Source organism: Niastella populi (assembly GCF_002078015.1).
GTDB lineage: Bacteria > Bacteroidota > Bacteroidia > Chitinophagales > Chitinophagaceae > Niastella > Niastella populi.
In genome coordinates, this window is sequence record NZ_LWBP01000185.1 from 1 (window position 1) to 57,671 (window position 57,671).

General features: G+C 45.5%; 46 protein-coding genes (1 of these 46 running past the window's edge). 19 read left to right on the plus strand and 27 right to left on the minus strand.

The annotated features are described in order from the left end of the window. The coding region (locus A4R26_RS15450) for an MBG domain-containing protein (protein WP_133054691.1) at positions 1-1,626 on the plus strand (1,626 nt) is incomplete at its 5' end. 173 nt (positions 1,627-1,799) lie between these two features. Here the strand turns inward: A4R26_RS15450 and A4R26_RS15455 are convergent. Continuing rightward, the gene (locus tag A4R26_RS15455) at positions 1,800-2,540 is read right to left on the minus strand and encodes a polysaccharide lyase family 7 protein (RefSeq protein ID WP_081164647.1); all 741 of its coding nucleotides are present in this window, start codon (positions 2,538-2,540) and stop codon (positions 1,800-1,802) included. A gap of 215 nt (positions 2,541-2,755) precedes the next feature. Between A4R26_RS15455 and A4R26_RS15460 the strand changes: the two genes are divergently transcribed. Continuing rightward, positions 2,756-3,427 (plus strand): YceI family protein, encoded by a 672-nt coding sequence (locus A4R26_RS15460; RefSeq protein WP_081164648.1) that lies wholly within the window; start codon positions 2,756-2,758, stop codon positions 3,425-3,427. Positions 3,428-3,499: 72 nt separating this feature from the next. Here the strand turns inward: A4R26_RS15460 and A4R26_RS15465 are convergent, their stop codons facing one another. Further along, the gene (locus tag A4R26_RS15465; protein WP_081164744.1) at positions 3,500-4,123 is read right to left on the minus strand and encodes a GyrI-like domain-containing protein; all 624 of its coding nucleotides are present in this window, start codon (positions 4,121-4,123) and stop codon (positions 3,500-3,502) included. A 209-nt stretch (positions 4,124-4,332) separates the two neighbouring features. Between A4R26_RS15465 and A4R26_RS15470 the strand changes: the two genes are divergently transcribed. The 9 genes from A4R26_RS15470 to A4R26_RS15510 all read left to right on the plus strand — a co-directional run bounded on the left by A4R26_RS15470 (position 4,333) and on the right by A4R26_RS15510 (position 16,463). Beyond that, a complete protein-coding gene (locus A4R26_RS15470) occupies positions 4,333-4,935 on the plus strand; it encodes an RNA polymerase sigma-70 factor (RefSeq protein ID WP_081164649.1) in 603 nt (200 codons plus the stop codon). A gap of 225 nt (positions 4,936-5,160) precedes the next feature. Continuing rightward, positions 5,161-6,345 carry a FecR family protein gene (locus tag A4R26_RS15475; protein ID WP_081164650.1) on the plus strand — a complete coding sequence of 395 codons (1,185 nt, stop codon included), beginning with the start codon at positions 5,161-5,163 and terminating at the stop codon, positions 6,343-6,345. Positions 6,346-6,648: 303 nt separating this feature from the next. Next, complete coding sequence (locus tag A4R26_RS15480; protein ID WP_081164651.1) at positions 6,649-10,002, plus strand: SusC/RagA family TonB-linked outer membrane protein; 3,354 nt, start codon at positions 6,649-6,651, stop codon at positions 10,000-10,002. Positions 10,003-10,011: 9 nt separating this feature from the next. After that, positions 10,012-11,502: a RagB/SusD family nutrient uptake outer membrane protein gene (locus A4R26_RS15485; RefSeq protein WP_081164652.1), complete on the plus strand. Its 1,491-nt coding sequence runs from the start codon at positions 10,012-10,014 to the stop codon at positions 11,500-11,502. A 15-nt stretch (positions 11,503-11,517) separates the two neighbouring features. Further along, positions 11,518-12,330, plus strand: a complete 813-nt coding sequence (locus tag A4R26_RS15490; protein WP_081164653.1) for a DUF4843 domain-containing protein — start codon at positions 11,518-11,520, stop codon at positions 12,328-12,330. Between the two features lie 25 nt (positions 12,331-12,355). Continuing rightward, positions 12,356-13,777 (plus strand): PKD-like family lipoprotein, encoded by a 1,422-nt coding sequence (locus A4R26_RS15495; RefSeq protein WP_081164654.1) that lies wholly within the window; start codon positions 12,356-12,358, stop codon positions 13,775-13,777. Positions 13,778-13,817: 40 nt separating this feature from the next. Continuing rightward, positions 13,818-14,933, plus strand: coding sequence for an AhpC/TSA family protein (locus A4R26_RS15500; RefSeq protein WP_165760287.1), 1,116 nt, complete (start codon positions 13,818-13,820; stop codon positions 14,931-14,933). 283 nt (positions 14,934-15,216) lie between these two features. Continuing rightward, a complete protein-coding gene (locus A4R26_RS15505) occupies positions 15,217-15,780 on the plus strand; it encodes a hypothetical protein (RefSeq protein ID WP_133054692.1) in 564 nt (187 codons plus the stop codon). Positions 15,781-16,154: 374 nt separating this feature from the next. Next, positions 16,155-16,463 carry a hypothetical protein gene (locus tag A4R26_RS15510; RefSeq protein ID WP_133054693.1) on the plus strand — a complete coding sequence of 103 codons (309 nt, stop codon included), beginning with the start codon at positions 16,155-16,157 and terminating at the stop codon, positions 16,461-16,463. Between the two features lie 5 nt (positions 16,464-16,468). Here A4R26_RS15510 and A4R26_RS15515 read toward each other — a convergent pair whose 3' ends face one another. The 5 genes from A4R26_RS15515 to A4R26_RS15535 all read right to left on the minus strand — a co-directional run bounded on the left by A4R26_RS15515 (position 16,469) and on the right by A4R26_RS15535 (position 23,577). Next, positions 16,469-17,875, minus strand: coding sequence for a RagB/SusD family nutrient uptake outer membrane protein (locus tag A4R26_RS15515; protein WP_081164658.1), 1,407 nt, complete (start codon positions 17,873-17,875; stop codon positions 16,469-16,471). Between the two features lie 9 nt (positions 17,876-17,884). After that, positions 17,885-19,960 (minus strand): SusC/RagA family TonB-linked outer membrane protein, encoded by a 2,076-nt coding sequence (locus A4R26_RS15520; protein WP_081164659.1) that lies wholly within the window; start codon positions 19,958-19,960, stop codon positions 17,885-17,887. 33 nt (positions 19,961-19,993) lie between these two features. After that, positions 19,994-21,151 carry a carboxypeptidase-like regulatory domain-containing protein gene (locus tag A4R26_RS15525; protein ID WP_081164660.1) on the minus strand — a complete coding sequence of 386 codons (1,158 nt, stop codon included), beginning with the start codon at positions 21,149-21,151 and terminating at the stop codon, positions 19,994-19,996. Between the two features lie 588 nt (positions 21,152-21,739). Beyond that, entirely contained in the window at positions 21,740-22,750 is a 1,011-nt protein-coding gene (locus A4R26_RS15530; RefSeq protein ID WP_081164661.1) for a FecR family protein, read from the minus strand. Positions 22,751-22,941: 191 nt separating this feature from the next. Continuing rightward, positions 22,942-23,577, minus strand: coding sequence for an RNA polymerase sigma factor (locus tag A4R26_RS15535; protein ID WP_081164662.1), 636 nt, complete (start codon positions 23,575-23,577; stop codon positions 22,942-22,944). Positions 23,578-23,853: 276 nt separating this feature from the next. On the opposite strand from A4R26_RS15535, the gene A4R26_RS15540 reads away from it, so the two are divergent. Continuing rightward, entirely contained in the window at positions 23,854-24,699 is an 846-nt protein-coding gene (locus A4R26_RS15540) for a CvfB family protein (protein ID WP_081164663.1), read from the plus strand. 168 nt (positions 24,700-24,867) lie between these two features. On the opposite strand, the gene A4R26_RS15545 is transcribed toward A4R26_RS15540, so the two are convergent. Continuing rightward, positions 24,868-26,148 carry a PepSY-associated TM helix domain-containing protein gene (locus A4R26_RS15545; protein WP_081164664.1) on the minus strand — a complete coding sequence of 427 codons (1,281 nt, stop codon included), beginning with the start codon at positions 26,146-26,148 and terminating at the stop codon, positions 24,868-24,870. Positions 26,149-26,162: 14 nt separating this feature from the next. Beyond that, complete coding sequence (locus tag A4R26_RS15550; protein ID WP_242674918.1) at positions 26,163-28,610, minus strand: TonB-dependent receptor; 2,448 nt, start codon at positions 28,608-28,610, stop codon at positions 26,163-26,165. Positions 28,611-28,850: 240 nt separating this feature from the next. On the opposite strand from A4R26_RS15550, the gene A4R26_RS15555 reads away from it, so the two are divergent. Further along, positions 28,851-29,078 (plus strand): hypothetical protein, encoded by a 228-nt coding sequence (locus A4R26_RS15555; protein ID WP_081164665.1) that lies wholly within the window; start codon positions 28,851-28,853, stop codon positions 29,076-29,078. An 82-nt stretch (positions 29,079-29,160) separates the two neighbouring features. Then, complete coding sequence (locus tag A4R26_RS15560) at positions 29,161-29,652, plus strand: hypothetical protein (RefSeq protein ID WP_133054694.1); 492 nt, start codon at positions 29,161-29,163, stop codon at positions 29,650-29,652. A gap of 6 nt (positions 29,653-29,658) precedes the next feature. Here A4R26_RS15560 and A4R26_RS15565 read toward each other — a convergent pair whose 3' ends face one another. The 12 genes from A4R26_RS15565 to A4R26_RS15625 all read right to left on the minus strand — a co-directional run bounded on the left by A4R26_RS15565 (position 29,659) and on the right by A4R26_RS15625 (position 44,916). After that, positions 29,659-30,663, minus strand: a complete 1,005-nt coding sequence (locus A4R26_RS15565; RefSeq protein ID WP_081164667.1) for a bile acid:sodium symporter family protein — start codon at positions 30,661-30,663, stop codon at positions 29,659-29,661. 26 nt (positions 30,664-30,689) lie between these two features. Then, a complete protein-coding gene (locus A4R26_RS15570) occupies positions 30,690-31,760 on the minus strand; it encodes a sensor histidine kinase (RefSeq protein WP_165760288.1) in 1,071 nt (356 codons plus the stop codon). Beyond that, a complete protein-coding gene (locus A4R26_RS15575; protein WP_081164669.1) occupies positions 31,757-32,815 on the minus strand; it encodes a sensor histidine kinase in 1,059 nt (352 codons plus the stop codon). The genes A4R26_RS15570 and A4R26_RS15575 overlap by 4 nt, the downstream gene beginning before the upstream one ends. 207 nt (positions 32,816-33,022) lie before the next feature. Next, positions 33,023-34,339 carry a DUF4302 domain-containing protein gene (locus A4R26_RS15580; RefSeq protein WP_081164670.1) on the minus strand — a complete coding sequence of 439 codons (1,317 nt, stop codon included), beginning with the start codon at positions 34,337-34,339 and terminating at the stop codon, positions 33,023-33,025. Between the two features lie 11 nt (positions 34,340-34,350). Then, positions 34,351-35,730 carry a substrate import-associated zinc metallohydrolase lipoprotein gene (locus tag A4R26_RS15585; protein ID WP_081164671.1) on the minus strand — a complete coding sequence of 460 codons (1,380 nt, stop codon included), beginning with the start codon at positions 35,728-35,730 and terminating at the stop codon, positions 34,351-34,353. 2 nt (positions 35,731-35,732) lie between these two features. Next, positions 35,733-37,196, minus strand: a complete 1,464-nt coding sequence (locus A4R26_RS15590) for a RagB/SusD family nutrient uptake outer membrane protein (RefSeq protein ID WP_081164672.1) — start codon at positions 37,194-37,196, stop codon at positions 35,733-35,735. A gap of 88 nt (positions 37,197-37,284) precedes the next feature. After that, positions 37,285-40,932, minus strand: a complete 3,648-nt coding sequence (locus A4R26_RS15595; protein ID WP_242674919.1) for a SusC/RagA family TonB-linked outer membrane protein — start codon at positions 40,930-40,932, stop codon at positions 37,285-37,287. A gap of 265 nt (positions 40,933-41,197) precedes the next feature. Further along, positions 41,198-42,385, minus strand: coding sequence for a FecR family protein (locus tag A4R26_RS15600; RefSeq protein ID WP_165760289.1), 1,188 nt, complete (start codon positions 42,383-42,385; stop codon positions 41,198-41,200). 99 nt (positions 42,386-42,484) lie between these two features. Further along, on the minus strand, positions 42,485-43,093 hold the full coding sequence (locus A4R26_RS15605; RefSeq protein ID WP_165760290.1) for an RNA polymerase sigma factor: 609 nt from the start codon (positions 43,091-43,093) through the stop codon (positions 42,485-42,487). Between the two features lie 373 nt (positions 43,094-43,466). Beyond that, complete coding sequence (locus A4R26_RS15610; RefSeq protein WP_081164675.1) at positions 43,467-43,967, minus strand: ABC transporter permease; 501 nt, start codon at positions 43,965-43,967, stop codon at positions 43,467-43,469. Between the two features lie 23 nt (positions 43,968-43,990). Next, positions 43,991-44,212, minus strand: coding sequence for a hypothetical protein (locus tag A4R26_RS15615; RefSeq protein ID WP_081164676.1), 222 nt, complete (start codon positions 44,210-44,212; stop codon positions 43,991-43,993). A gap of 257 nt (positions 44,213-44,469) precedes the next feature. Next, on the minus strand, positions 44,470-44,916 hold the full coding sequence (locus A4R26_RS15625; protein ID WP_081164678.1) for a GNAT family N-acetyltransferase: 447 nt from the start codon (positions 44,914-44,916) through the stop codon (positions 44,470-44,472). Positions 44,917-45,064: 148 nt separating this feature from the next. On the opposite strand from A4R26_RS15625, the gene A4R26_RS15630 reads away from it, so the two are divergent. Then, positions 45,065-46,474 (plus strand): aminotransferase-like domain-containing protein, encoded by a 1,410-nt coding sequence (locus A4R26_RS15630; RefSeq protein ID WP_081164679.1) that lies wholly within the window; start codon positions 45,065-45,067, stop codon positions 46,472-46,474. Between the two features lie 10 nt (positions 46,475-46,484). Here the strand turns inward: A4R26_RS15630 and A4R26_RS15635 are convergent, their stop codons facing one another. From A4R26_RS15635 to A4R26_RS15650, 4 genes are all read right to left on the minus strand, one after another. Continuing rightward, positions 46,485-47,906, minus strand: a complete 1,422-nt coding sequence (locus A4R26_RS15635) for a TlpA family protein disulfide reductase (protein ID WP_081164680.1) — start codon at positions 47,904-47,906, stop codon at positions 46,485-46,487. A 196-nt stretch (positions 47,907-48,102) separates the two neighbouring features. After that, complete coding sequence (locus A4R26_RS15640) at positions 48,103-50,196, minus strand: cellulase family glycosylhydrolase (RefSeq protein ID WP_081164681.1); 2,094 nt, start codon at positions 50,194-50,196, stop codon at positions 48,103-48,105. 205 nt (positions 50,197-50,401) lie between these two features. Then, complete coding sequence (locus tag A4R26_RS15645) at positions 50,402-51,358, minus strand: glycoside hydrolase family 5 protein (protein ID WP_081164682.1); 957 nt, start codon at positions 51,356-51,358, stop codon at positions 50,402-50,404. Positions 51,359-51,452: 94 nt separating this feature from the next. Continuing rightward, positions 51,453-51,875: a secondary thiamine-phosphate synthase enzyme YjbQ gene (locus tag A4R26_RS15650; protein ID WP_081164683.1), complete on the minus strand. Its 423-nt coding sequence runs from the start codon at positions 51,873-51,875 to the stop codon at positions 51,453-51,455. Between the two features lie 146 nt (positions 51,876-52,021). On the opposite strand from A4R26_RS15650, the gene A4R26_RS35015 reads away from it, so the two are divergent. The 3 genes from A4R26_RS35015 (at position 52,022) to A4R26_RS15660 (ending at position 53,979) form a co-directional block, all read left to right on the plus strand. After that, positions 52,022-52,177, plus strand: a complete 156-nt coding sequence (locus A4R26_RS35015; RefSeq protein WP_165760291.1) for a hypothetical protein — start codon at positions 52,022-52,024, stop codon at positions 52,175-52,177. A gap of 1 nt (position 52,178) precedes the next feature. Then, the gene (locus A4R26_RS15655; RefSeq protein ID WP_207625761.1) at positions 52,179-53,177 is read left to right on the plus strand and encodes a Gfo/Idh/MocA family protein; all 999 of its coding nucleotides are present in this window, start codon (positions 52,179-52,181) and stop codon (positions 53,175-53,177) included. Positions 53,178-53,352: 175 nt separating this feature from the next. Beyond that, positions 53,353-53,979 (plus strand): trimeric intracellular cation channel family protein, encoded by a 627-nt coding sequence (locus A4R26_RS15660; RefSeq protein ID WP_081164685.1) that lies wholly within the window; start codon positions 53,353-53,355, stop codon positions 53,977-53,979. Positions 53,980-54,110: 131 nt separating this feature from the next. Here the strand turns inward: A4R26_RS15660 and A4R26_RS15665 are convergent, their stop codons facing one another. Further along, the gene (locus A4R26_RS15665; protein WP_133054695.1) at positions 54,111-55,103 is read right to left on the minus strand and encodes a DUF6929 family protein; all 993 of its coding nucleotides are present in this window, start codon (positions 55,101-55,103) and stop codon (positions 54,111-54,113) included. Between the two features lie 247 nt (positions 55,104-55,350). Between A4R26_RS15665 and A4R26_RS15670 the strand changes: the two genes are divergently transcribed. Next, a complete protein-coding gene (locus A4R26_RS15670; RefSeq protein WP_081164687.1) occupies positions 55,351-56,451 on the plus strand; it encodes a Gfo/Idh/MocA family protein in 1,101 nt (366 codons plus the stop codon). Between the two features lie 239 nt (positions 56,452-56,690). On the opposite strand, the gene A4R26_RS15680 is transcribed toward A4R26_RS15670, so the two are convergent. Further along, a protein-coding gene (locus A4R26_RS15680; RefSeq protein WP_165760292.1) for a S9 family peptidase crosses the window boundary here: on the minus strand, positions 56,691-57,671 show its end. The gene runs 1,161 nt beyond the window's last position; only the last 981 of its 2,142 coding nucleotides appear in the window; the start codon falls outside the window, past its right edge; the stop codon is at positions 56,691-56,693.

Sequence of the window (57,671 nt, forward strand, 5' to 3'; positions counted from 1 at the left end):
GGTTGCGACAGCACGGTAACGCTGAATCTGGTGGTGAACTTATCGACCACCATTGTCACCCAGCCAGGTAACGCATCGGTCCTTATAGGTGATAACGCCAGCTTTGCGGTATCGGCAAATGGCACAGGTGCCCTGAATTATCAATGGCAGGTAAATACCGGCAGCGGATTTGTAAATATTTCCAACGGAAGCGTGTATAACGGGGTCGATGCTGCTACACTCAACATTACCAATGTTCAGCCCGGTATGAACAGTTACCTATATCGTTGCATTGTTACAGGCGCTTGTGCACCATCAGCAATCACTAACGATGCCCAATTGACCGTAAGTAAACGTCCGCAGACAATCAATTTACCTGCCCCCGCAAATGGCAGCGTGGTTACTGTTACTTACGGCGATAATCCGTTCAGTGCGGCGGCCACCGCAAGTTCAGGTTTGCAGGTAAATTATAGCAGCAGTAACAATGCCGTAGCTGTCATCGATGCTAACGGGCAAGTAAGGATAACGGGAGCAGGTTCGGCATTAATCGCCATTGAGCAGCCTGGTGATAATATGTATGCAGTTGCTCCAACGCTGCTATTTAATGTTCATGTGAATAAAAAAGACCTGTATGTGCAAGGCGACGATAAATCAAGACCATATGGTGAAGCAAACCCTGCACTTTCAATGACCTATACCGGGTTTGTAAACGGAGAGGATGCTTCAGTGATCACAGAGCCGGCCATTGCTACTACAGTTGATATAACTACCAACCCGGGTACTTACCCCATAACATTAAGCGGGGGAGCGGCAGTTAATTACAACCTGGTAATTACCAACGGAACATTTACGGTTACAGGGGCGCGCGTGTTTATCACTGAACACCCGCAGAACCAGCAGGCTTGTGAAGGAAAACAGGTTTCGTTCACTGCTAAAGCAACTGCCGCGAGTATATTGGTAACAATTGCCTATCAGTGGGAAGAAAGTAATGATGGCAGCAACTGGCAGCCTGTAGCCGGGGCAACCGCTGAAACCCTCACTATTGATGCAACTGCCGGCCGTTTTATACGTTGTGTTATTCTGGCGCCAGGCACACAGGACCCAACCGGGGTGGCTTTCTTTACTGTGAATCCATTGCCCGGTGTATGGGCTACTAAATCGAACGATCTTGATTGTAATGTAGCCAGTACAAAACTAAATGCCGGCGGCGCCGTAACCTATGCCTGGTCTCCTGTTACCGGATTAAGCAACCCCCATATCCCTAACCCGGTGGCTTCGCCTGCAGACGACATAACGTACACGGTAACGGGAACCGATGCAAATGGCTGTAAGAATACAGACAATGTCCGCATCGGGATATTAACCGTTAAGTCAGGAGAAAATGTAATGGCAAATGCTTTCACTCCCAATGGAGACGGTAAGAATGATTGCTTCGGCGTCAGGTTCTGGGGGGTAATACAAAAAATCGATTTCACTATATATAACCGGTTTGGCCAACGTGTGTTCATCACTACCACACCCGGCGCCTGCTGGGATGGCCGCTTTAACGGTGAGGCGCAACCATCTGGAACGTATGTGTATGCTATAAAGGCAATTACAAAGTGCGGTATTATTGAACGAAAAGGTACAGTTACCCTTATAAGATAGGTTGTAGCTTTTTAAATATAATAATTAAAATAAGTGCAAACCATCTTCCTGCCGGGGGGTGGTTTTCAGTTAGCGGCTATCTGCAGCGTATTTCAGAATGATGTTTGGGCCGCAAACTGTTCAAAAGATGGCCGCCCCGTTTTACGGGGGCGGCTTATGAAATTTTTCAGTAATTATTGCCCCACAGGTCCGTTCTTCCAGTACTTAACATTTTTCCAACGCGTCTCCGACCGTGACCCGCTGATATTGTAAACACCGCATTTGAAGTAATGGGTGGCATTGCCACGGTCGGCATAATTTCCCTTCAGTGTATTGTTGATATACACATAGATCCTGCCGTTGTCGGCATCATGCTGTACGTTCACGTGAATCCATTTGTTGTAAGCGCTGGTCATTAACGTTTCATTGTCGTATCGTTTAATGGTGCCGCCGCTGGCCGAATGTATTTTCAGCATAATGGCCGTTGCATGGGTAGAACCGCCGAACACCTGCATAATATCGGTGCCTTTAGAGCCGGAAACGATATATACATCGCCTTCAAACTGGTGCCGGCCCGATGTATAGTTATTATTCATGCGCAGTTCTGAGCGCGGCCCGGTAGAACACCCTTCATACTGGCATTCATCATCGGGATAGATCCAGAAGCGATGTTCTCCGCCTGAATAACTATAACGGCTCGATTGGGAAAGGTTCCACGGCGTTTGAATATTATAGGTATAGGATGTTTGCGTCCAGCCGCTGGTTGGATTGGCTTCGGTGTTTGCTTCCCTGCCTGAGATCGCCGCATCGTGTTGTGCAGCGGACGTTGCCGTTTTTCTACAGCTAACATACAGGAATGAAACAATAAGTAACAGGAATGACATGTGCATTAGGAACAGCATGTATTTGCTGCCCTTCGATTGTTGATAATTCATCTGGCAAGTTTTTAATGATTAGAGAAAAATGGTATCGTTAATAAAAGGTAAGCAATGCAGGAAGGAGAAGGATGTGGTGAATTGGCATTTTATTCGGTTAAGTTGGCTTGTCATGTGGCAATAAGCCGCAGGGTGGGGGTCTGATTTTTGCAGAATTGATGAGGCATTTTGAGTATGTGCAAATGATAATCAGTCCATAATAAAATCAACATGTTATGAAAGTAAAAGCATTTCTGGTAATAGCCGGCTTTATAGCAATTTTAACATCCTGTGGCGGCGGCTCGCCAAAAGGCGATGATGCTACGATACAGGAAAAACAGGAAACGTCAGAAGCGACGGGAACGCAATTTGCGGTCGATACAAATACTTCAACCATTCGTTTTATCGGTTACGGCGTTGGTAAGAACCATCCGGGTAAATTCAAAATTTCTTCGGGTACGGTAGCACTTGCCAACAATCAGATCACCGGTGGCAGTTTCACGATCGATATCAAATCGATGGACCTGGAACAAAAAGGCGGCATCTTCGATTCAAAATTACGTCCGCACCTGATGAGCGGTGACTTCTTCGATGCCGATAAATTCGGAACGGCAAAGTTCGAGATTACCGGTGTTCAGCCATACACGGAGAGCGGGTCAGATACATCTGTTGTAGCAGGCGCCAACTATATGGTAAGCGGTAACTTTACACTGAAGGATGTTACAAAGAATATAAGTTTTCCTGCGAAGATCGATCTCGACGGTAATACATTAAAAGCGAAGTCGAGCTTCGTTATCGACCGTACGCAATGGCAAATGCGTTATGGTAATGATAAAACGCTGGGCGATAAATTCATTTCAGAGAAGGTAGATGTTGAATTGGATCTGGAAGCCAAAAAGCAGAGGTAACGTAAATGAATAACGAAATAAAAGAGGCATCAGGCAAATGGCTGCTGCCTCTTTTGTTTTAATTGGTTTGTATTAACGAACCGGTTCTCTCAATATCGTTTTTAATTTTTCAGGTGATGTTTTTCTGAAATCAGACAGGTAGATCTCGTGATGAAGCCCGTTTCTTGCCAAATTGTTTTGTTCTGTAAAAGCGGCAATCTGCAACAAGGATTCCGGCTCAGTTGAAAAAGGCCCAACGTGTAACATCTGAACACATTTTCCTTCATTCATGGTAAAGTGTTGCACCTGGCCGGCCAGTTGTATGTTCTTCTTACTAATAACTGTTTGTTTCGCTGCCTCAATGTCTCCGGCCATTACAAAATCGGGCATCCTGATGAGTAACCGGTACTCCCATTCGCTTCTTGGTACTTCAGTGGCGGCGGTTTTTATATTCTTACCGGGAAACCTGGTTTCATCGAACCACCACAAACCTTCGAGTTTTGAAACTACAAAGTCCATGTTTTGGGCTTTGTACACAAACTCTATGGTGTAAGCCGTGGAGTACAACGCCTCAATATTTTTTGCAAAAGCCGGGGCCGAAGGATCGCCTTTTCCCGTAAGCGAAATAAAATGAGCTTCACCGATGTTTACCAGTTCTGGTTTTGGTTTGGCGGTGAAATAGGTTTTGAATGCTTTCGTAAGATCGAGTTTATTCATTTTTTCCGGTTTTGTTCGTGCTGCAAAAATGACGGTACCTGCTGACAACCTTATGTCAGCAGGAATATAAAACTTATGAGAGGTTTTCTTCAAGGGTTTTTCGCTAAGGGTTTTCCCCACTTTAGCATTGTTTAGCAGCTAAATGGAAAATTGAAAACAGGTGATATATGATTTTTATTGTAATTTCAACGCTTCTGATCATATGGTGAATGCTGGCCCCTGATTACGAACAATATACCGACAATTATTTACTGCAACAGCTCTCGCATAACGACCAGGCTGCATTTACCGTCATCTACCAACGTTACTGGAATTCACTGTTCAGGGAAGCCATGAATGTGTTGCGTTCGCAAAAAGAATCGGAAGATTGCGTGCAGGAAGTATTCGTTTCCTTATGGAAGCGAAGGGAATCCCTTTCTGTAACCACATCACTGGGCGCTTATTTACATACTGCCGTAAAGTATAAGTGTATAGATATCATTGAACGGGATATGATCCGCGGGGGATACCTCGAAGATTTTACCAGCTACATGACCGGGCAGCAATCCCTGCCTTCCGTTGAAGAAGAGATGTATGCCCGCGACCTTGCCGCGAATATCGACCAGGTAATGGATAAAATGCCCAATAAAATGCGGGAGGTTTTCCGGTTGAGCCGGCAGGAGCACCTTTCGCACCGCGAAATTGCCAACCGGTTACACATCTCGGAGGAGACGGTAAAAAAGCAGATCTACCTGGCGCTTAAAATTTTAAAGTCGCATTTGGGCGATGCCTCCCTCGCTATGCTCATCGCCGCCACCTTTATTTGCAAATGATCTAAACATTTCAGGTTGTTGTTAAAACCGGAAGGGAAGACATGCAGTTTTGTATGCCTTTGATTATCCGGCAGGTACGGCTTATTGTTGTTGCATGTATGAAGGCATCAAATTTTTTTTTTAAGAAATTGTAAATTCTTCTACCACCACCTTCTCTTTTTTCCGACATAATATCAAATACCTGCCATATTTAATTTAACCTTAACCTTAAATGAATGATTGAAAATGGATGCTAACCAATTCAGCGATCTGTTAAAACGCTATCAGCTTGGAACCTGTACCGAAGAGGAAAAGAAATGGGTGGAAGGCTGGTACAGTGAACGGCGCAACAACATATACAACCCGTTGACAAACGAGGAAGAAGCGCTTGCCGGCCAAAGGATCTACAGCAACGTAATGACTGTGCTTACATCTGAACCTCAGAAAAATGTAGTACCACTTTGGCGGCGCCCCGGCGCCTGGTGGGTAGCTGCCGGTACACTATTATTCATGGCCACCACCTGGTATTTTGTAATGAACGACAAACAGGTGACCACGCAAACGGTAGAAGTACAAAAGCCGGTTATTCAGACCACAGTGGTGCCGGGTGGAAATAAAGCGGTACTAACACTGGCCGATGGGTCAACGATCGTGCTCGATAGCGCAGCCAATGGCGCGCTTACCCGGCAGGGCGCAACCATGATAATGAAGAAACAGGATGGTGAACTGGTATATAAAACGGAAGGCAGGCATGGGCAACAGGCTGTTGCCATGAACACTATCAGCACCCCCCGTGGCGGCCAGTACCAGGTTATATTACCCGATGGCACCAAGGTATGGCTGAATGCTGTTACCGCATTGCGTTTCCCGGCCAGCTTCACCGGTAATGAGCGGGTAGTTGAGCTCACAGGTGAAGCTTATTTCGAGGTGGCGCATCAGTCATCATCGAATGGAAAGGGAAACCGGCCTTTTGTTGTAAATATTATTACCGCAGCCGGTGAAAACCGGGTAGAAGTGTTGGGTACACACTTCAATATCAAGGCATATAATGACGAAACTTCCATCAAAACAACCTTGCTGGAAGGTTCGGTAAAAATGAGTGGCCTGAAGGGACAGTACCTGATGAAGCCGGGACAGCAGGCGCAAATTGATCGCAGCGGTAAAATGGCATTGGATGAAGATGCCGACGTAGAGGAAGCCGTTGCCTGGAAAAATGGGCGCTTCCAGTTCAACAATGCAAATGTTGAAGCGGTTATGCGCGAAATAGCGCGGTGGTACGATGTGGAAATAGAATATGTGGGAAAAGTGCCGGATGAAAAATTCGAAGGTGAAATACCACGCAACAGTAATATCACCGAGGTATTTAAAATTCTGGAACTGAGCAATGTGCATTGCAAAATAGAAGGTAAAAAAATTAAGGTGCTGCCATAAGAGAAAACGGGTGCTACACCCGGGGACCATTAGTGTATGTAACTGCGAAAAATTGATTATTAACCAAAACTCAACCAAAACAAACACACGATGAAAACCTGACCAAACTATTCATTGACTGCCTTACATAACAAAGCCGGAAGCGCTGGAACGCAACCGGCCTAAATGGGCAAACTCTGTAAAAGCGTCGAAACTGTTATTTGTTTACCCAATTTTAAAAGTATGATTTTTACCATTCTTTGCCAAGTGGTACTGCGTCGCCGTGGTATACCACAACGGGCAAAGTCCAAAACTATTCTGGTTATGAAGTTAACCGCTGTTTTATTGTTGGCGGGCTTCTTACAGGTTTCTGCAGCGGGATTTTCGCAAACTGTTACCGTTTCAAAGGAAAACATCCCATTGCAGCAGCTTTTCAGGGAAATAAAGAAGCAAACAGGGTACGTGTTCTTTTATAACATGCGACTGTTAAAGAAAACGCATGCTGTAAATATCGACGTAAAGAATAAGCCGCTAAAAGAGGTGCTGGATCAGGTCTTTATTGCGCAACCTGTAACATACAGTATTGTGAATAAAACTGTTGTGGTAAGCGAAAGAGCTGCTCCGCCGCCCATGCCAATTGGTGAAACAAAGCCCGATACGGTGCCGTTGCTCGAAGTGCATGGCAAGGTGGTCGATGAAAGCTCGGGCACACCGGTTGTGGGCGCCAATGTAGTGACAAAAGGCAATCAATTCGGTACTACAACCGATGTAAACGGTGCTTTTACCATTAAGGCGAAACGTGGCGCGGTACTCACCATCAGTTATGTGGGTTTTGAAAATCAACAGGTAACTGTAAAGGAAAATATGCAGTTATCGGTAAAGATGAAAAACAGCAAAACGCCCATGACCGATGTGGTGATCACCGGTTACCAGCAGATCAAAAAAGAAAGTTATACAGGAAACGCGGTTACCGTAACAGGCGATGAACTGAAGCGGGTGAATCCGATAAATATTTTACAAAGTATACAGGCATACGATCCTTCCTTTCAGGTACAACAGAATAACTTATTCGGTTCAAACCCCAATGCGCTTCCCAATGTAAATATTCGGGGTTCGGCTTCATTGCCAACAGGTTCCGAAGGGGTGTTAACCCGCAACAACCTGGCCGGTAATGTGAACCTGCCCACTTTTATTCTCGATGGTTATGAAGTTGGTGTTGAAAAAGTATACGATATGGATGTGAACCGCATTCAGTCGATCACCATCCTTAAAGATGCGGCTGCCACAGCCGTATATGGTTCCCGTGCCGCCAATGGCGTATTGGTGATCACCACCAAGGCGCCGGCAGAAGGAAAGCTGCAGGTGTCGTACAATACCGATCTTACAGTTAATGCGCCCGATCTTACCGGTTATAGTGTATTGAACGCAGCTGACAAACTGGAATATGAAAGACTGGCCGGGTTATATGAGGAGGGTTTCGGTGGAATAACCAGAGATGATCTGGAGGAGATCTATTATAAAAAGTATTCGAATGTAATAGCCGGTGTGAACACCTACTGGTTGTCGCAGCCGGTAAAAACTGCCTTTGCACAAAAGCATTCCATGTATATTGAAGGTGGAAGCGGCGCCATTCGCTACGGTATCGATCTGCGTTATCAAACCCAGCCGGGTGTAATGAAGGGATCGGGCCGCAACAGGTATGGCATTGGCAGTGAGCTTACCTATACCCCTAACAGAAGGTTTACATTCAGGAACAAACTTACCATTACCGGGGTAGATGGTACCGAATCGCCCTATGGCAACTTCTCCAACTATGTAAGAATGAACCCCTACTACCCTAAAACCGACTCTGCAGGCCATATTATTCAGGGGGTGGACGAATGGCTGGTAGATACCAAACAACAGAATAATCAGTATGTGATCAAAGCGGTATTGAACCCGTTGTATAACTCAACACTCAGCAATTTTAATAAGAACAAGTATTTCGAGATGATCGATGCGTTTTCCGCCGACTGGACAATAACCGGCGCCTTTCGGTTACGCACATTGATTAGTGTTACCAAACGTAAGTACAATACCGATATCTTTACTTCGCCGCGCGCCAATGAATTCTATTTTTATGATGCCAACCGGTTAAAAGAGCGCGGTAGTTATTTTTTTAGCAATACCGATGAAACGATCCTCGATGGGAATGCTACATTAAACTATAACAAACAACTCGGCGATCATTTCCTCAACCTGGCGGCAGGCGCAAATATCCGCAATTATACCAGCGATTTCAAAAGCATGACCGCTATAGGGTTTTCGAACGACCGGTTCACCAATATTGCCTTTGCCAACAGCTATGCACTGAATAGTTCTCCCTTTGCCGATTACCAGCTCGAAAGGTTGTTCGGTTCATTCGCTTCACTGAACTATTCGTACAGAAATAAGTATATGGCCGATCTGTCGGTAAGGTTAGACGGTTCTTCCAAATTCGGAAGTGAAAATAAAACAGCGCCATTCTGGGCCTTTGGCATTGGCTGGAATGCGCACAGGGAAGGTTTTTTACTGAACAGCGCTATCAGCATGTTGAAGCTGAGAGCAAGCGTTGGCCAAACAGGTTCGGTATCATTCCCTGCATATCAGGCAAAAACAACCTATGATTATTATACCGGCAACTGGTACTCAACCGGCATCGGGGCTGCGGTGAACAATTATGGCAATGAGTCACTGAAATGGCAAAAGACCGATAACTATGAAGTAGGGGTGGACCTCGGATTGCTGAACGACAGGATATTTGTCAGTGCAAGGTATTACGAAAAAATAACGCATGGATTGTTGGCCGATGTCATTTTGCCCCCCTCAACCGGTTTTATCTCCTATAAGGAAAACCTCGGCGATATGAAAAACACCGGCGCCGAGCTGAATCTTAAGGGTACGGTATTTAAAAACCGCGACTGGACGGTGAACCTTACCGCCAATATGGCCCGCAATAAGAATGTAATACTGAAAATTTCCAACGCACTGAAAGCATACAACGACAAAGCCGACCAGGAGCAGATAAAGGATGAATATAAAGCAACACCATTATTGCGCTTCAACGAAGGCCAGTCATTGAATACTATTTATACAGTACGGTCAATGGGTATCGATCCTGAAACCGGAAAGGAAATATATATAGACAGGAATGGTAAATATACCTATGATTATAATGTAAGGGATATAGTGCCGGTTGGCGACAATACGCCTAAAGCTTATGGTTTTTTTGGCGGCAATATCGGGTATAAACGCTTTTTATTGAATGTGAACTTCTACGGCCGCTTCGGGGGTAAAGAATACAATCAAACTGTGGTTGACCGCATCGAGAATGCCGATCCACGCGATAACGTAGACAGCAGGGCGCTGTCGCAAAGATGGAAACAACCGGGCGATAAAGCATTGTATAAGAACATTGCAGAAATAGGCCAGTCGAGAGCCAGCGAACGGTTTGTGCAAAAAGACAATGTGCTGGAACTGCAATCGGTTTACCTGTCGTACGATTTTGAAAATGCCATTTACAGCAAACTGGCTATGCGAAACCTGCGGGTGGCCTTTACCATGAACGACATTGGCCGTTGGGCAACTATGCAAACAGAGCGGGGGATTGCTTATCCTTTTGCCAGAAGTTTTACATTTTCCATTCAAACAAGCTTTTAAATCTGTGGTATGAAAAATATTATCTGGATCGCGGTTATATTACTCGGATTGTCATCGTGCAAAAAATGGCTCGATGTAACACCGGTATCGCAGGTGCCCGAAGAAGACCTGTTTAAGACCCAGGAAGGTTTTGAAGAGGCAATTAACGGTGTGTATACGATTTGTACCCATATGAACCTGTATGGGTACCAACTGAGCACCGGTTTTCCTGAAGTGCTGGCGCAGAACTACAGCTGGCCGGGTGATGATTTGCTGAACTTTAAGCAAACCAGCCAGTACAATTATAAAGATCCCTATTTTATTGCCCGCAAGGATACTGCCTGGACCCGTTTGTACAATGCCATAGTAAACTGCAATCTTATTCTTAAAAACCTGGAAACGAATAAGGATGTGCTGCCGGCCGACCGGCAGGCGCTTATAAAGGCGGAAGCCCTGGCTTTGAGAGGATATTTACATTTTGACGTGTTGCGTTTGTTTGCGCCTTCTTTCAAGAACGGCGCGGGCATAAAGGCAATTCCTTATGTTACTGAATTTTCGAATAAGGTTACTCCGTTGTCGACTGTAACGGAGGTGTTGACAAAGATCATAACAGACCTGGAAGAGGCTAAAAACCTGATACGGCCTGTTGATCCTATTCTTACAGCTGAATACATTCCCAGCTATCCCGACGATGCAGACAAAGTTAATGAGCCCGATGTAATTCCTGAAGAAGAACGGTCGGGCAGTCTTTTCCTGCAGAACCGCCGGCACCGCCTGAATTATTATGCCATTTGCGGTGAACTGGCAAGAGTGTATTTGTACCAGGAAAAAAACAGTGAGGCGTTGGCCAATGCGCGCGAAGTGATCGAATCAAAGAAATTTCCGTGGACGACATTTAAATATTTCTATGAGCCAGACCCCAAATACAAAGACCGCATAATGTACAAGGAGCTGCTGTTTGGCTGGTATGTGCCGAATATAAAGGATACGCTGGCCAGGCGCTTCAACAGCGGAATTTCTGGTTTTATTATAGAGGAGAATGCCGCAAATGTTTTGTATGAGGCGGGAAGTTCGGGCGGTGATGACTGGCGTTATAAGAACTGGTTTATTCCCGGTGCCGGCTCCGGAACTATCAAGTGGTATGAATTGCAGAAATACAAACGCGATTTCGAGCGTAACCTCCATTACCTGATGCTGCCTGCCATCAGGCTTTCTGAAATGTATTACATAGCTGCGGAAGCTGCATACGATTCCGATCCTGCCGGGGCAGTTGACTATTTAAATCTGGTGCGGCATAACCGTGGTTATATTGTTGATCTTACCGTGTCGGATAAGGCCACATTCATAGATGAACTGGTAAAGGAGGCCCGCAAGGAATTTTATGGCGAGGGGCAGATCTTTTTTATGTACAAAAGATTGAACAGGAACATACCAACCCTGTTGGGCGGCAGCACCCCCGCTTCTGACAAGATCTTTGTAATGCCGCTTCCTGACAATGAAATTGAATTTGGTAACCGTTAAACAACAGCATCCGTTATGAAGAAGATTGCAATTATTTTACTGGCGGCTGTTGCGCTGATGACAGCCTGCAAGAAGCAGCAGATAGACAGCTTTCATGGGAACGAGAATTTATATTTCGATATAGGTATGGCTGGTTTTAGGGACAGTGTGTTATACACCTTCGCTAAATTTCCCGGAAAATCAAAAGATACGGTATTCATCCCTGTAAGAGTGGCCGGAAACCGTATAGGAGATAAGGACAGAACCTATTCTGTAAAAGTGATCGACACGGCATCTACCGCGCTGCCTGGTATACATTATCAACCGTTGCAGGCTGATTACCTGTTTGCGGCAGGTTATGGTATTCAGCGGTTGCCCGTAGTGGTGTATAATACCGATACTAACCTGCTTAAGCAAGCCGTTACGCTTAAACTGGAAATAGTGCCCGGCGAGGATTTCAATGCCGAACTCACTAAGCTTATTACTACCCGTATAGTGTTTTCGGCCAAGCTCGAAAAGCCCAACTGGTGGGATATGTGGCTGGGTGGTTATTATTCAACTGTAAAGCACCAGCTGTTCCGCTTGTCGGCCACTACCGACGACCTCACTACCGCCGGTATAGATGCGCCTAAGAACCTGTATTTCGTTGATAAACTGAAAGCATTGCTCACCAGCCCTGCTACCTGGGTAGCCAATAATCCCGATAAAGGATATGTGTTCAGTGTAAGGTCCGATGGTGACTATGATTTTTATGACGCAGGTACTCCCGATAAGAAGTTCCTGTATAAGAAAGATGCGGCTACCGGTAAGTATTTTTTCATGGATGAGAACGGTATTAAAGTGATTTAGGTTAACTGCTTAAAAAGAAAATTGAATGAAGCGATTAATATTGGTTACGCTTACAGCCTTTGGGCTGCTTCAGCTGGCCTGTTATAAGGATAAAGGCAATTACGATTATAAGGATATTGCGATACCGGAAATAACAGGTTTAGATTCATTGTATAAAGTTTTTTTAGGTGATACGCTTATCATAAAACCAACTGTAAGGTCGGCCAATGCCAGCGCCACATTTACTTACGAGTGGCGGGTAAACTTTCCTAAAAAGTTTTCAGATACTACTTTGACCGGTTTTCCGTTTAACTTCATTTTCTCGCTTGAGCCCGACGATTATGATGCAAGGTTGACGGTTACCGATAATTCAAACGGAATGAAATACTTCCGCTTTTTCAGGATCAGGGGCCAAACACAATTTTCTGTAGGTTCCCTGGTGCTAAGCCAGGAAGGAAATACATCACAGCTAAGTTTTGTAAAGCCCGATAGTACTGTATTGCCCCGTATTTATAAGGCATTGCATGGCGTTGATTTGCCGGGGAAACCACTACAGGTGATAGATATGATCCATAAGTTTATTTCACCAACGCCGGCCCTGGGTTACTGGATTACCGGCAGTGGAGTGCCCGATGGCGGAGTGCGTTTGAACAACAATACCCTGTTGCAGTACAGTACGCTGCGTAAAAACTTCTTCGATATGCCGGCAGAAGCAAAGCCCGGTTATCTCGAAAACTCTACCAATGGTGTTTTACAGGGTGTTATCAATGGTAAATTATACGTGGGCGCTTCACAAACCTTTTATGGCAGTGACGTATACGGTATGTTTGGGGTAGCGGTTCCCGGCGATTATGAATTGTACCACCGGGCTGCCTTCAACAGCGTAATGCCCTACTTTTTAGGGTACGACATCAACCGCAAACAGGTGGTGGCTTTTACCAATTTTGGTATTCCTGCCTATGCAGGTACGGGTTACCAGGTTTCAGACGTAGTTGCATTCGATCCCCTCAGCGTAGGGCTCGATCTCATCCATTTTCAACAGATCAACGACAACAACTGTTTTGCCTTTGGCAAAGCTGCAGATGGAACACTATATGAAATAAAATTTGGGGCTGCCTTTGTAGGAGTGGTGAAATTATCGCCGCTGTACAAACGTGCATTTCCACAGCCTTCATTGATAACGCCAACCACTAAATGGGCGGGTTCTCAGGCTGAGGTGTTTTATTTTACTTCCGGCGATAAAGTGTATCGGTACAACCCAACCAACCAGGACCTGAGAGCGCTCACAACCGATTTCGGTGGTAAAGCAGTTTCTATGGTTAAGCTTGCCGATAATGATAATACATTGATCGCTGGTGTTGAAGGCGCTGTTTATTATCTCGATATCAGTACCGGTAAGTTTGGTGACGTTATCAGGAAGTATGAAGGTATACCTGGTTCACCTGTTGATGTTATAAAAACAAAATAATCTTATAATAATAATTAATCGTTAGATGATTACAACCTCCATGAGACCATTCTTCCTGAAAGCGGCATTATGCCTGTTGATAACGAACAATGCCCTGGCTCAGAAAAAAGCGCCGCAATTTCTGATCAAAGCAAAGATTGCAAATTTTACCGATAGCCTGTTGTTCCTGAATTACGGCACGCTGAGTGCATCATCGATCGATTCGGCTGTGGTTAAAAATGGCGTCTTTACTTTTAAGGGGCATGTAAAAGAACCGGCTGTCGCCATGATCTTTACAAAGAATTTCAAAGTGAAGATCGACCTGTATCTTGAAAATTCAAACATCGCTGTGGAAGGCGATGCAAACTCACAGTTCAAATATAAAGTGACCGGTACCGGAACTACAAAGGAATATGAACAATTGAATCAGCGGTTTATGGATAACCGCATCCGGACCGTTGCGCTTTTTCAAAAGGCATATGACCTGAAGAATGCAGGCGATACTGTTGCTGCGAAACAATTGCAGGCCCGGGCCGACAGCCAGTATCAATGGGAGTATAAGGCAAGGCATGAATACATTGCAGGGCATCCGAAGAGTTATATCTCCGCGTTTGAACTACTGGGCTATACTACCACAATTACCTTGAGCAACAGCATAAAGTTGTTTAATGGGCTCGATGCCTCTATCAAAGAATCAAATATAGGAAAGGAGATCGCTGCACGCATTGAACTGTTAAGTAAAGTAGAGGAAGGCAAGCCTGCGCAGGAATTTACCCAAAGCACACCCGATGGCAAACCGGTTACCCTTTCTTCCTATAAGGGCCGTTATGTATTGGTTGAATTCTGGGCAAGCTGGTGCGGTCCCTGCCGGGCAGAGAACCCCAACCTGCTGAAACAATACCAGCTATACAACAATAAAGGATTCGATATTCTCAGTGTTTCGCTCGATAATAACAAAGATAACTGGCTGAAAGCAGTTGAAAAGGACGCGCTGCCATGGACCCAGGTTTCTGACCTGAAAGGCTGGAGCAATGAAGTGGCCGTGCTGTATGGCATCAGGGCTGTGCCAGCCAGTTTTCTGATCGATCCGGCCGGGAAAATAGTTGCTACAGGGTTGCGCGGTGAAACGCTGAATAAAAAACTGGAAACGCTTTTCGGACAAGTCCCCGCTAATTAAAATCCAATTTGAAGAACGCAAATGATGAGCGCTTGATGCGGAGTGAAAAGTGTTGAATGGGTATGTTGGTCAACGATCAGGACGTTGATCGCATTCCGCCAACTACATGAAGCTCACACCATCAAATTAATCACCGATTAGAGATTCGTAAATCTGCTCAGGCGTCCCGATGTATCGGGACGCTTTTTTTGTGTAAAAGCGATGTTGTGAATAACTACCTTCAAATTCCGGTAATAATGCATTTATGCTTTCGTTTGGGAAACTGTACCTTAAATCGGATCTTATGTTAACTATAGAAGAGTTCGCTCAAAACTTCGGCGGCAAACCTGTTCCGGGGTCGCTGGCGAAACTGGTAGATTTTCAGAACGAAACCGAATTCGGAAGTTATTGCAAAGGGTTCGGCCTGGTTTATGACGATAAGAGCGGGCTCGAGCATGGCTGGTCAATGAACCCTGATTTTCTTGAAAAATTAATGCCTTTTGCCCGCGCCACCGCCGGCGGTTCTTTTTATGCTTTATGGCAATATGAGGATGGCATAGCGCCCGATGAATTCCCGGTTGTACTTTTCGGCGATGAAGGCGGTGAGTTTGTTGTGGCCGAAAATATTCAGGCCTTTTTACGCCTGCTAACGCTCGATACGGAGCCCATGACCTACCGGCACGCCAGTTATTATAGAGACGAAGACGATGAATCAACTGAATACTCAGGAGAGTTCAGGAACTGGTTGAAAAAGAATTTTAACCTCGATGCCATAGATGATGAAAATATTGTGCTGGCGCCTGCCATTGAGAAATACCAGCGCCGGTTCGATGATTGGATAGGGAGGTACCTGGGAAAGAATAAATAGTTTTTTGCTGAAAAATAAAAGGTATGTTATCATGATCGATGACATACCTGTTTTTTAAATGGTTGGTTTGTTTTTGAGTTTTAAATCAGGCTGCTAAACATATAAAATAGTTTTCCTTCTTAATCGCTTTACTTCCACCGTTAACCGCCCCGTGTTTGAGATTTTTGCCGCTTTCTTTTGTCACGAGTCACTTGGAATTGTTTATGTAATATATACCAATGTAATACAAGCAGGAAAGCGCTTAAACAGGCCTGTTTTTCTTCCTCTTTGTTTGCTGCGATTTATTTCCGTTCTCATTTGTTCGGCTGCGTTTACGGGTACGCCTGTAAGCGAAGGATGTCTTTTTCTTTTTAAAAACCTAAAATAGAATGATCATGAAAAAGAAAGCAATTCTCTTTATGATAGCGATCGTTATCGCTATTACCGGAACGAATATTTTTGCCAAACAAACAACCACACTTACGCAAAAGGTGAAACCGGCACTGATTAATTATGCATGGTATGCAGATGAAGATTTTATGGTTCCTGTTGGTACTCATTCCGATATAAATGTAGAAATGAACCGCTTGCGGAATTTGTTCCCTTACAATATATTCAGTGCAACGCCTTTTGGAATGTTGAACCCTTATGAATTTGGCTACAACGAATACAGCAATACGTCAATTATCTACAGCGATCTTTAACTAAACTAGTATCCTTTATTTTGAATTAAGGCAGGATTTAAGTTTACCTCTTTGCCTGGGATCGGCCATTGCAGGGCGGTAGTTTCCCATTCGGGCTTGAATGTATCAAGTACTTCATCTGCACGGTTTACAAAATTTCCCGGCAGGGTATGGGCTTCGAATCGATTGAGATCGAACCAGCGATGCCCCCATTCGGCGAAGAGTTCTATCCGGCGTTCCTGTTCAAGCGCCAGCATTGCAGCATGTTCAGAGCTAAATCCGGCTATTGGAGCAAGTCCTGACCGGGTACGGATCTTATTCAGATCGATGGCGGCGCCTGTTAAATTGTTTTGCATTATACGGGCTTCTGCACGAATAAGATATTGTTCGGCCAACCGGAGTACCATATTGTATTCAGTATAGGGGGCGCCATTATTTTGTTTGTATTTATACGGGTAATAATACTTTGAACCGTTATAGGTTGTGTTATTTACCCATTCCCGGCGTTTATCATTTGTTTCAAAAGCATTTAGGAGTGACCTGTGAATATTGAAAGTAGGTGGTTTGCCGGTTTGCGGAATAAACGTAGCGCCTTCCGCTGAATTGTAAATGGTAAAGGGCAGAAATTGAAGTATAGCTTCCTTACTGTCTGACAAAAACACCTGTAGCACGTTGGACTCTAAATTGTAGTAGTGAGATTCTATCAACTGGGTTGCTGCTTTTTCAGCGGCAGCCCAGTCTTTTTTATACAGGTAGGCCCTTGCCAGCAATGCGGAAGCTGCAAACGAGTTGGCGCGTACTCTTTGATAGGGTTTGTCAACTGAAGTAAAATATGTTAACAGATGCTGTGCGTCCTGCAGGTCGCTGATGATCTGGTCGTAGATCCTGTGAATTTCGGTTCTGCCCATTTTTGCATTGGCAGCAAAATCAGTGATTGTAATTAGGGGAACTTTGCCGAATAAATTAACCAGGTAGTAGTAATTCAATGCCCGTAGAAAGTAGGCTTCGCCGGATAACTGGTTGCGTATACTGTCGCTAAGCGATGAGTTTTTTAGTCCCTCTATTACGTCATTACATTGATAAAGGGTGCTGTATAATTTTGTCCAAATTGCCTGTACCGTCGGGTTATCGGCTCTAAGTGTATTAGTAAGAAAAGGTTCATATTCTTTCATGATATCAGGCTGGGTAAGTTCATCGCTATAGATTGCGCATAGCCAGGTTATTTGTCCGTGTAATGGCCCGAATGATTTCATGATTTCCCGGTAAATGCCAACGACGGCTTCCCGCGCAAGCGTATCGTTGTTGTATACTTTTTCCGAGGTAGTTCTGTTGGCCGGAACGCCCGGATTCACCAGCTTTTTACAACTGATAATGATAATGCAACATGATGCAATTAAAAAGCCGGGTAATAAATTGTAAAATTGTCGGTTCATGATCTGCGATTAAATGGTTATTGAAAGGCCGAGGGTAATGACTTTTAAAACAGGAAGTGTAAGGGGATTGCCAATTTGTGGATCGGTTCCCTCATAAGAAGTGATCATCAGCAGGTTTTCTCCGTTTGCATATAGTTTCAATCGGCTTATTCCAACTTTTTTGGACAGCTTTTCCTTTACCTCCCAGGTAAACAGTATATTCTTTAACAATGCATATGAGGCGTTAACAAGTTTTGCGTTGGTGTTGGTCCAGTTGCGAATGGAAGTATTGATCTGGCTGGTGCTTTTTGTTGAAAATTTTTGCCATTGGGTTGGGTTATTTGGATTTTGCCAATGGTTAGCCAGATCAGCAGGCTGGTTCATTAACAGATTATTATTACTTCTGCCTGGCGCCAGCAGGTTGTACATATAGTACATATAGTGATTTGTTTTTTTAACTGTAAAGATCCATGTAGCCTGTAATTGAATGCTATGGTATTTGAAGGTTTGTGCCAGTCCACCCATTACTACCGGGTCATGGTGACCCGCTATAAATTCGGAAGAATCTGCAATTGTATACATCCCTGTATTGGGATTGATACCGCCAAACCGGTAAACTTTTTCCACTGTAAGCGACTCTCCAACGATCAGGCTTTTATTATAGATAGAATGATCGAGGTTGGGGAACTTCAGCAGTTTATTCTTTTGCGTTGAGAGGGTGGCCCTTGCGTTATAATAAGCATGTTTCCATTTTTTCTGGATGTTTACTTCAAACTCAAAGCCGCTGTTCTCTACTTCCGCCGGAAAATTATCTGTGATCGATGTGAAACCGGTTTGAGAAGGGATGGGATGGTTGACAAGTTGATTGGTGGTCCGGTTGCGATAGAAGAGAACCAAAAGTTCAACGATCCCTTTAAATAAACTGGCTTCGATCGCAATATCCAGTTTTCTGCTAAGCACCCATCGATAATCCGGATTTGCCAGGGCAGATGCAGCAATTGTTGAATATCCCATGTATTGCGGGTCTGTAGTTCTGGTATAATCGTTAAGATACCCGTAATCTCCGATCTGGTCGCTGCCAGTTATGCCAAAACCTGCCCTTAGTTTTGCAAAGGTTACAATCCGCTGCGATGTGTCTTGCTTTTTTATGGTATAACCGGCACCTGCAGACCCTAATTTTGCCAACCTGGCATTTTCTCCAAACCGCGATGATTCATCGAGCCGAAAAGTTGAATTAAATTGAAACCGGTCGAAGAGCGACATGTTTATCCGGGCAAACCCCGATACATACCCATACTTTGAATTTCCTGATCTTATTTCCGAGGTTGTATGCGGTCCTGGTATTCCTAACGAGTCATCGTGGGTAAAGCCTCCCTGTTCGTTGATGAGATAGTCATTTTTTTGACTAAAAAGAGAACCACCTGCAATGCCTTGTAAGTTAAATTTTCTGGACCGGCTTTTATAATTATACTCTAATTGTGGATTCAGGTCAAGCACCTGGCTTTCGTTGCTACCAGTTGTTAACATACCGGTTGAGGGCCGGGCCGGATTTTTTGCACTCTTTGGCCATCTGGCTTCTTCATGGGTTGAGATCCTGTTGTATCCTAAAGAGATCTCGGCTTTTAATCTTTTTGAAATTTTATATTGTGAGTGGGTATGAATTAATGTATTGCTGCTGTTTAGCCGGAGTGTGTTCCTTAAATAACTTATAGGGTTAAGAAAGCTGATATTATTATGTGTCCACTTTAAGGTGCCGTTTTCGTTATAGAGCTCAGGGGCATGAGGTACCAGCAGCAGCACATTCATAATATTATCAGTTATCCAGTTGTTTTGGGTGCCTGTGGCAATAGCTGTAACACCCGCAAGTAATTTGTTGTTTTTTGAATTATAGGAGATATCGCTTGTTAACGAAAATCGTTTGAGATAAAGATCACCCGGCAACACGGTTGATTCATAGTGATAACCTCCGTTGATATAATACCTGAATAAATTGTTGCCATTAGATAAAGTAACGTGATGGTCGGTGATCCTGGCGGTACCCCCCAACAGCCATTTTTTCCAATCTGTATACCGCGTAGTATCCAATGCTTTCAGGTCCGGTGCCAAGGTGTTTGGCAGCCACCATTGAATGGTATCGTTTTAAAAGGCCTGATACCGCATATCGAGGAATTGACGGGTATTCATTGGGGTCATAGCCCTGGTGCTAAAGCCGACCCCGGTAAAAGAAGAGAAGGTTATTTGCAGCGATGTATCTGATGCCTTTTTGGTTCTTATTACAATTACCCCATTCGAACCGCGCGAGCCGTAAATAGAAGTATTGGCAACATCTTTTAAAACCTGAATAGACTCGATATCCAACGGGTTAATTCCCGATAAGGGATTAAATCCTGTACCTGAAATTCCTTCTCCCTGCGGATTTCTGCCCATTGCCGGAAATACATTTATTGGACGTAAATTGATGGGGACTCCATTTATTATTACCAATGGCTCGTCGGACGGTCTGTTGCTCCAGCCTGCTACCTGGCCTATGGAACTATACCCTCTTATGTTCAGGATCTGGGAAGCGCCGGGGGCGCCGCTTGATGAATGGTTGGTCAGCGAAGAATACTGGCCTTTGATATTTTCGAACAGGTTGGTATTGATTGCCAGATCTGGTTTGTACTTATACGGAACCGGGAGGCCGGTATATTTACCTTCAGTTCTGTAACCGGTAACTGTATGTGCTTCATTAACCGATATTTTCTTTTCCAGTTTAATGGTAAGCCAGTTTGTTTCTTCCCATTCAATTTCCTGCTGTTTGTAGCCAATGTGAGAAACCACCAGTTTCTCGCCCCGGCACCTGGTGATAGAAAACTTACCCTCATTGTTCGAGGTAGTTCCATTCTTTGATCCCGGTATCGTCAACGAAGCTTCGGACAGATCTTCTCCTTCAGTATTTATGATTATTCCCCTTAATAACGGGCAACCCGCGGGGTTGGGAAAAGGTATATATTTATTTCCCTGCTTTTTTATTACCGAGATGATTTTTGGTCCGGTGATCTCGAAGGTCAGATTTCGTTGATTGTTGAAAACATACACAAGGGCCGAGTCCGGGTCCCGGGGCAGTTGTTTCAGATCGACAGGATCTCCTCTGCGTTTTACAAGGCCTTCCCGTGCAACTATTTCTGCATTTGTTGCCTGCATGTAGCTTTTAAGAAAGTCTTCTAATGAAATGCGGCCGCTTTTACTCCCGTTGAACTGACCTTTAACAATACATACACAGCAAATCATTACCAAAACCATGGTTGTTTTGATCATATGATCATTTTTTAATTGTAAACCGTACTGCTACTAATATGTAAGATGCTGCACGGATTGGTTCTCCAAACGACAGGTTTGGTGTTTGTTTACAAAAAGGAATCTGGTTAATGGTGCGATGTTAAATGGTCCTGATTAGGTAAAATGGATAAGGAGTGGTGAAAACTTTAAAGCATTTTGAAGAGAATTACTGCCGGCTGGCAGTATGTTCGAGATTCGTTTTTTATTAATTGGGAAGAAACAAAACTGCGGAAGTATTTAATGGCAGGATCGTTCTTAGTCCAATTTTTTTTGTAAATAATCGTGTTACACTTTGGCATTAGTGAAAGTTTTGGTTCAGAAATATATCCCTTGCGCCCGGGTATACATTAATGTTAATGATGCCCCGGGCGGGGATACCAAACAGACCTTATCAAAGCCGTTGGTACGGCTTCACTGAGATCTTCTACATAAGAACAAAAGGTTTAATGAAACTAATGGCGTGATTATAAAGCGCAGCCTGATGGGGCGGCCTTTAACCATCTTGTCATAAGGTACAGATCAGTTGCAGGTTGTTACTGCTGGTTGGGGAACTACCGGGATGTTGTATTATTTTATCGCCACCGTGATATTGGTACTGTCTTTATTTATTTCAAAATTCGCTTCGGGAATATTTGTTCTTAATGTATTCAAAATTACGCTCAGGTCGTTGTTGGCATCTACCTTGCCTGTAAGGCCGATTTCAGGCAGCGTGCCCCTGATAGTAACCTTTACGTTGTAAAAGCGTTCAATTTGTTGCATGATGGAGGGCAGGGTCTTTCCGTCAAATATGATCCATTTTTGTTGCCAGGCTGTAACATTTGTGGTTTTTATATTTTCGTTTATTGAGATCTTGTTTTCTGTAATAACAGCCTGATCTCCTTTTTTTAAGGTCTTTTTTTCCGACCCGTTATCTACCGTTATAACTCCTTCAATAAGGGTAGCTTCTACTGTCGTGTCTTCCTTATAAGCTCTTACATTGAACTCCGTTCCTTTAGCTGTGATATCCTTTCCGGAAGCGCTTACCCTGAAGGGGTTGGCTGCATCGGATTCTACTTTAAACAATGCCTCGCCGGTAAGTTTGATGTGCCGCTCTTTGCCGTTAAACTCCGCAGGGTACTCAATGGTGGAAAGCGCGCTCAATTTTATTGTACTACCGTCGGGCAGGGAAACTGTCCGTATTTCACCGAGGCCCGTTTTTGCCGTTAGATATCTGGGCTCAACCTGTTTAGAATTCCATAAGAAAACTCCTGCAATAATCAGTACTGCAGCAGCGGCTGCTGACCACCATAACGTCTTCCGGGTTTTTAACTGTGGCTGCGGTTCCTCGGTTTTATATTCTTCCGCGTGGCCCAAAATTGCCCGCTCTATTTTTTCCAGTGGAGCTATATTATCTCTTTTCAATTTGAAATACAACTCAAAAGCACTGTAAAATACCGGGTCGTTCAGGTCAATGTTTATTTCCTGCGGTTGTTCGCTTAATATTATTTCATCTAAGATGTCCTGTTCCTCTGCTGTTAATAGCTCATCGGGTTCTTTATTAAAAATCTCCTTTTTAATATTGTCGTTTTTGTAAGGCATGCGAGATAAAGTTTAGTAAACGAATATTAATTATTCGGAAATCTGGTGGTTGGTATTTATAGGATAATGCGGGATAAAGGTTGTTGAGGATAAGATCTTTCTGCTGTAAAATCTATGTCCTTTTTGCTATTACAAACAGCCGGCACATTTCTGACACTTTTTTATAGATTTTTATAAAAATTGTTTAAAAATCAAAAAAGCAAAGGGTACATGTCTGATTTTAAACCAGTTGAATTAAGTTGAATTAAAAAGATAAGGAGATAAGTAAGCGCGTTAGGGTCATCCGGCATGCTGTTGCCCAGCATTTCTTTAAGTTTTTGAATACCCCGCTTTCTTGCCTGGTGAACACTATTAATACTGATCTTCAATCTGTCGGCAATTTCTTCATCCGATAGTTTTTCTTCAATCATAAGGTTCAACACCTGGCGGCTACGAGCGGGTAGTTTCGGGAAATGGGAGATCACATAATTGATGGCGTATTCCCTTCTTCGTTTCACGTCAAGCGTTTCCTGCTGATTGTCATACATATAAGCCAGCTCTTTGTCTCTTCTGGCGAGGAATTGCTGATGCCTTACAAGTGTATTGCTTTTATTGAGCGCTGTCCTGTACAAATACCGGCGTACGTTTATGAGAGATTTGAATTCCGGCTTTGTAAGCCACACATCCTTAAAAGTATCGGTGATGATATCTTCTATTTCGGCTTTAGTGAAATTGTGGTATCTCCCGGCAATCGTAAGCAGGACCTGATCTTTGTACAATTTCAGAATTTCCCGTAAAGCAGCCGGATTGTGATCGCGTAAGCCTTTAATTACTTCTTTTTCTTCCATAACTTAATGGGTTTAACAATATAAGGCATGGAACGGAAGAACCCGTTCTTAGGTTTACTTAAGTGAGCTTGTTGGAAATGACACGATCCTTAGCAGAAAGAGGCTGCAATGTAAAAAAAATACCCGAATAAGAACGAACGATTGTAAGTAAGTGTAAATAGTTATTTGATCTATTTGTAACCGGTTATTATTTAATATTTTGATATGGCAGCTTATCGGCAGTAATAAGCTTTTCAGCTTCCCCTTTTTTATCGTTCTTTGCAAAAATACCGGTAAATGGCAAACAGCAGGATCAAAGTTGGGGAATTCAATACGTTACGCGTGGCACGGGCATTCGATTTTGGAATGTACCTCGGCGAGGATAAAGATGTGGTGCTGCTGCCTAAACGATTTATACCCAAAGGAGTAGAGGTAGGCGATATGTTGAAAGTGTTTGTTTATCATGATTCCGAAAACCGGTTGATAGCCACTACCCAGCAACCCATAGGCATCGTTGGCGATATCGTAAACCTCCAGGCCGTATCCGTTACCAACCAGGGCGCTTTTATGGATTGGGGCCTTATGAAAGACCTGTTTGTGCCCAAATCAAAACAACTGATGGGCATGCGGGTAGGAGGGTATTACATCGTAAAAATTTACCTCGATGAACAAACCGGCCGGGTAGCCGCTACTGAAAAAATAGAACCCTTTTTAAATAATGAACACCTGACGGTGAAGGAGCTGGAACCGGTCGACCTGCTCGTTTACCGCCGTACCGACATAGGCTATACTGTCATCATCAACAACCAGCACACCGGCGTACTGCATTTCAACGATATCTTCCAGGAGATAGGGGTTGGCGACAGGTTGAAAGGTTATATCAAGAATATCAGGGAAGAAAACAAAATAGACGTTGGTATTGGAAAAGTAGGGTACCAGCGGGTGGAAGATGAAGCCGGTAAAGTACTGCGATTGCTGCAGGAGAACAACGGTTATCTTCCTTATAACGATAAGTCGGATCCCGAAGATATTTATTCCTTTTTCGGTATGAGTAAAAAGACCTTCAAAATGACTACCGGCAATTTATACAAAAGCAAAAAGATCATTTTTACCCAAACGGGAATAAAGTTGGTAGAAGAATAAAGCCGGAGCAATAGCCCCGGCCTTTATATGTCTTTAACCGTAAACTGTGAACTATAAACTGTGAACTGTGAACTATGAACTATGAACTATGAACTGTGAACTATGAACTGTAAATGTTATACTTTCTGCTATTAGTTCCGAGTCCCTAAAATAAAGTGTATTCCATTATCACATTATCACATTAGCCTCCTCCAGCCTTTCAACCACCATTAGTTTGGCTGCCCGTTTAGGTTTGGCCCTGACCTTGCCTTTTTTCCGCTTTCCCCACCAGATAATAAAACCGGTAACGGGGAAGCTGCCCGCGATAAGACTGATCAGGAAGGCAATGCATTTGCCGGCAAAACCGCCAATTGCGCCAATATGTATATCATAGTTCATGCGAACCAGTTTGTCGGCCCCGCTTGATTCTTCGTATTTTTTGCTGAACAGCGTTTTACCTTTTATCTCCTTTGTCGTGTACTGGTCAAAGTAGCGAGTATGGCTTTTGTAAAACGTTCCTTCACCGGGATTGTAAGTAGTAGTGATGGCATCACTTTGTTTTTGCGGAAAAGTAATGGACAGACTGCCTCTCCCTTTGTATTCCTGGTTCAGGTTGGCCCATACGCGGTCTTCAGAAGAATACAGGGCTGTTTGCGGTGGAATATTTGTTGTGTCGGAAAATACCTGGCCTCTTCTTTCGGGCATTGTTTTACCACCCGAAGCTATCCGGTAAATGCTTTTGGGCACCCATTTCCAACCGAAGTACAAACCGGTAATGGCAATTATGAGTGCGCCAATGAGCACATAAAATCCCAGCACATTGTGCAGGTCGTAGTTCACGCGTTTGAAAGATGCCTTCCATTTAACCTTAAAGCTCTTGTCGACATTCGCTTTGCGCAGGTTCTTTGGCCACCACATGATCAGCCCGCTGATCAGTAGTATTACAAAAATGCCTGTTGCCCAGCAGATGATCTGCTGGCCTACCTGGCGCGGCAGCCACAGGTTGAAGTGGCCTGCGAGTATGATTCGGAAGAAATCTTTTTCCAGCTCCTTTACTTTTAGTATTTCACCGGAATAGGGGTTCATGTAGATCATCATGAAACCCGTTTTTTTGTCGCGGTACGAAGCAATGGCTGCTTTACCGCGGCCGGGATACTGGATCCCATTGATTACCGAACCGGGCTTTCCGGCTTTATCGCCGAACTGTTGCTGTTCGGCGATCTTTTTAAGCGCGGAAGGAGTTATATAGGGTTTATCTTCTGTTTTTACAAACTGATACGGTTGTGTAAGGCTGGTGATCTCTTTTTGAAAACAATAAATACAGCCGGTAATGCCGAGAATGAAAACTATCAGTCCGGAAGCCAAACCCAGCCACAGGTGCAACCAGTCGTTAATTCTACGAAACAGGCTTTTGCCGCTTTTTTTGCGCGCATTGCTCTTTGCTGCCATGGAGGTTGATTGGTTGCTCATGTTGCTGTATATGGCTAGAATTTATAGGTGAAGGTCATTCTCATGTTACGGCGGGCTTCTACTATATACGTATAGAAACTGGTATTAGCCGAAGAAGCAGCAAGCGTAGCTGCTGTCAATAATTTCCGGTTATCGAGCAGGTTGTTCACCAGCATCGAAATGCTGAACCTGCTTCTTTGGTAAGAAACACCACCATCGGCACGGAAATAATTGGGCATGTTTGCTGTTTGGGTGGTTCCCACATAACGCTCGGCAAGCCATTGAACACCGCCATTTAAGCCAAAACCTTTGAGGGCGCCAGCGCCGAAACGGTAGGTAAGCCAGCCGTTGGTAATATGGGCATTTGTATTCGGTGTAACGTTACCAACTGTTTTGGTTGGCTGGTCTGGTGATTCTTTAGTGATCTTTGAATCGGTATATGCGTAGTTCAGGATCAGGTTCAGGCCTTTTACCACTTCACCATTCAGGTCAACTTCAACTCCTTTTGTACGGGTTTCGCCAAGCTGTACCTGGAAGGTAGTGGTGCCGTTCACGTGAGTGGGATCGGTATCGGGGGTAAGTGAGTTTACCCGGTCGATCTGGTAAACGCTCACACCGCTTGCCCAACGGCCGCCGAACCATTCTTTCTTCACACCGAACTCGATGTCGTTTCCTTTGATTGGTTTGAACGCATTGCCGAAGAAGTCGGTACCGGATACTGGCACAAACGACTGGTCGTACAACGCATATACTGAAGTTTGTTTATCGATCGAGTAGCTGATACCGGCGCGGGGCGACCATACCTGGTTTTTTATATCGGCAGCGTTTGTTTTACCAACGGTTTCGGCATAAGTGAAACGCAGGCCAAGCGACACACGTAATTTGCTGTCGAAGAAGCCCAGTTCATCCTGAACATAGGCAGAGCCGTAATTGGTATACGTAGCATATGCGGTAGAACCGGCGTGGGTGCGAATGTTTTTAGAACGGTCGAACACGGGGATAGAATCCACGGGTAGCCCGTAAATGGGATCATAGATGTTAAATACTCTTCCACCGGCAAAACGAACGTTGGGATTACCTGAGCGGAAATCGCCCCAGAACTTTTTGTTACCGAAGTCACCGCCGGCGAGAATACGGTGGCGGATGCTGCCGGTATACTCTTCGCCGCTGAACGAGAACTGGGCAAAGCGGTTTTCGCCGGCTTCGTCACCGATATTGTAATAACGGGTCATGTTACCTGCTGAGTCGAGGGTAGAAGGCCACATACTGCCCGATAACATAGCGAAGTTGAAATAAGCAACCTGCGCATGTGCCTTCCAGCGGTCATTGATCTGGTGATCGAGGTATACGTATACGCTATGGTCCCTGATCTTATTGGGCGGTAAAGAAGGATCGGCATAAAAGAAATCGTTCTTTACGTTTTCATCGGCCAGTTTTACCTTGCTGAACATGTAGTTGCCGTTGGCGAGGTATTTTATCGATTGGTAGCTATATTCAAAAGTAACCGAAGTTTTGTCGTCGATCTGGTATTTTATTACCGGCGCAATCACTACGCGGTTATTGAAGTTGAATTTGGTGTGATAGTCTTTTTGCTGACCTGCCAGGTTAAGGCGGTACAACAAACGGCCATCTTTGGTGAGTTTGCCATCGAGGTCAACGGCAGCGCGGTAAGTGCTGAAACTTCCGGCGCTCAGGCTCACCGACTGGTGGTTGCGGCCGGTAGGCTTTTTGGTTACTACGTTATAAAAACCGCCGGGCTCACCGGCAGCCAGCATAAAACCGGCCGGACCTTTTACGAATTCAATGTTTTCGATCATGGAGGCGTCTTCAGCAGTAGGTCCCCAACTGGCTTCAATGTTCATTCCATTGCGGAAAGCGGGGATCTTCGAGCCGCGCATGCGAATGTTGGCATACTGGTTATCCCAGTGACCCATGCGCGATACGCCGCTTACATTGCGGGTAATACCGTCAACGATATCGAATGTTTGCTGATCGGCGAGGGTGCGTTTGCTGATCACCTGTATATTTTGCGGCGTTTCGAGTATGGTACCCGGTAACCGGAGTGATGAAGAGCCACGGTCAACTTTATAGCGGCCGCTGGAGTTTACGATCACTTCATCCATTTGGGCATCGGATAATTCCAGTTTGAAAGAAATATTCTGTTTGCCATTTTCTGACACAGTTATTGTTGTGTCGATCGTTTTATATCCTTTTACTGATATGTCGACATGATAGGTGCCGGCAGGCAGGTTTTTGAAAATGTAAAAACCTGTTTCAGAAGTAAGGGTTAGTTTTTCTAGGGTACCGGTAATTTTTACAGCTACTGCTTCCGCTGGTTCATCATCTACCGTAAAGACCTGACCCGAGATAACGCCTTTCGACGTGTTTACCTGGGCTGAAAGGTTCATGGAAAGAAAGAGACACAAAAAAACACTGAATACAGCGGCGAACGGGATACTGTATTGCTTTTGAAAACGCGTCATAGTGGTAATGAGTTGCTTGTGAATGATTTTTAACAGTTGAAACTAAATGTGCCTAAGCGTTTTGGTTTCGCCGGCAAAACTAATTTGAAGAATAACTGTATTATTTACGCTTTCGGGAAATGCGTTTATGTAATACGGAAAATTTACTCAGCTGATTGGGGAGTTTAGCTGGTTTAGCAGGTTGTAACGCCTGTTAGCCGGCTGGGCAGGGCCTTCGCTGAAGCCAAAGACCGTACTCAAATGGAAAAGGATGTACTTTCATTTATTGCCGATAACGAGCTGGATGATCTCAACCGGTTACGCATGCACTACCTTTTCCTGAATTATATTTATTATCTCGATAAAAAAGAAGACCGCCTGGCAGGATTGCAAAAATTGGAAGAGGCTGATAAAAAATTGCCATCTTACATGTATTCAAAGCTGAATATCGATAAGGCGGGCATATCCGAGGGGTTTAAGAAGCAGTAATGTTTTCCTTGTAATAAAAAATAAGGGAATAATAATAAATCAACCCACCCCTACGTTCTTCCCATCTTAACCGACCCTATCAATGAAAAACAAAATCTCCGCTGTAATAGCGATCCTCGTCTGTGTTTTCCTGTCAAAAGGCTGTTTCTCAGATTATATGAAAGGTGGCGACAAAGACGCCATCGCCCGGTATGAATCTATGCTGGCCGACAAATCAAAAGTTACCGCCCAGCTTCAGGATGAGTACAAAGAAGTTACCATAAAGATCATGAAAGTTCCTGTAAAGACCTATGAGTTTAAATACGACTACCAGGTCGATGGCAGATCTTATACCGGTGAGCACACCTTTTCCCAGTTGCCAACCACGCAAAACCTCGAAGTGTATTACCTGAAAGGCAATCCCTCCGTTAGCTGTGTAAATCCTGCAAGTAAATTAACGGCCGAAAAAGAAAAGAACAGTTCTAAAAGCGGATTATACTGGGGCATTGGCTGGGCCATTCTCGGTTTATTGATCCTGATTGGCTTCATCAGCGAATTAAGGGAGAAAAAAGCTGGCGTTCCCCAGGTTGCCTGATATTATTTACGATCCCGTTTTATATTTACGTGCCATGCCTTGCGCTATAATGCTTACCGCAATCAGCTGCAAGGCATGGTACAACATTATAGGCAGTAACAATATACCCATGAGCGGACTGCCCATAAAGATCACCTTTGCCATTACCGTTCCATGGATCAATGATTTCTTTGAGCCGCAGAACGTAGCCGTAATGGCGTCTTCCCGGTTGAAATGTAATAACCTCGCAATACTTCCAATAAGAAAATAGGCAACGAAGAACAAACCCAGCAAACAGGCGCCCAGTAAGAATAACTCCGTTATATCAAGTGTGCTGAACATGTGCTGATCGAACGAATCGCTGAATGCCGTGTATACGATAGCGAGTATGGTCAGTTGATCGAAGTATTTTAATTGTTTGTTGTACTTCTCCGCAAGCTTACCCAAACGGGTAGGGTTCAGTAACAACCCCACCACTACCGGTAATAAGATCTGAAAGAGTAATTTCTTAACTACATCGCTCATGTCGATATGGTCGTGATCGCCGCCGGTTGCCAGTGCCATCCATGCGGGCGTTATGAAAATACCCATCAGGCTCGAAATGCTGGCATTGAAAATAGCGCCGGGGATATTGCCATGTGCAATGGATACCATCACTACCGACGAAGAAACAGTTGAAGGCAACGCTGCAAGGAAAAAACTGCCTAACCATAATACCTGCGTTTCCCCGCTGTTAAGCAATGGTTTCAATACCAGTAGCAACAATGGGAACAGGATAAAAGTGCCCGCCTGCACCAGTATGTGCAAACGCCAGTTGCTTAAACCTGCTACCAGCTTATTTCTGTTCAGCTTCAATCCATAAAAAAAGAAGATGAGCGAAACGCCGATGTTGGCCAGCCACGATATGGAAAAGGGCCCTTCGGCAATACCCGGACCGGGATACTGCGATGCAAGAATAATTACCCCAATAATGGAGAGAATGAACCAGTCGAACCCCAACCTGCCTGACAATTGTGCTATTTTGTTTGCCATACAGGCTGCAAGATACTGATCCCTGTTTATTTGGTTAATCCCAGCGTTCTTTCGTCGGCTAGTTGCGGCGGCAGCAGGGGAAGTGTTACCATAAAACTGCTTTCATCCTGTATAATGGCAAAACCATCCTGTTGCAGCAGCTCATATTTCATGCGAATATTGCGCAGCCCGATCCTGGTGCCGGGTACTTTTACGGTGCGGCGTTGCAGATTATTCCGTACTACCAGTTGTAGGTCATCGCGGGTGTAGATCTCTATTTCAAGGGGCATTGAGCGGGCAAGGATATTATGTTTTACGGCATTTTCAATAAGCAGTTGCAACGTAAGGGATGGCAAAAGGAACGCATCATACCGCGGAACTGTGGTTACCCGCAGTTTGATGGCTTCGCCGTAACGCGTTTGCAGCAGGCGGAAGTAGGAGTGTACAAAACGGATCTCGTTGGCTACGGTGCTAAGCCCTTCTTCATTGTTCTTCAGCAGGTACCTGTAAACTTTGCTCAGTTCGTTCAGGAACAGATCGGCTGTGTCTTTGTCTTCACGAATTAGCGACGAAAGTGTATTGAAGCAATTGAAAAGGAAATGCGGGTTCACCTGGTTTTTGAGCGAGTCGAATTCTTCGCGGAACGACAGCTGCCGCAGCATTTCTTTTTCTTCCTCCACTTCCTTGTATTTGGTAATGGCATAATCGGCGTCGTACAGCATTTCAAAAACGATATTCACGCAAAGCGATAACACCGCTCCCTGCCATACGTCGGAAAGATTGAATGAATACCCTTCAATATGAAGCAGGCTGTAAATGGTAATGATCACCAGCACCGTGCTCACCATCGACATACAACAGATCAGCATTTTGTAGCGCAGCCTTTTTAATGTCTGGTTCAGCTCGGGATATTTTTTTTCCGCTTTTGCCGAAACGGAGATGCGCGCGTACCAGGCAAAAAATCCCAGCAAAAAAATGAGGGGAAACGAAATGGCCCAGATCTGCCATTCCCACCACAACCGTTCTTTGTACAGGATCTGGTTCACCGCAATATCAATGATGGGCATGGAGAACAGAAACGAATACACCTTTAGTTTGGGGATAGCCCGTAATCTCATGCGCAGCCTCCCGTTTTGCATGTAAACAAAGGAAGATAGATTACGCGTTCGGTATGGCTGTCTTCTATTACGATGCGCGACTGATGCAGCAGGGAATAGCGGGTTACCAGGTTATCGATCCCCGATTCTATATCGGTTTTCTGACTGATCAGTTTCGGTTGTACATTATTGCACACTACGATGCCATCTGCCGATTTTGCGATCTGGATGTGCAACGGCTGGTCTTTGGTCATTACATTCTGGGTAAAGGCATTTTCGATAATGGTTTGCAGCGTAAGCGGCGGCAGCCATTTGTCGTAATCTGCCGGACTGATATTGATCGTGATCTGCAAACCATCGCCGTACCTTGTTTTCAACAGGTAGTAATAGGAGCGAACGAAATTCAGTTCCGTGATAAGCATTACCAGTTCGTCATCGTCATTGCGCAGCATGTACCGGTATACTTTGCTCATTTCATCGAGGAACTTTTCAGCTTTTTCTTCATCTTCATGTATAAGGCTGCTGAGCGAGTTCAGGCTGTTGAACAGGAAGTGTGGGTTCACCTGGCTTTTCAGGCCCTGTAACCGGCTCTGGCGGTTGGCCCTGCTCAACTGTTCACTCTCTTTCATTTTATTCTTCCAGATCTCATACCGGGCTATACCTTCCAGCAGGAAGGTGATAAAGATGGCGCTGATGCCGGTACCCAGCAGGCTCCATACAAAGGCCGTATTGTTGAAGGTGTATTGAAAAAAGGGAATGTATTTATAGCCATGGAACAACAGCTCGAGGAAGAGAACGATTATGATAAGGAACAGAAATACCATTACCAGTAATCGAAGGCCGATCCCTTCTTCGCCTGTAAAAAAGCGTTTTAAGAAAACGCCAACGGCGCTGCAGGTGGTAAAACCGGTTGCATAAATAAGGGCGGCGGCAGCTGTTGCTGTAAGAAATACCCTGTAATCGGTAAAGTAAAGAGCGCCCAGCATAAGGCTGTTGACGCCGATGGTAAAAGGGCCAACAAAAAACGACATCACCAGGTAATCCCTGCCACTATATTGAGGTAGTTTCCATTTCATGCTTTCCGCTCGTGATACAAGTTACTTCCAAATACCTGTTGTTGCGTAGCGGGAAGTCTGGTTGCGGTTTTGGCTGTATGAATTGTTTAAAACCAGGGGTGAGTTGTGTGCGTAAACAGGCTGCGGAATGGCTTTTTCCGCCGGGCCTTAAAACAACAAAACCCATCCCCCGCAGGGGAATGGGTTTTTGAAACAGGACAATGCCGTTTATTTTCTTAGCGTGCCGTAAAAGAACGACGTGTTATCTGACACCCGGTATAAACCGCCCAGGTTGGTTACGCCCGGGTTGGTGCTTTGAACGTAGTCGACTTTGAATGGCCCACCGGTTGCAAAGTAATTCTGAATATCTATCAGTTGGGCAGTGCGGGCCGTCCAGTTACCATCGTATGTTGGGTTGCTCAAAGTAATAATGCCGTTGTTATAAACGTACTGGAAGGTGGCGTTGGCAATAAAGGTCGAAGTGCCATTATTGTTGCGGGTGATCACCGTGGCTGTTGTCGAATTGGTAAGTACGAACCTTACGTCAACCAGCGTTCGTTTGGGGCTCATGGCCGCAAATTTTGCCACACAGCCGTTGTAAGCGGTATTGAAGCCCGAGGTTACGCCTGCCGGCAGGTTGCTGCCTATATAAAGCTCCCTGTAAGTGCCATTGTAAGCGAACAGCAAAGGCATGGGAAGAACGGGGATGGCATTTTGCTTTAATGTATATTTCGTGCCATCGGCAGCATATAATACGAATTCGCCATTTTCAATTTTTCCTCTGATGAAAACAACGCCGTTAACAGTAAAGCCATCATCGAACAGGATGCCATCGTCTACATAACTGTATTTGGCAGTGGTCTGAGTTACATTCCCATTGTCATTGAGGTACTGGAATTTGGCCGTTTTACCGCTTTTGTCGAGCACGAACTCTATCTGGTTGGTGATGCCATTTATGTTGAAATAGTTGTTCTGTTTGGTTACAAAGAAACTGGTAATGTCGTCTATGTTGGCTTTGAACGCACTGCTGAGGTAGCGGGTCTTTTGCACGGCTGTTGCTTTTACAAGAATAAGATCGTTCTTATACTTGAAGCCTTTCATTACAATGGTATCGCCGTTCATGCGTATAAACTCAAATTCCACATCGCTTTTCATGCCTGAGCCCGCCACGCCGCCATAAACAGAAGGCACAGGGTCTTGCAACATGGTAATGTAATTATACGTATCAAAAATGAGCGTGGCGTTCATTACCCATTTTATACGAAAGGTGGAAGTGTTGGCATTCGTGGCCGATTCATCATTCAGATCGGCTACCATTACTAATGATTGTGATGGTTCGAAATCCATATAGAAGCCATAGCCGCCGCTGCCTGTGGTGGAAAGGAAGGCTGTCCAGCCGTGCTCACTGCCAACCAGCGCCGTTTTGAGCTCATCGATGCGGGCCGACATCCTTTCTTCAGGTGTTTCGTCAAAGATCTTTGCCGTGTCTTTTTTGCAGGCGGTGAACAGAATTGCTGCGGAAAGTATATATAGCAGTTTTTTCATGTTAGTTTGGTTTAAAATTTACCATAGAAGTAACTGGTGGGGTCGCTTTTTACATAGAAACCGCCAAACTTCAAATAATAGTTGCCACCTTCGGTCACCGGCATCCAGTCGCCGGTGAAAGTATTACCGGTTAGGTAATTGATCAGCGGGGTAAAGCCGGCCAGTACCTGTGCGTTCCTGCCATTGGCATAGGGCGTTTCGGTACTTGGGTTATCGAAATAAGTGAACGTAATGTCGCCGCTGCTGTTGATGGTGAAATCGAAATCGTACCAGGCCACCAGGGCGGTGTTGCTGCTGTTCACATAATTCATTTGCAACTGTATTCTTGTTTTAGACAACCACACTACATTAAAGTAAACCGGCGTGCGGCCGCCATTGGTAAACAGCAGGGTTTTGCATTGATCCCAGATAGCTTTGAATTTTGCCGACTGGCCAAACTCTGCGTAGTGCGTGCCATCGGTAAAGTTGATCACCAGCGGGTTTGCCAGCATGCCGTTTTGCATGGCATAGGTAAAGCCCCGGGTTTTATCGTTGTACGTATCGCGTAATACTTTACCTACTTCATATTGCAACTGGCGAAAGTTGATGTTGAAGTACTGCCTGAAGTAATCAACTACAATGGCTTCCTTCTTTTTCAATTTAGCCTGTCCTGCTGTGCCGGCGCTTTTTGCATAGGTATCGAACCACAACTGGCCTTCAATAAGCAGGTGCGCTACCATTTCGGCAAAATCTTCGGTATATGCGCTTCTGGCATATCGTGAAACATAGCCCAGTTTTTTGGCCGTATCTTCCGTATTGGTGGTATTGGTCCAGTCTGCATAATAATCGCTTTTGGTTACCTCCTGATAATCGGGTGGAATGCTGATGATCTGGTTAAGGATGTGTGTAAACTCGTGGTGAATGGTACGCATTTTACGGCTTACCTGAGCCGGATCGTTGAAGTTAAGATCGTTGAGTTCATAGAGTACCACGCGTCGGCCCCCATCGGCTGTACCCAGGGTTATAGAACCATTCGAGTTATAAGCAGGGGAGCCGTACAGCACGAATTGTTTCGGCGTATAGGTTTTAATAAATGTAGCGCCACCTACATTTTCATATGTTTTCAAAAAGATGTTGATGAGGGCCTCGGCAGTAGGTTTTACTTTTTCGAGCTTAACGGGCGATACATCCTTTGCCACATCCATCAAACTTCTTTCAAACCTGTATTGCAACTGAATGTTGTAAGGATCGGTGAGGTTGGCCGTTATCCATTTATCGAGGTCGTTCGCTGTTGGGTTGTCGATAATGTATTGCGACATATCGACATCGAGCTTGTCTGATTTGCTACACGACCAGGTGCTAACAAGCAGCAGGCCGCATACGCTTATATTGAATATATTCTTTAGTGTCATAATTATCTTGCATTTAAAGGTAAGTTTGCGGTTGCCGCTTCTTTTGGTAACTGGAATGCCCTTCTGGGATCGCCATGGGGCAATTCGGTGAATGTTTCGGTGCCGCTGATGCCATCGATGTGGTTATGCCTCACAGTGAGCTTGTGCCTGAGTATATCCATCCAGCGGATTCCTTCCCAGATAAAAGCCCGTTTCTTCGAATCGAGCAGGACAGCTATCATAGCTTCCTTCGTATCGCTTTTTCCGGTAAAAGCTATTGCTTTGCCGGTAGTTAAACCATGGGTGCCCTGGTTGAAGTTTGCAATACGCGAGCGGCCAAAAGTGTTCAGGTCATTGATAGCATTCGTGAAATCGTCTTTTTGAATATAGGCTTCGGCGCGGTTCATCAATGCTTCGTCAACGGTGAACAGCGGCATCATGATGTAGGGCAATCCAATACCCTGGGCTACGTTGGTGTAATAAAAATACTCGTTGAATTTACCAGGGTTGTAGTTGGGCGCCGTCCAGTGGAACAATACGGTCCTGAAAGGAGCGCCAAATACAGTGGTTCCATTGTAATGGGTTTTTACCTGTTCGCCAAAGCCATAGCGATTGGCGCCTGCGCCCGAACTGCGATGGAAAGTTGAATAGGTATTTGCCAGCAGCAGGTTGAATGGCCTGTCGGCTTTCGTGTATTCCTGCCTGTGCTCAGTGCCGGATAAACTGCTCAGGTTGCCTGCATACTGACGCAGATTGTCGTAGAAATTATTCTCGGGTAAAATGGCGTTTACATGTTCAATTACTTTATCCCACTCGCCTTTGAACAGGAAGAAGCGGGCGGCAAATGCATGGGCTGCCTGCGGATTGAAGTGGTATTTGGGCACATCCCATGATCCGGCTTTCAGCAGCTTCAATCCATCGGTAAGGTCTTTTTCGATGTTTTCGTAAACGCTCTTTACGGTACCCCTGTCGTATTTCTGGAAAACTTTTGTTTCCGGTGCGGTAACATATGGGATACCCATGCCATTGTTGGCGCCGCCAATTTCATAAGCCGGTGAAAAGTGCATTACCAGCATATGATGGCAATAAGCGCGTGCTATAAGGGCTTCGCCTTTATAGGTATCGGCTTTGCTTCCGAAATTGTTTTTCTCAATAGCTTCCAGTGCATAGTTGGCTGAAGCAATAGCTTCATAGGTTGCTATCCAGTATTCGGCAGGGGTGCTGTTGCCATTGCCTTCGGGGTCGCGCCAGAAGTACAGGTCGGTGTAGGGCTGGCCTTCGTTCGATATTTTGGTTGTCCTGTCTTCCGAGTTGTCGGAAGCTTCTTCGTTCCAAAGGTAATGCCTGTCGGGATAGGCCGAAACCAGCAGGCCGGCCACCTGGTCTACTGTTGTTATTTCAGCCCGGTTATCGGGGTTCTCTTCAAGATATTTGCTGCATGAAGCAAATCCCAGAAGTATCGCGGTATATGATAATATTTTTTTCATTGTTTCAAAGTTCTACTGGTTGCTGTTCCTGGTTATTCAGTTGTGCGCTTATTGAATGCTGAATTAACTGAAACTTACAAACTGGTTTTTAAAATCCCATTTTCAAAGCCACTGTATATTGTTTAGGTATAGGCATGGCCACACCACCGTTGTTGAAGAATTCAGGGTCGGCGCCGTACAGGTTCTTATCGGAGTACAACAGGGCAATGTTGTTACCCACCAACGACACGTGCGCGGTTCTCATTTTTGTGTTCTTCAGCAGTTTGGCGGGGATCTCGTAATCGAGCGATACTCTTTTCAACCGAACGAAATCGCCTTTGGCCACGGCTTGTGTTGAATAGTTGTAGGCGTTATACGGGTAATTCGCATTAACGGTAGATGTTCCATTCAGCACTCCGTTCTCCAAATGGTACACGCCAATGAGCGATGGGATGTTGGTGCGTGTTTCATCACCTGGAACCAGCCATCTGTCGTTCACGCGGTTCGAGAGTGTGTACATATCGGAATAGGAAGCTGAAAACGTGGGTTGCAGCCTGATGTAGTTACCGGCTGAATAGGTAACAAGGGCCGACAGTGAGAATCCTTTCCAGCTAAAGCTGTTATAGAAACCACCGGCAAATGTTGGGTCGGTTGGCCCATGGTACCTGAGGTAATTCTTGTCTTCATCCTGCAAACGAACATAGGGAGTAGTTGCGCCCTTGCCTTCTGCTGTATAATATACCGGGTAACCATAGTTGGGGTCGAGGCCCGCAAATGGGATGGAGTACAGGCCGCGTTGTGCGTACCCTACGCGCATGCCGCCTTCGGCCTTTGCGTTGTTCCAGATGGTTGGGTTTATTTCAAGTCTGGTGATCTCATTCCTGTTAATGCTGAAGTTTAACTGTGTTCTCCAACGGAAACCATTACGTGGCATTTGAATGGGGTTGCCGCCAATGGTAAATTCAAAACCGCGTGCAGCCATATCGGCATAATTGGCTGTTTTTACAAACTGGCCGCCAATGCCCGATGTGTTCAGGCTGCCGATGAGGTCGAATGAGCGGCGTTTGTACCAGTCCATGGTAACGTCAATTTTATTGAACAGGGCCAGGTCGGTACCAATGTTCAGCTCGTACATTTTTTCCCAGGTCAGTTCCGAGTTCTCAACTCCGCTGAGGAAAATGCCCGATTCTTTTTCGGTATCATAAGGGCGGTAAGTAACCTGGTTATAAAATACGGCCGAAGAGTTGCGTGCGTCGCCAATGCTGGCGGTCATACCATAGGTACCGCGCAGGGTAGCGCCGCTGATCACTTTGGCAATACGGTCGCTGTAAAATGGTTCGTGGTCGATATGCCATGCACCCGATACGTTCCAGGTAGGAAGCCAGCGGGCCACTTTCGATTTACCCATTTTGTTACTGCCGTCGTAACGGGCGGTTGCATTAATGCTGTATTTGTCGGCATATGAATAAGCAGCGCGTCCCATAAAGGCGGCAAAACGGTCTTTACCGGTTCCCATACCAAAATAAGCGTCGCCGCCTTCGATCATTTTTTTGAAGTAACGGTAGTTGGGATTTACCAGTCCGCCGTTCTCATATTGGTAACCGATACCTTCATAAGAAGAGGTTTGGCGGTCGGTGCTGCGCAATTCCATCGATCCAAAGAAGTTGAACAGGTGGTCGTCGCCAAACTTATTGTTGTATTCGAGGTTCTGTCTGAAGTAAAAGTTACGCAGTTGGTCAGTTTTCGTATTGAAGAAACCACCTTCGGGTAACACTACGACAGGCAATGAATTAGGCTCATCGGGGTCGGTGTACAGGTTGATGTTGTTATCTGCAATGGTTCCGTCATAGTCGGCACGGAAGCTTTCGGCCATGTTACTTTGTTCTTTCACATAGTGTTGACGCGTGGTATTGGCGTACCGGTAGGCTCCGTCAATTGAGTATTCCAGTTGCGGAATGATCTTGTATTTAAGTCCCATCTGCACCTGCAGATCGAGCCCTTTCAAAGTAAGGTAGTTGTTATTCAACTCTTCGAGAATATTGAAGGGGGCATAGTTCCGTACAAAATACTCAGGTGCGCCGTTCTCATCATAAGCCGTCATTAAACGGCTGGTGTTAAGGGCGTAGGAGTAGGGGTTAATATCGAAGTCTCTTGAATAAACGCCATATACGGGATCGCTGTTCCTGGTAAGGGTGCCCGGTGTGCGCTGGTCTCTTATGGAACCGTTCACCATGGCTTCGCCGCGGAATTTTTCACTTAGTTTGAAGTTGTTGCGGAACTTTACGGTATAACGGCTTACCTTATCGCCAACGGTCATCCCGTTGTCTTTCATCATGGAGGTGCTGAAATAGGTTTGCGAGTTGGCAGAACCTGAGTTCATGCTCAGTGAGTGTTCCTGTAACAGTGAATTTTTGAAAAGCAGATCGAACCAGTCGGTATTGGACTCGGCATAACGCTCGAGGAAATTCATTCTGGCGTCTACTGTATTTTTAAGTGCGTATGAGTCGGTGGCGGGGTCATATTCGTACATCTGGTTGTACATCTTATGAAATATGCCACCGTCTTTGGTGCGTGATATAGAGCTGTGATTATACCAGCCTTTGCTTTCCAGCTCGAGCAACACTCCCAACTGTTCGGCGGAGTTCATGATGTCGAACTGCTTGTAGGTTGGTTTCAGGTAAGTGGTGAAGGTGCCTGAGTAGTTGATCTGGGGCGTACCGTTGGTATTCTTACCTTTTTTGGTGTTAACGACAATTACGCCGTTCATGGCGCGGGCGCCATACATGGCGGTAGCTGCCGCATCTTTCAGGATGGTGAACGATTCAATGTCATCGGGGTTCAAACCGGCAACGGAAGAACCTATGAGCGTATTGGCATCGCCCGATGAAAGCGCCTCGTTGCTGATATTCACAATGTCTTCGAGGATGATGCCATCTACCACCCAAAGCGGTTTGTTCTCACCGGAAAGTGAAGTGGCGCCGCGCACGCGGATCTTGGGTGCTGCACCAAAGGTACCCGATACGTTTTGTACGGTTACACCTGCTACCTGGCCTTCCAGCATGCGCGATACATCGGGAACACCGTTACGCTCGGCGTCTTTGGCGTTCACTTTCCCGGTAGCGCCGGTGAACAGTTTGCGGTCAACATTCTGATAACCGGTTACCACTACTTCCTGCATCCTGGTCTCGGCTTCTACCAGTTGTACGTTCAGTACGGTAGTGCTGGCGGTAAGTTTCACTTCTTTATTGGCATAACCAACGATGCTGAACACCAGGGTGGCCGTTTCGGGTATGCCTCTTAATTCAAAGCGGCCGTTGTTGTCGGTTACCGTACCGCTGCTCGTACCCTTTATCATTACCGACACGCCCGAAAGTGGTACGCCGCCGATGCCTTTTACCACACCAGACACCGTAATGTTGACGGCAGTTTTGGCGTGCATTGCAACGGCAGGGGTAACCGGTTCTCTTTCCGGTTTTATAACTACTGTACTGTCGACAATGGTGTAAGTGAATGGCTGGCCCGCAAGGGAGATCTTCAGGGCCTGTTCAAGCGGAACGTTTTTGACGTTGATGGTAACCTTGTGTGCATTGTGCAGCATTTGCATGTTGTACATGAACTGGTAACCGGTCTGACGCCGCATTTCGAGAAAAACCTTTTCTACCGGGGAATTTTTAAGGTTGATCGAAACGTATTGCGCCCAACCTGCCGCGCTTGACTGCAGTGAGGCTACGGTCGTCAACAATAGGATTAATCTCATAGTCAAAAAAGTTTTGGCCGGGAGGCGTCCGCGCAAATAATGGACGCACCCGTTAGCAGTTATTTTCATACTTTCGAGAGTTGGGTTTTACGTTTTCCTAATGTTAATTGAATGTAGATCCAGCGGGTTCGCCTTTGCTAAAACTTCGGCGAACAAAGCCGGTAATGCGCCAACATTACTGGCTTTTTAGATCTATAAAGTACTGTTTTGGTTATTTCTATCTTCTCATGTGTCTGTTTGCATGGTCCTGGTTTTTGTTATTTTTTTATGGTTGAACGATTATCGTATTTCCTTCCATGGTAAAATGTACTGCCCCCGTAAGCTCCATCAGGCCGAGCAGTTTCGATAATTTGTCTTTACGCGAAACGGTGCAGGTAAAATCAAGGTTGGCTACATCGCCTTTGTATTGAACATCTACATCGTACCACCTTGCAATTTGCCGCATGATCTGCCTGATGTTGGCGCCATTGAAATAGGTGCGTCCATTCTTCCAGGCCGTTTCTTCTTCCACATCTGCTTTCTCTACAATCATATCGGAGTTATTATTTTTTACCACGGCATGTTCACCGGGGACAAGCGTAAGTGGCGCGTTTGCATTTGCTGAAATGGCTACGGAACCCGAAACCAGGGTGGTCACTATCTGGTTCTCGTCTTCATAACCCATGATATTGAATTCGGTACCGTGAACTGCTACGTTAACGTTGCCGATCTTGACTTCAAAAGGATGATGTTGGTCTTTGGCTACATCCATATAGGCTTCGCCGGTAAGTTCCACTTCCCTTTTTTTGCCGGTAAAGGCGGTGGGGAATTTCAGTGAAGAAGCTGCATTCAGCCACACTTTGGTGCCATCTGACAAGGTGATGGAATATTCACCGCCGCGTGGTGTGGTGATCTTATTATATGCAATGGTAGTTGCTTTTTTATCGGGGGCAACATAAGCGAGCTGCCCGTTTGCCAACATTACCTGCGAGCCACCCTGCGTGGTAATAAGACCGTTATTAATACTATCCAGTTCTACAACGGAATTGTCTGCAAGATAAAGGACGGCGGTGTTACGCCCGGCGGGCTTTTCGGGTTTTACGGGTGTTACCTGACTGCCTGCTACAGAGTTTTTCTTATCGTTCCTGGTAATAAGATATATAGCGGCCGAAAATGATAACACCAATGTGGCAGCGATGCTGAGCCGGCGAAAATTTATTCGCCACCAGGGAACATCGATGGCTGGTGAAGCCGGTTTGTCGGCAGCCATAATATTGCGGAAAGTTGTAGCGCTTCTTTCTTCATTTATTATTATCCGGGGCAGATCGTTCTGTTGGGCAATTGTGGTAATGTATTGTGCTAACTCTTCGCGATCGGTTTCTGTAAGCAAACGGGCAAGTTCCTGTTGTTCATCACTGGTAAGTTTACCAGAAGCATATTGTTTCAGTAAGTAGGTTAATCTGTTCTGGTTCATTTTCAGGGTTTTACTATGTATACGCCATCGCTCTTTCATGCGTCCTCATTAATAAGACCGGACTCAGGAAAGAACGTCACGAAAAAATTTCACATTTTTTTAAAAAAAGTCGGTAAGAGGGTGCATCAGGATCAGCAGCGCGAGTGGCCCGTAACCGGCAGCGGCGAGGGCTTTCCTGATTTCTTGCAGAATGGCCGATAAATTATTCTTCACGGTGCCTACCGGTATGTTGAGCTCGGCCGCTATCTGCCCCGGTTTCATTTGCATTTCGCGGTTCAGCCTGAAGATGTTCCTTTTTTGTTCGCTGAGGTTGTTCAGCACAACCTGAATGATGTGGCTTACTTCATTCAGGTGCGTACGTTCAGAGGGCACTACCATGCCCGAGCCGTACATCGCTTCCCCAAAAGAAGCTTTGCGGTCGCGGTGTTTAATGTCGCGCTCAATATGATCGAGGTAAACCCGGGAGGCGATCCGGTATATCCAGCCGCCGATGTTATCAATGCCGGGCAGGCGGTCGCGGTTTACCCAAACTCGTACAAAGGTTTCCTGTATAATGTCTTCAACATCTGTTTCGGAGCGGGTATAGTTTAACAGGAAGGGGCGTATCTGGTTACTGTAATGGGCATAGAATTTAAAGAAGACCTGTTCGTCGCCTTCAGCAATTAGTAATAATTCCCCTTTCTCAAAATATGATACGCCCTGGTGCAAAAAATTATGTTCTTCTGCAAATATGCATAAAAAATAAAGATTACGCCAGCCGTTCATATGAATTGGAAGTGGATGGGGCAGGAACTGCTCCGTCTTCGTTCCTGCTTCGCATCCGTTTTGCCGTTCTGCTGCCTGAACATTAGGTAATGACTACCTTTTTACACCCCGCTCCCTTAGCGCAGGGGTAGTAAAAAGGTAGTATTTCTCTGGTAAATGGGTAGTGTTCAGGTTGCCGGGGGTAAACAGGGAACGAACAACGATTATTGGCGCAATCGCTAAAAACCTTCCAAAAACGCGATAAAAACGTCTAAAAAGGTACAATTGTTAGTCAAAGAGAGTTATAAAGTAGGTTACTGTTCGGGTCTATCAAACCTCACTCACTCTTCAATGCCTTTACCGGGTTGGCCCTGGCGGCTTTTATGGTTTGGGAGGCAATGGTCAATGCGGCAATGACAAACGAAGCCGTAATGGCCGCAATAAAAAAGCCGGCGCTTATGTCTATATGATAAGCGAAATGCTTCAGCCAGTTATGCATGGCGAAATACGATAATGGCGCCGCCACCAGGAAGGCAATGAGTATAAGCCAGATAAACTTCCGCGAGAACAGGTAAACGATACTTGCGAGCGGTGTGCCCAGTACCTTGCGAATGCTCACCTCTTTGGTGCGCTGGATGGTGGCAAAAGAGTTCAGTCCATATAAACCCAAACAACCAATGAGAATAGCAATGCCGGCAAAGATGCGGAAGGCGGTATAAAGTTTTTGTTCCTGCCGGTAAAAATCCGCAATATGATCGTCGAGAAATTCATAAGTGAACATTTCCCGCGGGTTCATGGCCGTCCACCTTTTTTCTATCTGGCGCATGGTTTGGGCCATGGCAGCCGGTTGCAATGATGCACTTATCCTGAAAAAGCGACGGCTATTGTAATTGATGATACAGGGTCTTCTTGGTTTGTGTTTCGATTCGCTTTGAAAGTCTTTACAACACCGGCTATCGTTACCATTTCGCCCGCCCCTCTTAATCGAACACCTATTGCCTTTTCCGGTTGCTGTATACCCAGTTTATGAATAAGTGTTTCATTCACCATTACCTTGTGCAGGGTGTCGTTATCAGGTTTCATGAAAGGTTCACTTTAATGATGATAGAATGGCCTCTTAATCCCTTAAATAGTATGCCATTCTTCAAACAGCCTGATTGCCAGTTCGAAAAGCAGGATTTCCAATATGCAATGTCCGGTATCGATACAGTGAGTGTGCGGATTGACCAGATTTTGGTAAATGTTTCTGTTACAGCTAACCGCACGGTATACGGCCTGCCGATCTTAAATTGTAACTTTGAAACAGTTACCCCGCCAGCCGGGGTAACTGTTTCAGGTTATCACCTCGTCACCTCATCAACATATTCCAGGTGAATATTGGGATTACTGATCTCCATGATGGTTGAGGCGTTTGACACATCCCTGAACTGAAACTGCCGGTACAAGGTATGCGCATCTCTCGTTCTCAGCATTTTCCTTCTCAGTCGTTTGCTCCATTCCTGCTCAAGAATATAGGATAACATTTTTTTGGCAACACCCTTGCCCTGGTGTTCGGACAGCACAAAAAAATCGGCAAACCAGGCAAATGTATAATAGTCGGTAACCACCCTTCCAAAGCCAACCTGTTTGTCGTCGATGAAGGCGCCAACACAAAATGAATGAGTCAGCGAATTTTCTACAAAGGCATAGGGAATGCCTTTGGCCCAGTACGATTCTTCGCTTAAAAAGCGGTGTATTGTATTTACATCCATCTGCTCTTTGCCCGTTTTGATAACTACAGCTGACATGTTGTTTGGTTTTGAATGATGCCACAAAATTACCGGCAGGTATTTAATAATCACAGTCTCAGTTTTATGTATTTTTATGGACACAGTTGGTTAATGTGATAATGTGATAGTGTGATAATTGAAATACAAAAGAACTGACCTTTAACATATGAAGAACGATTTTCTTTACGTTGAGATCTCGAACAACATTGCCGGTCTTATCAGGAATGAAGTACTGAAAGCCGGCGACCGCCTGCCTTCGGTGCGCATGTTATGCCAGGAGCATGGCATCAGCATGAATACGGCTAAAAGAATATTCCTCGAACTGGAAGCGCAATCATTGATTGAGTCAAAACCGCAATCGGGTTATTTTGTAAGCCGATTGTTGCACCGGAAGCCTGCATTACCCGGGGTAAGCAAACCTTTACGAACAAACGGTAAGGAACCAGATGAACTGATCCGCAAAGTGTATGGTTCCATGCGGAAAGGCGAGGTTACATTTCTGTCTGTTGGCGTATTGGCCAAAGAGCTGTTGCCAATAGCGAAACTGAATAAAGAACTGATGCATGCCACGCGGCAACTGACAGGGAGCGGTACGGAATATGAAAGCGTTCCGGGTAATGAAAATTTACGCCGCCTGGTTGCTGCCCGTTCCATAGGATGGGGTGGAAGCCTGCGGGAAAACGACCTCATCACTACCGCCGGCGGTATGAATGCTTTGTCGTTTTGTATGATGGCATTGGGAAAACCGGGCGATACCATTGCCATGGAAAGTCCCTGTTACCCCGGTAGTTTACAGTTGGCCGTCAGCCTCGGTTTGAAAGTGCTTGAACTGCCTACCCACCCTACGACCGGTATAGAGGTAGATGCGTTGAAGAAAGTGATCAATAAGATCGATCTCTGTTTGCTGGTGCCCAATTTCAATACGCCGCTGGGCAGTTTAATGCCCGAAGAAAATAAAAAGGAAGTAGTGACACTGCTGGCAAAACACGGCATTCCGCTTATCGAGGATGACATATATGGCGACCTGTACTTTAGCGGGCAGCGCCCTAAATGCTGCAAGTCGTTCGATAAGGAAGGAAATGTGCTGTTGTGCAGTTCATTTTCAAAAACGCTTGCACCGGGGTATAGAGTAGGCTGGGTAGCACCGGGTAAATACAAACACCAGATCCTGAAACTGAAATGGGTTCATGCCATATCCTCTTCAACCGTAAATAATGAGGCGGTGGCCAACTTTTTGAAAAGCGGCCGGTACGATTCCCATCTGCGCAAACTGCGGCTAACCTTGCAGCAGAATTACCAGTATGCCGTAGACGCCATAGCTGAATATTTTCCGGCCGACACCAGAATAAGCCGTCCACAGGGCGGCCTTGCCGCCTGGGTGGAGTTCAATAAAAAGGTAAATACCGCCGACCTGTTCGACCGGGCCATAAAACAAAAAATAGGCATCTCACCCGGCAGAATGTATACGCTGCAAAACCAGTTCGAAAACTGCATGCGGTTATCGATTGGGTTATACTGGACAGATGAGCTGCGGCAGAAATTGAAAACATTGGGTGGAATAGTTTCCCGGATGTAGCGAATGGCTGTTATTGCAGCCATTCGTTTATTACAGCCGCATCAAACTGTACCAATACCTCAACCGGCATTTGATTACTGTTTATATGTCCTGCTTTATCAATCAAAAAGGTACGGGGCAGTGAATCAGCTTTATAGTCTTTACAAATTTGAAGTTCGGTAAATCCCTTTGCCACTACATTAACGCCGCCGATATTCAGTTCTTTCACTTTTCTTCTCCATCCGGCTACGTCTTCTTCAAAGCAGATATTCAGGAAAACGATGTTTTTATCTTTATACTTTTCATTGATGATGGGTTCGTATTTCATGAAATTACCCGTGCAGGCGCCATGGGATACAGACCAGAAATTAAGATAAACCCATTTGCCCTTAAAGCCGGAAAGCGACACTTTGTTGCCATCTGTGTCTTCCAGGGTGAAGTCAGGCGCGGGATTGCCATTTTTAAGCCTGGCATATTCCATGTCCATTTTTTTTATGCTTTCTTTGATGGCTGTATTGTTGCAGATCTGTTTGTATTCGTCAGATAACCGGAGGGCGTCTGCATAGGAACCGCCATGGTATAAACCTTTCAGGTAATTCATGATCAGCCAGTCCCTGATCACCGGAATATGAACATCACCAATGATCGTATGGTATCGCCCATGATGATTGATGGGATGATCCTGCCGTGTACTGTCTGCTTTAATGGTCTTTGTAAATAGCAGTCCGGTATTTGTATAGTTCAGCAAAAACGTACGGTAATGATCCGAGGTGTAAAACAACGGTTCGTTCAGGGTTTGGTATTCGCGCTCTGAAGGAAAAAAGGAGCTGTATCTGTTATACAGTTCTTTGCCTATTATTTTTTCATTTTGCTTAAGGGCGAATACGGGGTTGTTGCTGAGCCAGTGTGTAAGATGCCGGTAATATATTTCAAAGATCGTTTGTTTAATACTGGGTGAAGGTTGTTGAATGCGTTGCAGAAAATCTTTTAGCTGCTGGTTGTAAATTACGCTCAGTAAACTGTCTGACCCTTTTTCTGCAGCAGCATCGATCTCTTCGAGTCTGCTATCGAACAGGGCGGTATTGTCAAGCACCGCTGTTATCTCCCTTTTTCGCTGCGTGTTATTTACAGCCAGATTATAGGTCAATAACGATTCGTCGAATGTAAGATCTACGGTGTCGCCGGGCAGTACGGGAAAACGGAAGTCCTGGTTCGGAAAAGTGATAGTGATGTAGTTTCCCGTACCTACGGCAATTTCCTGTTTGAAGTAGCCGGAATCGCTTACGAGCAAAGAATATTTCCTGTTTTCAAGCAGATCATCTACTGAGACAATTACGAGGTCGTTTACGGGGTGAATTACTGTTCCTTTGATAACCGCGTTGGATTGTGCTATTCCTGAAAATACAAACAACTGCAATGCAGCAAAGAGAAAACAGGTCCTGGGGTTTTTCATTTTTTCAATCGGTAATTAATTCTAATATAACGATTAAGCAGCCTTGTCTGGTATATAACAGGAATAAGATATATTTTACCCCATCAAAATAATGGTTTTTAGGACATTTATAAACAAAAAAGCCAACCACGCCCGGGGGTGGTTGGCTACCTGAGCCGGTTTTTTAAAAACCGGGTTGGGTGAATTATAAAAGATTTTACTTCTTCAGGATCTTTTTGATCGTTTTCTTATCGCCATCGATGATCTGTATCAGATACATGCCAGCTGGATATTTGCTGATGTTCAATGTGTGTAAATTTCCGGTAGCATTTGCCACTGAATATACTTTTCCATTGATGTCGCTTACGATGATCTGGCTTTTTTGACGGTTACCGGGAAGAGAGATGGTAACCTGGTCATGTGCCGGAACCGGGTACACGCTGACCGGTTGTTCATTGCTTACAACAGCGGCCGGCGTGGTTGTTTCCCTACGCGCGCCTACCGGCGTACCATATACTTCCAGTTCATAAATTGAATAACCATAAACAGAACCGCGGGCGGTTCCATGGATCCGCACATATCTTCCTGTTGCGGTTAAACCTGTATAGTCATTCGTGAGTGAAGTATTGCCGGTGATGTTTCTTACGGTGTTCCAGTTGCTGTTATCGGTTGATACCTGTACCAGAAAATCTTTACCATACGCGGCTTCCCAGTTGATCTTTATCTGCGAAATATTGTAATTGGCGCCAAGATCTACCGTCATCGTTTGCGGATCTGCATACAGGGTGGCCGACCAGCGGGTGGTGCTGTTTCCATCAACTGCATATTGACCTTCAAACCCGGCCTCTTCAACGGAAGAAACGGTCACATTTTTGTTCAAAGCAATGTTTACGGGTCCGCTCACCTGTGTGCCATATACTTCCAGTTCATAAATTGAATAACCGTAGGTAGTGCCGCGGGCTGTACCATGAATACGCACATAGCGGCCGGTGGCGGTCAAACCGGTATAGTCATTGGTTACGGAAGTATTGTTTTGTACATTCTGCACGGTGCTCCAGTTGCTGTTGTCATTTGAAATCTGTACCAGGAAGTTTTTGCCATATGCGGCTTCCCAGTTGATGCGGATGCGGTTGATGTTATAAGTAGCGCCAAGGTCAACAGTGATCGTTTGCGGATCGATGCCCTCCGCACTTGCCCAACGGGTTGAACCATTGCCGTCGACGGCGTTTGGCCCTGTCAGTGTGTTGTCTTCAATAGAAGTAACGGTAACATTTTTGTTAAGGGCGATGTTCTCAGGGCCCGGTGCGCCGCCAAAATCATCGGCGGGGCTAAGGATATTATTGCGGATCCATGCGCCCGCTTCTTTCAGTCTGCCCGTTGTCCAGTTGCTGCCACCGCAGGTGCCGGTTGTCCATACGGCGCCGGTTCTGAAATCATCGCTGTAGTTCCAGTTTACCCAACTGATCTTTTTTGTACGCATGAGATTGATGTACCGTTGCGACATGTTGAAGTCGTTGGGGCCGTCACCTGATGCTTCCTGCGTACCGAACTCGGTAACGAAGATGGGCAGGCTGTCTGCAGCCCACTCGAGGTGGTTCAGGTACGAATCACCATGACTTTTGGCATAAAAGTGAAACGTGTACAGGATGTTAGGGAAGGTAAGCGGACTGTTTACGATCTCCTGTGCGCTGCTGCCTTCCGACAGGCCCAGTGATGACCATGCTCTTGTGCCTACGATTATAGGCGCATCGTTGTCGATATTCCTGATAACCGGGATCACCTGGTTGGCATAGTTCTTAATGCTTGCCCAGCTTACATTGCCGTTTGGCTCATTACAGATCTCGTACAGGATGTTGTTGTTGTTCTTGAAGGTATTGGCCATTTCGGTAAAGAACGTAATGGCGCGGCTGGTGTTGAAATTGGGGTCGCCGGGCGTAAGCATGTGAAAATCGATCAATGCATACATACCGCGGGCCGTTACTTTGTTCACCAGTGTTTTTACCAGGTTGGTGTAATAGGTGGGATTGGTTTCATATCCCCCTTCCTGGATGTACATCGAAATACGGAAGATGTCTGCTTTCCAGTCATTGGCCACCGCATCGAGCGATGCATCGGTTAAACACTGGTTGAACCATTGAATGCCATGAGAGCTCATACCCCGTAACTGAATGGGATAACCGTTCTGGTTGACAAGCTTTGTGCCGTTCACCCTCAGTTGTCCGTTTTGCGAAACTGGTGTTTGTGCGTAGGTTAGCGCTACGCTGAAAAGGCTAAGGAAAAGGATAGCCGGTTTCGATAATAAATGTTTCATTCTTGTGGGTTTATTTGCATTAGAGAAATGACAATTCACCCGAAGCGGTGCTTCGAAAAAAATGAAGAAGGTATGGCAGTGCAGGGTGCTTAGTGATTAATAGGGGAAGATGAAAAATGTAACTAAAGGGGACACAAAAGTATATAGTTAATTGGAATGCGAGTTTACCAATTTTAACTTGTGAATAAATAAATAGGTGTTCTTATTATTTTAAACCGTTATGTTTTCTGATGAGCGCTCTTGCTTTTATGCCCGATTGTTTCAGGTCGCTCGTTTTCCAGTTACCGGTATCCGAAGCGGTAGGTAACAATACCGAACAGGTTTCGTCTTTATCCGATACCGACCAGGTGATCCAGCTGATCTTATTGTTCTCGGCCCATGTTATCCATGCGTTCCATTCCGGTTCGTTCAGCGGGCCATTACCGGTAGCTTCCATCCCGGCAGATTCCGAAATGAAAATGGGTAATCCTTTTTTAAGCGCATAATCGCCCCTGTCGCGCAAGTGCTGTTTATGTGTTGCTGCATAAAAATGAAGCGTATACATTAAGTTGTTATATCCTTTTATGGGGTCATCGGCCGCAAGGTGAATGTCCTGGTCCCAATGAGGTGAGCCAACCAGAATGACATTATCGGGGTCTATGGCCCTGATGGTTTTTATGAGCTCGATGGAGTAGGTTTTTACATCGGCCCACGACTGTTGTTCGGGCTCGTTGAAGATCTCGTAAATGATATTTGGATGTTTGCCGTAGGTGGTGGCTATTTCGGTAAAGAACTGCTGCGCTTCTTTTTGCCTGATATTATGACTGTGCCAGTCTACTATAACATAAATGCCTTCTTTGATGGCGGCGTCGATCACCGCTTTTATTTTTTCCTTCGACCAGCCGGGTTTATTTATATAGCCGTGCTCAGGTTCAACGCCCATGGCTGCCCGCACAATGTTACAACCCCAGTCTTTTTTCAGCCAGCTTACGGTTCCGGCATTATAAAAACGCGGCCACCAGTTATGCCAGCCATAGCTCATGCCGCGCAAAACTACAGGCTGCCCTTTCTCATTGACGAGGTGTAACCCCGATACCTGTAACCGCCCGTTCTCTTTCACCGGTTGGGTAAACCCGGTATAAAATGCCAGGACGAACAGGAGTACTGAACTGATCTTTTTCATATATGCAGGCTTTGAGGCTTTAAGTTGCTATAAAAAATCGAGATTGGAACAGCCCGGGCAATAAAAGCGGATAAATGGATAAAAAACAGGCAGTTTATTGCCCCCAGGCGGTGATCACCAGGGATCGAGATCCGCCGTGGTTGCGGTGCTCGCATAAATAAATGCCCTGCCAGGTGCCCAGGGCCAGCTGGCCTTTACGAATGGGAATGAGCACCGAGCAGCCCAGCATGGATGCTTTCAGGTGAGCGGGCATATCGTCGGCGCCTTCATAATCGTGTTTATAATCGGGGTCGTTTTCCCTCACTGTTTTATTGAAGAACATTTCAAAGTCCATTCGAACGGTGGGGTCGGCATTTTCATTGATGGTAAGCGATGCCGAGGTATGCTGAATAAAGACCTGTAAAAAGCCGGTAGTGATACCCGCCATTTCCGGCAATGCCCGCACCACTTCCCTTGTTATTAAATGAAAGCCCCTTGGTTTTTCCGGTAATGCTATCTGTTGCTGATACATTTTCATGGTGTTATTGTTAAAGGTCGTAGCGCAAATTTGGGTAATATTTTGAACATATGTATTGGTGACAGGCGGCCGGCGACGCAAAATTTATTCCTGAGCGGTTATTGTATGGTATAATAATTATGGGAATAATGGCCTAATACCTGTTTATGAGTAAAGCTTCACGCACTTCGCCTTATTCACCTTATTCGAGAAGAAAATTCATCCATAATGTATCGCTGGCTTCCCTCGCATTAGGAAGCGCTTCCATGCTGCCATCCTGCGGGCCCGCTTCCAATGAAAAAAGAACCGAAAAAAATGAATAATATGAATACAGAAGGAAAACTGGGAATTGCCCTGGTTGGATTGGGCAATTACAGTGAGAACGAACTGGCGCCTGCCTTACAGGAAACCCAACACTGCTACCTGGCCGGCCTTGTTACCGGTTCGCCCGATAAAGCAGATAAATGGAAGAAAAAATATAATATACCGGATAAGAACATTTACGATTACAAAACCTTCGACACCATAAAAGATAATCCCGATATAGATATCGTATATGTGGTACTGCCGAATGCCATGCATGCCGAATACGTGATACGGGCGGCCAAAGCCGGCAAACATGTGATATGCGAAAAGCCTATGGCCATTACCGTTGAAGAGTGCGACCAGATGATCGCGGCCTGTGCAGCAGCCGGTAAAATGTTGTCGATCGGTTATCGCCTGCATTTTGAACCGCATAACCTCGGGATGATGCGTATAGGCAAAGAGAAACCATTCGGTAGTATTGTAAAAATGACAGCGGAAAATGGAATGGGTGATACGAAAGGCTGGCGGTTAGATAAAGTACTGGCCGGCGGCGGTCCGTTGATGGACCTTGGTATTTACTGCGTACAGGGTTGCCGGTATACAACCGGTATGGAGCCGGTTGCCGTAACTGCCAAAGAAGCTGCCAAAACCAATCCGGAAAAGTTCACAACCGTTGAGGAAGGACTTAGCTGGGTAATGGAGTTTCCCGATAATATAAAAGCGGCCTGCACTACCAGTTATTCAAAAGAAATGAACAAACTGCGGGCAGAAGCGCAAAACGGATGGGCAGAACTATCACCGGCCTATGAGTACAGGGGCATAAAAGGAGAAACCTCCAAAGGGAAAATGGATTTTCCGCAGGTTAACCAGCAGGCTAAACAAATGGATGATTTTGCGGATGCAATAAAAAATAAACGGCCTACACCGGTACCGGGTGAAATGGGGCGGCAGGATGTAAAGATCTTACAGGCTATTTATAAGGCCATGGAGAGCGGGCAGCGGGTTGAAATAATTTGATAATGGGCTAATATGCTAATTTGCTAATGGAATACAGTTTAATTTTGTAGTTCAGGACTAATGGCGAAGTAAGATAATTTGATGATGTGATGATCCCGGCTGCGCTAACCAGTCAACTCGTCAACCAGTCAACTCATCAACCTACAATCCCTATATTTACAGGAACTTAAACTGTATGAAAGAAGAACTGCTCAGCCTCATCGACATCCTGGGCACTATAACCTTCGCCATCTCGGGCGTATTTGCCGCTATTCAAAAAAAGCTCGATCTTTTCGGGATCCTGATCATAGCCTTTATTACAGCAATAGGCGGGGGAACGTTACGGGACATGCTGATCGGCGATCTGCCGGTTAGCTGGATGCGGAGCGTTACAACGCCGCTTTTGATCCTCGTAAGCGCGGTAGCTGCCATTCTGTTCAGAAAGATCATCGGCAACTTTCAGCAAACGCTGTTTGTTTTCGATTCGCTGGGACTGGGCTTCTTCACCGTACTGGGTATACAAAAAGGAATAACCTTCGGGTTTAGTCCGGGTATATGCATTGCCATTGGCACCATCAGCGGTTGTTTTGGCGGGGTGATCCGGGATATCCTTCTCAATAATATTCCACTTATTTTCAGAAAGGAAGTGTATGCTACCGCCTGTATCCTTGGCGGACTGATCTATTTTCTTTTATTAAAACTCGATTTCAACAAGAACTGGCTCGATGTGGTAATTATGGCTATCGTATTCCTGGTGCGTATTCTGGCCGTTCGGTTCAAATGGCGCATACCCGGCATTTACAACGATAAAATGGAAATGTAGGATGCCAGTAATAATTTGCTAATTTGCTAATGTGCTGATGTGCTAATTCCGCAGCGCGGGACAAGTTGTGCTAATGGAATACACCTCATTTTCGAATCTCAGGACCAATGGCACAAGTTTCAGGGTATGACCTAATTCTTTATTTCTGAACTGATCAGTTGTAGACGGAAAAGTTTTGAGGTGCCATTGTCATTGTCGGCCACGGCAATACAGGTAATTGTTCCTCCCTTTTTGCTTACAATATCTATCGATTCTATTTTTTCTTTCAGCACTGCGCCCTGCTTGTCCCTTAACAGATGACTGGCTATCACTTTATTTTCTTTCATTGAATAGATGCCTATAAAGCTGCCTGATATAGGGCCGTCCGTTATCCAGTCGGGTGTATCTTCAACGGAAGCAGTGAATAATATAAGGTTGTCATTGATGGTACTTAACCCCGAAAGCCGGGCTTCTTTGCCATCAATCTGCGGTAAATGAGCCCGCTGATAAGTTATGGGCGGTACCGGGGCGCCTGCAAAAAAGAAATAATGCATCAATGAATCGACGTTACAGCTGATTATTGTATTGTTTCCCCGGTTGCTAAGCAACAACGAATCGCCCGCAACGGTGGAACCTTCTACATTCCATTGTGTACTATCGGTGCCTGTTAGCTGCTGTAGTTCCCTGTAAAATTGTTGAACGGGTATAATTTGCTGATCGGCCGTATCGGCCATGTTCAGTAATAAAATACTATCCCGGTAGGGCGCCAGGCTGCCCGACCCGAAGGCCAGCAGGTATAGTTTGTTGTTGTACCTGATAAGATTGGCGCATTCAAGATCATGTTTAATGGATTTGGGCAGCCGGTATTCATCAGTGGCAACGTTGTTCAGCGGGATCTTCTGTTGTTGGTAATTGGAAAGGTTAAGCCGGTATATGCCGGTAGCGTCATCGCCTACGATCCAGGCTGAATCGCCATGTATAACAAGCCCCGAGGCGGAGGGAATACTGTCGAGCAATAATTCTTTTTCGATAATAAGCATTTCTGTAGGGGTATTTTCCCGGCAGCCGCCGGCAAGGAATATGATTATGGATACAATATAAAGACAGCTTTTCATGTGCAGCAGGGAAGTTATACTATTTTTCATACTCCCTATTCAAAAATATGACCAGGGTTGGGGTTATATGGTTCAGGTTGCCCCCATATAGTTGGGGTTACATGGTTTTCCCTGAAACCTGTGCCCTGTAACATCTAAGGCATCAATTTGCAGGTGAGGTTAACAAATATGAGATATGTTTCATTACTGGTATTACCTCCAAAAAAAATGGTAACTTCACTGAAGGCCATATGATCGATGGTGTTTTATTATTATAAAACCTGAAAATCCTGTTACAATGAGCACTGTGTCACGCAGACAAATAATTAAAACGATTGCTGCCGGCAGCGGCATCATTTTGCTTTCTCCCAAAACCATTTTTTCCGCTAAGCGCCTTTACAAAGACAAGCTGGGTATTGCGTTGGTTGGACTGGGTTATTACAGTACCGACCTGCTGGCGCCGGCATTGCAACAAACCAAACACTGTTACCTCGCAGGTATAGTAACCGGTACGCCGGCCAAGGCGGAAGCATGGAAGAAGAAATACAATATACCTGACAAGAACATTTACAACTATCAGAACTTCGACAGCATTGCCAATAACCCCGATATCGATGTGGTATATGTGGTATTGCCGCCATCGATGCACAAGGAGTATGTGGTAAGGGCTGCCAATGCCGGTAAACATGTCTGGTGCGAAAAACCCATGGGAATGACCGAAGCGGAGTGTAAGGCCATGATCACCGCCTGCAAAGCCAACAAAAGGTCCCTGGCCATTGGATACCGCCTGCACCATGAGCCCAATACCCAGGCATGGCGAAAGATCGTGAAGGAAAATCAACTGGGTAAAGTAACAAAGGTGAATTGCGCAGCGGGATACCGCGATAACCGCACCGATCACTGGAAACAGAAAAAAGAAATGGGCGGCGGCGTTTTATACGATATGGGCGTATACTCCATACAGGGCGCCCGGCTGGGTACCAATATGGAACCGGTTGCTATCGTTTCGGCACAAACGTCAACTACACGTCCTGAGATCTATAAGAACGGTCTCGATGAAACCACCATCGCTACCCTTGAGTTTCCGGGTGGGGTGCTGGCCGATATAAAGACCAGCTTTGGCGAAAATGTAAACTTTCTCAATATCACCTGTGAAAAGGGCGAAATAAAGGTGCAGCCTTATTCGGCCTACAACGGGCAAAAAATAACCAGCCCGCTCGGTACTATAGAGCATCCTTATAATATACCCTTTCAGCAGGCAACACAAATGGATGATGACGCATTGAGCATTATGCAAAAGAAACCGATGATGGTGCCCGGCGAAGAAGGATTGCGTGATATAAGAATTGTGGAGGCCATTTATAAATCGGCTGCTACCAAACAGCGGGTGAGTTTGTAAAAGTTCTTTGCCGTGTTAAGGTTCCCCACCGTAACGTGGTGGATTCCGCATCCTTTAACAGGTAAAACTTACCGTTGCGGCAACCGATAGGCCGGCAACGTTGGGCATTGAAGGAATTTGTAACGGCGGCGGCCATGCCGCGCAATACCGCGTAGCCTGGCCGCATAGCGAATGGGTTGTTCCCGGGGGCAGGGCCGTTAAATGGCCCGCCAGAAATGGGAATGCCGTTCCTGTAAGGCTTACTCCACTTTCCCCTCCAGCGCCAGCAAAAACGCATACTGCCAGGCTTTGTCTTTTAAGTAATCAAAACGGCCCGAGGCGCCGCCATGGCCGGCTTCCATATTGATCTTGAAGAACAGTTTGTTGTTGTCTGTTTTCAGCTCGCGTAATTTGGCTACCCATTTGGCCGGTTCAAAATATTGTACCTGCGAATCGTGCAAACCGGTTGTTACCAGCATATGGGGATAGGCTTTCTTTTCTACGTTATCATAAGGCGAATACGATTTCATATACAGGTATTCTTCTTTCTGAGCCGGGTTGCCCCATTCTTTGTATTCCCCGGTGGTAAGGGGGATGCTGGGGTCGCTCATTGTGGTGATAACATCTACAAACGGTACATCGGCTATTACCCCATGCCAGAGATCGGGGCGCAGGTTCACGATGGCGCCCATAAGTAAACCGCCGGCGCTGCCGCCATTGGCATACAGGTGTTCTTTGGTGGTATAATTTTCTTTGATCAGGAATTCACCGCAATCGATAAAATCATAGAACGTGTTTTTCTTATGAAACATATGTCCCTGGTCGTACCACTGGCGGCCCATTTCCTGGCCGCCCCGGACATGCGCAATGGCATATATAAAACCACGGTCGAGCAGGCTGATGACATTGCTGTTGAAAGAGGGCGACATGCTGGCGCCATAAGAGCCATAGGCGTATAACAGCAATGGATTGCTGCCATCTTTTTTTACGCCCTTTTTATACACTATGGAAACAGGTATTTTCACCCCATCCCTTGCTACTGCCCATAGCCGCTCTGAAGTATACTCGTCTTTTTTAAAACCGCCCAGCACCTCGGTTTGTTTTTTAAGTACGCGTTGCCGCGTGTCCATATCGAAATCGTAGATGGAAGCAGGGGTGGTCATGGAAGTATAGGAGAAACGCAGGATGTTGGTATTGTAGTCAGGATTTACATTGGGGAACGAGGTAAAAACTGCTTCGGG

What these genes read in the sequence shown, in the direction of transcription:
- A4R26_RS15455 (WP_081164647.1), bottom strand. Translation starts at nt 2,540, where the DNA reads ATGAATTATCAACAATCGAAGGGCAGCAAATACATGCTGTTCCTAATG.
- A4R26_RS15460 (WP_081164648.1), top strand. Translation starts at nt 2,756, where the DNA reads ATGAAAGTAAAAGCATTTCTGGTAATAGCCGGCTTTATAGCAATTTTA.
- A4R26_RS15465 (WP_081164744.1), bottom strand. Translation starts at nt 4,123, where the DNA reads ATGAATAAACTCGATCTTACGAAAGCATTCAAAACCTATTTCACCGCC.
- A4R26_RS15470 (WP_081164649.1), top strand. Translation starts at nt 4,333, where the DNA reads ATGCTGGCCCCTGATTACGAACAATATACCGACAATTATTTACTGCAA.
- A4R26_RS15475 (WP_081164650.1), top strand. Translation starts at nt 5,161, where the DNA reads ATGGATGCTAACCAATTCAGCGATCTGTTAAAACGCTATCAGCTTGGA.
- A4R26_RS15480 (WP_081164651.1), top strand. Translation starts at nt 6,649, where the DNA reads ATGAAGTTAACCGCTGTTTTATTGTTGGCGGGCTTCTTACAGGTTTCT.
- A4R26_RS15485 (WP_081164652.1), top strand. Translation starts at nt 10,012, where the DNA reads ATGAAAAATATTATCTGGATCGCGGTTATATTACTCGGATTGTCATCG.
- A4R26_RS15490 (WP_081164653.1), top strand. Translation starts at nt 11,518, where the DNA reads ATGAAGAAGATTGCAATTATTTTACTGGCGGCTGTTGCGCTGATGACA.
- A4R26_RS15495 (WP_081164654.1), top strand. Translation starts at nt 12,356, where the DNA reads ATGAAGCGATTAATATTGGTTACGCTTACAGCCTTTGGGCTGCTTCAG.
- A4R26_RS15500 (WP_165760287.1), top strand. Translation starts at nt 13,818, where the DNA reads ATGAGACCATTCTTCCTGAAAGCGGCATTATGCCTGTTGATAACGAAC.
- A4R26_RS15505 (WP_133054692.1), top strand. Translation starts at nt 15,217, where the DNA reads ATGTTAACTATAGAAGAGTTCGCTCAAAACTTCGGCGGCAAACCTGTT.
- A4R26_RS15510 (WP_133054693.1), top strand. Translation starts at nt 16,155, where the DNA reads ATGAAAAAGAAAGCAATTCTCTTTATGATAGCGATCGTTATCGCTATT.
- A4R26_RS15515 (WP_081164658.1), bottom strand. Translation starts at nt 17,875, where the DNA reads ATGAACCGACAATTTTACAATTTATTACCCGGCTTTTTAATTGCATCA.
- A4R26_RS15525 (WP_081164660.1), bottom strand. Translation starts at nt 21,151, where the DNA reads ATGATCAAAACAACCATGGTTTTGGTAATGATTTGCTGTGTATGTATT.
- A4R26_RS15530 (WP_081164661.1), bottom strand. Translation starts at nt 22,750, where the DNA reads ATGCCTTACAAAAACGACAATATTAAAAAGGAGATTTTTAATAAAGAA.
- A4R26_RS15535 (WP_081164662.1), bottom strand. Translation starts at nt 23,577, where the DNA reads ATGGAAGAAAAAGAAGTAATTAAAGGCTTACGCGATCACAATCCGGCT.
- A4R26_RS15540 (WP_081164663.1), top strand. Translation starts at nt 23,854, where the DNA reads ATGGCAAACAGCAGGATCAAAGTTGGGGAATTCAATACGTTACGCGTG.
- A4R26_RS15545 (WP_081164664.1), bottom strand. Translation starts at nt 26,148, where the DNA reads ATGAGCAACCAATCAACCTCCATGGCAGCAAAGAGCAATGCGCGCAAA.
- A4R26_RS15550 (WP_242674918.1), bottom strand. Translation starts at nt 28,610, where the DNA reads ATGACGCGTTTTCAAAAGCAATACAGTATCCCGTTCGCCGCTGTATTC.
- A4R26_RS15555 (WP_081164665.1), top strand. Translation starts at nt 28,851, where the DNA reads ATGGAAAAGGATGTACTTTCATTTATTGCCGATAACGAGCTGGATGAT.
- A4R26_RS15560 (WP_133054694.1), top strand. Translation starts at nt 29,161, where the DNA reads ATGAAAAACAAAATCTCCGCTGTAATAGCGATCCTCGTCTGTGTTTTC.
- A4R26_RS15565 (WP_081164667.1), bottom strand. Translation starts at nt 30,663, where the DNA reads ATGGCAAACAAAATAGCACAATTGTCAGGCAGGTTGGGGTTCGACTGG.
- A4R26_RS15570 (WP_165760288.1), bottom strand. Translation starts at nt 31,760, where the DNA reads ATGAGATTACGGGCTATCCCCAAACTAAAGGTGTATTCGTTTCTGTTC.
- A4R26_RS15575 (WP_081164669.1), bottom strand. Translation starts at nt 32,815, where the DNA reads ATGAAATGGAAACTACCTCAATATAGTGGCAGGGATTACCTGGTGATG.
- A4R26_RS15580 (WP_081164670.1), bottom strand. Translation starts at nt 34,339, where the DNA reads ATGAAAAAACTGCTATATATACTTTCCGCAGCAATTCTGTTCACCGCC.
- A4R26_RS15585 (WP_081164671.1), bottom strand. Translation starts at nt 35,730, where the DNA reads ATGACACTAAAGAATATATTCAATATAAGCGTATGCGGCCTGCTGCTT.
- A4R26_RS15590 (WP_081164672.1), bottom strand. Translation starts at nt 37,196, where the DNA reads ATGAAAAAAATATTATCATATACCGCGATACTTCTGGGATTTGCTTCA.
- A4R26_RS15595 (WP_242674919.1), bottom strand. Translation starts at nt 40,932, where the DNA reads ATGAGATTAATCCTATTGTTGACGACCGTAGCCTCACTGCAGTCAAGC.
- A4R26_RS15600 (WP_165760289.1), bottom strand. Translation starts at nt 42,385, where the DNA reads ATGAACCAGAACAGATTAACCTACTTACTGAAACAATATGCTTCTGGT.
- A4R26_RS15610 (WP_081164675.1), bottom strand. Translation starts at nt 43,967, where the DNA reads ATGGCCCAAACCATGCGCCAGATAGAAAAAAGGTGGACGGCCATGAAC.
- A4R26_RS15615 (WP_081164676.1), bottom strand. Translation starts at nt 44,212, where the DNA reads ATGAAACCTGATAACGACACCCTGCACAAGGTAATGGTGAATGAAACA.
- A4R26_RS15625 (WP_081164678.1), bottom strand. Translation starts at nt 44,916, where the DNA reads ATGTCAGCTGTAGTTATCAAAACGGGCAAAGAGCAGATGGATGTAAAT.
- A4R26_RS15630 (WP_081164679.1), top strand. Translation starts at nt 45,065, where the DNA reads ATGAAGAACGATTTTCTTTACGTTGAGATCTCGAACAACATTGCCGGT.
- A4R26_RS15635 (WP_081164680.1), bottom strand. Translation starts at nt 47,906, where the DNA reads ATGAAAAACCCCAGGACCTGTTTTCTCTTTGCTGCATTGCAGTTGTTT.
- A4R26_RS15640 (WP_081164681.1), bottom strand. Translation starts at nt 50,196, where the DNA reads ATGAAACATTTATTATCGAAACCGGCTATCCTTTTCCTTAGCCTTTTC.
- A4R26_RS15645 (WP_081164682.1), bottom strand. Translation starts at nt 51,358, where the DNA reads ATGAAAAAGATCAGTTCAGTACTCCTGTTCGTCCTGGCATTTTATACC.
- A4R26_RS15650 (WP_081164683.1), bottom strand. Translation starts at nt 51,875, where the DNA reads ATGAAAATGTATCAGCAACAGATAGCATTACCGGAAAAACCAAGGGGC.
- A4R26_RS35015 (WP_165760291.1), top strand. Translation starts at nt 52,022, where the DNA reads ATGAGTAAAGCTTCACGCACTTCGCCTTATTCACCTTATTCGAGAAGA.
- A4R26_RS15655 (WP_207625761.1), top strand. Translation starts at nt 52,179, where the DNA reads ATGAATACAGAAGGAAAACTGGGAATTGCCCTGGTTGGATTGGGCAAT.
- A4R26_RS15660 (WP_081164685.1), top strand. Translation starts at nt 53,353, where the DNA reads ATGAAAGAAGAACTGCTCAGCCTCATCGACATCCTGGGCACTATAACC.
- A4R26_RS15665 (WP_133054695.1), bottom strand. Translation starts at nt 55,103, where the DNA reads ATGAAAAATAGTATAACTTCCCTGCTGCACATGAAAAGCTGTCTTTAT.
- A4R26_RS15670 (WP_081164687.1), top strand. Translation starts at nt 55,351, where the DNA reads ATGAGCACTGTGTCACGCAGACAAATAATTAAAACGATTGCTGCCGGC.